Raw genomic sequence first — 56,121 nt, 5'->3', positions numbered from 1 at the left:
GGCTTCGCAAGCCTCAATAAACTTTTCATCGACCGGCCACGGCATCTCATACGCTTCCACTTTAGCTTTTTTAAGAGACCATAGGGTCACAACCCTAAGATGTAAAGCGAACGTCCCCCAGTAAAATCAGATATCCTGCTGCCTCTTCCAACCACCTGATCAAAAGAAAAACCCCGCCGTCTCCGGCGGGGTTTCTTTTTGTCTCAGAAGATCGGGCTGATCTTATTCGTCGCCCGTCTTCAGTGCGGCGCCAAGGATATCACCCAGCGATGCACCGGAGTCCGAAGAACCATACTGTTCGACGGCTTCTTTCTCTTCAGCGATCTCGCGCGCTTTGATCGACAGACCCAGACGACGTGTCTTGCTGTCAACGTTGGTCACGCGCACGTCAACCTTGTCACCGACATTGAAGCGCTCTGGGCGCTGCTCTGCACGGTCACGCGACAGGTCGGAGCGACGGATGAAGGACTTCATGCCTTCATAAACCACTTCGATGCCACCGTCTTCGATTGCGGTCACTTCACAGGTCACGATCGAACCGCGCTTCACGCCGCCAACTGCTTCTGCAAACTTGTCGCCACCCAGTGCTTTGATCGAGAGCGAGATACGCTCTTTCTCAACATCAACCTCGGATACGACGGCCGAAACCATGTCGTTCTTGTGGTAGCTCTGGATTGCTTCTTCGCCGCGCTCGTCCCAAGACAAGTCGGAGAGGTGAACCATACCGTCGATCTCGCCAGGCAGGCCGATGAACAGACCGAATTCGGTGATGTTCTTGACTTCGCCTTCGACTTCGGTGCCCTCGGGGTGTGTTTCTGCAAACACTTCCCATGGGTTGCGCTGTGTCTGCTTGAGACCAAGGGAAACGCGACGCTTGGCGCCGTCGATTTCCAGCACCATAACGTCCACTTCTTGCGAGGTGGAAACGATCTTGCCGGGGTGTACGTTCTTTTTGGTCCAAGACATCTCGGACACGTGAACCAGACCTTCAACACCAGGCTCGAGCTCAACAAATGCACCGTAATCGGTGATGTTGGTCACGCGACCTTTGTGCACCGACTCCAGTGGGTACTTGCCAGCCACCAGATCCCATGGATCTTCCTGCAGCTGCTTCATGCCAAGGCTGATGCGGTGTGTTTCTTTGTTGATCTTGATAACCTGAACCTTGACGGTTTCGCCGATTGTCAGGATCTCGGATGGGTGGTTCACACGACGCCATGCCATGTCAGTCACGTGCAACAGACCGTCTACGCCACCAAGGTCAACAAACGCACCGTATTCGGTGATGTTCTTGACGACACCGTCGACCGCTTGGCCTTCGGACAGGTTGCCGATAACTTCTGCACGCTGTTCTGCGCGGGACTCCTCGAGGATCGCACGACGCGATACAACGATGTTGCCACGACGACGGTCCATTTTCAGAACCTGGAACGGCTGCTTCAGACCCATCAATGGGCCAGCGTCACGCACGGGGCGCACGTCAACTTGCGAACCGGGCAAGAAGGCCACGGCGCCGCCGAGGTCAACTGTAAAGCCGCCTTTGACGCGACCAAAGATTGCGCCTTCAACGCGCTCTTCGTCGGCATATGCTTTTTCGAGGCGATCCCATGCTTCTTCACGGCGTGCCATCTCACGAGAGATAACCGCTTCGCCGCGGGCGTTTTCAGCCGAGCGCAGGAAGACTTCTACTTCGTCGCCAACAGCGATTTCAGCAGGTTCACCAGGATTTGCGAATTCTTTCAGATCAACGCGGCCTTCCATTTTGTAGCCGACGTCGATGATGGCTTGGCCCGCTTCAACTGCGATGACCGTGCCTTTGACAACAGAACCCTCTTCGGGTGTGTCCATTTCGAAGCTTTCTTGCAGGAGGGCTTCGAATTCCTCCATAGTTGTATCAGCCATGTGGCGTCATTTCCTTTTCAAACATTTTTTCTGGCCAAACGGTTGTCTCCGCCGGTCTAAGTTGGTGCCCGCCTTGCGACGTGCGAATTGGTCTTGGACGCGCCAACAACAAGAAAACACACACAAAACAAAGAGGGCCGGCGATTGCCTGACCCTGCTCGTCTCATTGTTTTATGGCATATGCGCCTTATAGACAGGGGCTCTATAGACACATTCCCCTATCGGAGCAAGTCGATTGTGCCACACACCCCTGCCCCGCTGATGGCTGTTTCCCCGCGTTGACTGCGCCCTCTCACAGCGTCGCAGACAGGAGCATCCTTTCAGAAGTTGAGAGGCATATCCCTCACATGGCGCAAGCAAGGCCGCTATGGATGCGACGCAGCCAATGTCGGCTTTGAGCCCAAACCTACCAATTTTCTGTACTGCGGCTAATGTCGGCTTGCTGTACGATTGTTCCCGCCATAGTGTTCGTCTCTATGATGAAAGTATGTTCAAGTCTGGTGCTTGAGTGGCGCGCAATGGGTGCGCCCTTTGGCAAAACTCAGGAATGGTGGCCGCCGCCCTGCCGTTGATCTTTGTGATCGACCCTGAAAACCATCAAAACGAACTGGATATACTATGACGATCCACGGCCTTACGGTCCGTGCAGACACGCTTGTCGTGACTTGGGCGGATACGACCACTACGGATTTTCCAACAATTTGGCTGCGCGACAACTGCCCTTCTGGACTGCACCCCCAGACACACGAACGCCTGCTAGACTTGCTAACGCTTGATGATGCGCCAGTCCTGTCATCCGCGCAGGTTGACGAAGACGGTGTCCAGCTTGGCTATGCGGACGGACACATCAGCTTTTTACCTTTGTCTTTGTTGACCGGTCATCGTCCCGGCCAACGTGCTGCCGATCCGGCGGCGATTGCAACGCGGCTGTGGCGGTCGGAACACGCTGTGGCTCGGTATGCAGCATCACCGATCATGAATGAAGACACTGCTTTGACGGCGTGGATGCAAGCCACGGCTGCCGACGGCCTCACCATCATTGAGCACCTGGAGGATCGGACAAGTGCTGGCGTTGATGTGGCTGAACGGATTGATTTCCTGCGCAAAACCAACTTTGGCACCACGTTTGAAGTGATCAATAAACCTGATCCTAACAATCTGGCCTATACGTCAGTCGCACTACCACTGCATACCGACCTGCCGAACCAAGAGGTGCCGCCCGGCTACCAGTTCCTGCATTGCCTCGCCAACGAGGCCATCGGCGGCGGGTCGCTGTTTGCTGACGGTTTTGCCATGGCTGAGGATTTGCGCACCGATGATCCCGAAGCATTCGACCTGCTCTGTAATGTCGAAATTCCATTCCGCTTTCACGACGGTGACGCCGACATCTCGGTCTATAAGCCAGTGATTACACTGGGTGCTGCGGGCAAAGTGATCGAGATACGCTATAACGCCCACCTTGCAGGCGTATTCGATATGGCCGCCGATATCATACCAGCCTATTATCGTGCTTACCGCGCTTACATGTCCAAGACCCGTGATGCTAAATATCGGATCACGCTGAAACTACAGGCGGGTGAAATGGTAGTCTTTGACAACAGGCGCGTTCTGCACGGGCGCGATTCCTTTGATCCGTCCACTGGCTTTCGTCACTTACACGGATGCTACGTAGATCGCGGGGAATTTGCCTCACGACTGCGTCAGTTGTCCCGTAAGATCGACGCTGCAAAAGCGGCATAATCCGCCAATGAGCTACGCTGATGCACTTTCGCGGCAACGTCTGCGAAGGTGCGTTCTTCGCTTTGTCTAAAATGACAAAGGGGTAAGCAACTTGCCCGGAAACAAGGTCGATAGCTGACATTTCGTGTGCTGAACCGAACGGCAGCAAAGTCCGCATACCCGACAATCAATGTGGACAGAACAATCCAGTGCTCCCCTATTGCCACAGGTTTGCCTGCGGCAAAACGCAGGCGCTTCGCTTCCACCCCTCGGTTCGGTCGCTATGCCATTTTCCGGTCGTGTTCTTTGGGTCACACGAACAACAGACTGCAACCAGCGTTAGTCACCGGCAAGCAACGCTTCAAAAGGGTGGTGATACACAGACTAAACCCTTAGCTTCGTCGCGGAGTATTGTCGGGATGACTATTGAGATGAAAAAAACTTTGGCCGAAGAAGTGCTCTTGGAATTGCAGGTCACCTCAGCAACCAGAGTTCACGACTATTGGCAAATCTGTTTTGGCGACACCGTTTTGAGTATTTACAATCCCGTCCAAGGAGACGTCGCAAATGTCGACGACCTTCTCGACCAATATGTGGTTTCAATCACACAGATTGCTTCGAGATTTGGGATTCTGTTCTCGAACAAAATCCAACTCGAAATTGACCTGAGCGACGACGCGCACTCCGGGCCAGAGGCCATGCACCTCTATTCTCCAGACTCTTTCTCGATTGTCTGGCAATAAGTAGTTTGCCTCCGTTCGGTCGTTGCAAAAACTTGAGGGACGCCAAACGGCCTTCCGACTCATTGCACTTAAATCACCCTGCGTCTTTATTAGGTTTTGGCAACCAACGAGAAGTCATCCATGGAGCACAACTTCATTCAATCCCGGATAGACCACTGAAAATACGTTGCCGCGACACCGCAAATATAACGCCTAACTGACAGAGCTGGCAGCTCGCTGTCCGCGCTTCAGGGAAATACGCTATAGAACGGTCTGCGCCATCCACCGGTCTATGGCACAACAGGTTGGTGTGTCTGGGGCGGAGACGATCTTTCTCCCGCGCCTGATTTCCTCAAGCCGCTCCATTTGACCCACATCGCAGCCCAGCCTCACACCTCTTGCACACGATCCTTCAGCAACGTCGCCGCCTCCACCGCCGCCAATCGCGCCAACGCCGCTTCCGGATCACGCCGCCCGCCGGCTTTAACCCAAACCCCTTTGGCCGAGGCCGGGCTCCAAGGCAGCGCGGCAGCCCGAAGCCAAGTTCGCAGTTCCGGCGGCAGCGAGTCGAATTCTGTCATGGGGTTGCACTGCCGCCGGCGCCGACGAAGGCTGCTCTGGAGATTTCTACTCATACGCCCTCTTGGATTCGCCGTTTGCCGTTATGTAATGTTATTACATCCCAATCAAGCAGGACTGCAAGCCAAAAGAAAAGGCGCCCCCAAGGGGAGCGCCTGAAACACCAACTAACCGGCAAAGCTTAGCCGATGGTCTTAACCATCTCATCCTTGGATTTGCGCACTTTCGCCATCGGCAGCAGCCAGTCGGCGCCTTCCTGACGGTATCCCAGAGGCAACAGAGTCACAGACTTCAGGCCAAATTCTTTCAGGCCCATGATCTCGTCCACAGCGTCGGAGTCAAAGCCTTCCATCGGGCACGTATCTACGCCCAATTCGGCTGCGGCCAACATAGAAAAGCCCAACGCAATATAAGCCTGACGCGCCGCGTGGTCGTGGTTCACAGACTCGTCGCGTGGCAGATAAACAGATTTCAGGTTTTCGTAGTATTGGCTCAGCATTGGGTTCTCACCGCGCAGCTCTTCCATCTGCGCACGCACTGCGTCGATACGGTCAGCCGAGTAATTGTCCCAGGCCGCGAAAACCAACAGATGGCTGCCTTCCGTGATCTGGCTCTGGTCCCAACCCACTTTGCGGATTTTCTCACGCATATCGTCGTTGGTCACCACGAACACTTCAAACGGCTGCGTGCCGCTCGACGTCGGCGCCATGCGAACCGCCTCAAGAATGGCCTCCACATTTTCCTCGGACACGGCTTTCGCCGGGTCCATTTTCTTGGTGGCATAGCGCCAGTTCATCAGCTCTTTCAACGTGGTCATCTTCGTCTTTCCTTATCCGCCGCCGCACTCCCCATGAGTCGCGTTTCGGGGTGGTATATTTATGTAACCGGCGATATATGAGGAACCAGAAAGCGCCGCAAGAAGGCACATCACTTAAACCTAGTCACACGAAGGGAACTGCCCATGCCCAAGGACACCGCCAAAGCCGGCAACTGCCCTCAGTGTTCGCGCATCAATGAGGTTTTGGGACGGGTCGGCGACCGTTGGTCGGTTCTGATCGTTATATCGCTGGCGGAATATGGCACGCTTAGGTTTAACGAACTGAAACGGCATCTGGGAATTTCACAGCGCATGTTGTCGCTGACCTTGCGTGAACTGGAACGTGATGGCTTGGTGCACCGTGAATACCATCCAACGATCCCGCCCAAGGTCGAGTATTCCCTGACAGATCTAGGCAAATCTTTCCGCGAACCGGTGCAAGCGCTTGGCCTCTGGGCCCTCGAAAACCTGCCCAATATCGACACATCCCGCGAAGTTTACGATCAGCAAAACCCCGACAAAAAGTCAGCTTAGAGTTTCAACTGCGCATGACCTCGATCGCCGTTATCGCTGCCGCAATCGCGGCCTCGATCGACAGCGCCGTGGTATCAATCACCGTCGCGTCTTTGGCTGCAACCATCGGTGCCTCGGCGCGGTTTCGGTCGCGCGCGTCACGCTCTTTCACGTCCGCCAACACAGTTTCAAACGAGATCTGCGTGCCTTTGCCTACCAACTCCTGATGCCGCCGCTCGGCGCGCACTTCTGCGCTCGCCGTCACAAACAGCTTGGCCTCGGCATTGGGGCAAATCACAGTGCCAATATCGCGACCATCCAGAACCGCGCCACCGGAGCGCCGCGCAAACGCGCATTGAAAATCCACAAGCGCAGCGCGCACCTCGCCGATCACCGCCACGCGGCTCGCGGCCTGCGCCACGTCTGGCGTGCGCAAATCCTGCGCCCCGAGATCCTCAGCGACCAAGGCCTGCGCCGCCGCGATCGGATCGGTTCCATCCAGCGTCTTGGCCCCAACCGCGCGATACAGCAGCCCGGTGTCCAAATGCGCAAAGCCGAAATGCGCAGCCACAGCCTTGGAAATCGTGCCTTTGCCAGCCGCTGCAGGCCCATCAATGGCAACGGTAAAAGCCATCCGCCTAGCCCCGCACCACGTCAGTACCCAGACCCGCCATCAGCGGCTCAAAGATCGGGAAGGATGTGGCAATCGGGCCGCCATCATCCAAGCTGACCGGGTTTTGCGCGGCCATGCCCAACACCATAAAGCTCATGGCGATGCGGTGATCCAAATGGCTCTCGCAGGTCGCCCCACCGGGAACGTTGCCATGACCCAAGCCTTTGACAATCCACCAATCGTCGCCTTCGTCGACCTCGACACCGTTCAGACGCAGGCCCGTCGCCATGGCGTCAATTCGGTCGCTTTCCTTGACCCGAAGTTCTTTGACGCCACGCATCACAGTCTCGCCTTGTGCAAACGACGCAACCACGGACAGCACCGGATATTCATCAATCATGCTCGCAGCGCGCGCTGGATCGACCTCGATCCCCTTAAGGTTTGGCGAAAACTTCGCGCGCAGATCCGCCACAGGTTCGCCGCCCTCTTCGCGCTCGTTTTCATACGTCAGGTCCGCGCCCATTTCGCGCAGCGTCGTGAACAGCCCTGCCCGCGTGGGATTCAGGCCAATATTGGGCACCAACACGTCTGATCCTGGCGTGATCACTGCCGCACAGACTGGAAAGGCGGCCGAACTTGGGTCACGTGGCACCACAATTGTCTGTGGCTTCAATTCAGGTTGACCGGTCAGCGTGATGACCCGTCCAGCATCGCTTTGCTCAACAGAAATCTCAGCCCCAAAGCCCGCCAACATGCGCTCTGTGTGATCGCGCGTCGCTTCTTTCTCGATTACAACTGTCTGACCCGGCGCATTCAAACCCGCCAGCAAAACAGCCGATTTCACCTGCGCCGAAGGCATCGGCACCTCATAGCGCACAGGCGTCGGGTCTTTCGCACCCACAATAGTCATGGGCAAACGTCCACCAACGCGACCAACGGCTTGTGCGCCAAACAGCGCAATTGGGTCGGTCACCCGCGCCATAGGCCGCCCGTTAAGGCTCGCATCGCCGGTGAAGGTCACAGTGATATCACAGGTCGCCATTGCGCCCATGATCAAGCGCACGCCGGTACCGGAATTGCCGCAATCAATCACGTTGTCAGGCTCGGCAAAGCCGCCAACACCAACTCCATGCACCGACCAATTGCCGCCGCCGTGATTAATCACCTCTGCCCCGAATGCCGCCATCGCCTTGCCGGTATCCAGCACGTCTTCGCCTTCCAAAAGGCCGGAAATCTTGGTCTCGCCGACCGCCATCGCCCCGAGGATCAAACTGCGGTGGCTGATGGATTTGTCACCAGGCACATTGGCCTCACCCTTCAGCGGGCCGCAGGGACGGGAAGTCATCGGAATGGGGGTGCCGTGGCCGGACATGTGGCGCGTATCCTTATTGCTGTTACATCGCTGTTAGCGCAACAATTGGCCTTCGTCTATGGGACGCAACGCAGCATTTCGCATTTCGTCAGCTTGCACAATCTTTGAGACAGCCCAAGAAGCCACAAGGTGATCTTCCGCTCGAAAAAACACTAATAAGTTGCAAGGCCACCTCCAAACACAGATACTAATTCCAATTTCGAAGATGCGTCATTTAGCAAGCCATTTTCAAAGGAGCTCATGTGATGGACACGTCCCCCCAACCCGGCCGGTTTCAAAAACTGCTCACGCCCACTCAAACGCTGTCTCCGACACAACAGGCTTTGCAAGAACGCCTCGCCTTTCTCGTCGGCTGCGCCGCCCTCGCTCTGCCCGCTATCCTCTGGCTCCTTGCCCACGCACCTAAGGTTTGCATGCGCGACAGCATCAGCCACTTTTATTACGATCCGTTCTTGGGCACGATGTTTGCCGGAATTCTTTTCTTTATCGGCGGCTTTATGATCGCGCTCACCGGAGAAAACCGGCTCGAGAAATATGGCTCCAGCCTTGCTGGCATCGGTGCTTTTGCTCTCGCGCTCTTCCCGACTTCTGGTGACGGCTGCGAACACCTAAACGATTTCTCGGCTCGTCCCTTTGCCCATATGACACGCCCTGCTGCCGAGAATGCCTCTGCGGGATACATCGTCGCGCCATACGACGGCGGAGCCTATTTTGCGGTCACATCGTCGGCGGAACATCTTCATATGTATGGCGCGGGGGTCGTGTTCGTCTTCCTTGGGCTCTACTGCTACTTCGTGCTGGCACGCGTGATTGACGCACGGCACAAAGTAGGCGGCGAATTGATTGCGACCAAACGCAACCGCAACCGCCTTTATAAAACCTGTGGTGTGGTTATCCTGCTCTGTGTGGCCACGCTTGGGGCGAAATCGCCACTCCTAAGCGACGCGGCGCTGCTTTGGTGGAACCGCTTGAACCTGACTTTCTATGTCGAGGCTCTCGCACTGCTCGCCTTTGCCGTGGCGTGGTTCGCAAAAGGGCGGCGTTTCACCCGCCTCAACGATACCGAAGTCGTGCCGCTGTCCCGCCTCTAATGGCTTAGGTCTTGCGAAACGTCAGGTAATGCGGCGTGCGGCCCTCGCGAAACGCCTTCTGCTCATAGCGTGTAGAGATCCAGTCCCCCCATGGCTCGCGCCAATCCTCAGGGCTTTCCGCGAGCCATTCAAACCCTTGCTTGGGCACCTGCTCCAGCGTCTGACGCACATAGTCGGGAATATCCGTCGCAACGCGAAAAATCGCACCGGGCTTCAGCTTGCGCGCCAGTGGTTCAAGGTGATCAGGCGTCACAAACCGGCGCCGGTGGTGGCGCTTCTTTGGCCATGGGTCGGGATACAGCAAAAACGCACGGCTCAGGCTTTGGTCGGGCAACACGTCAAACATGTCCCGCACATCGCCTGGATGCACGCGGATATTGTCGGCGCCAGCTTCGCGGATTTTGCCCAACAGCATTGCAACGCCGTTGATATAGGGCTCGCACCCAATGATGCCGACGTCCGGATTTTGCACGGCTTGATGCACCATGTGCTCACCACCGCCAAACCCGATCTCCAGCCAGATATCTTTGTCGCCAAACAGCGCCTCTAGATCTATGACGCTTCGGTCAGGGTTCTTGTCCCAGGTAATCTTTCCTGGGCTCAGCTTGGCAAGGTCCTCTTCAAGATACGCCTCTTGGCTTGACCGCAATCCTTTGCCCTTGAACCGGCCATAAAAATTGCGCCAAGGGGCGCCCGAAGGGTGTCTATCTGTCGGATTGTCAGACATGAGCTCTCTCGTTTGGATCGCCCGAGCCTTTGCCGCACCCTGCCCTTCGGGTCAAGATGCGCTCAGCTTTTTCCGAAAATCAACCGAAGAATGAACATGCCCGGAATGGTCACGATATACATCGTAATCCCGTAAAGCGCCGCCGGCACCGCGTATTCAGGAATGCCCGACGCCTGTGCAACCATGCCCGCCACGGTGATGCCCAATGTGGCGTTCTGCACGCCCATCTCGACGGAGATACACAAACCATCCGGCCCCGACAGGCCCAAAAGCCGCGCCACGCCTACGCCGAGCACCAATAGCAGAGCATTCAAAAGCATCAGCACCGGACCAAGCGTCCAGATATTGGCCATGAACAGATCCCAGTTGGTTGCCAAGGCGACGGCCACGATGACCAAGAACAGCACCAACGCCAACGCTGAGACGATCTTCTCGATCTTGTCAGCCACACCGCTGGCCACCCAGCGGGTCAGCAAGCCGATCAGAACCGGCACAGCCGTGATCGCAAACATCGACATGCCGATGCCCAACACGTTTACCTCCGGTGCAGCCTCACCAAGAAAGGTCGCGCCAGCCCATACAACCAAAATCGGGACGGTAATCACCGACAAAAGGCTCACGACCGCCGTCAGGGTGATCGAAAGCGCCACAGTGCCTCCGCCCAGCTTGGTCAGGATGTTAGAGGTCACACCGCCCGGACAAAACGCGAGGATCATAACGCCAAAGGCCATCGCAGGAGGCAAATCAAAAACGATAAGCAGGAGGTAAGCCACCAAAGGCACCGCCCCGATTTGCATCACCACACCGGTCAGCACCGCTTTCGGCATGGTCAAGACGCGGCCAAAGTCGGCAAACGTCAGGCCAAAGCCTAGTGAAAACATGATGAACGCAAGTGATAGCGGCAGAGCCACGTCGATGAGCATAGATATTCCTCCCTATTCGCGGGGAAGACCGTCGCACAATTTCCCGACAGTACCAAAGATTTCGTAAGGGAAGTGCCGTCGGGTTACAAAACTGTCCTGGCTAGTGCATAGGATCCGCCCATGACGCATTGCGCTATCTGACAACAAACTCGCAACGATGCTTTGTGAGTTTAGCAAATCCCATTTGGGTATTTTTGAGATGCTAGATAGCAGCAAAGAGATCTAAAAATGGTCCGCTTACTTCGCCGTAGCGTAATTTGGAGACCACCACTCAAGAAGGCCCCTTGATCCTTCATGAGGTCTAGCACACTCGGGGCGGCGATCGCTTACGTGTCAAACGTGAGGTCTGGGTCACGAGGTAACAGGAGGAAAACAATGCTTAATAATGCCAAAACGAATTCAACGTGGACGTCTGTCATGGATGAAACCAAAAATCCGTTGAAAAACCATTCTCTGTCCACCGCTCATTTGATGATGCAAATGCTGGCGTGGATGTGGAGTTCCATATTTTCTCTAATGGTCGGCAGCTATTTCGTATTCGGCTTGACCGCGTCTGCACACATGCTTCTGATCGCGGGCTTGTTCATTACACTAGTGGTGTTCAAGAAAGCAGAAACGTCAAATTCCGGCGACTAGACGATTGGAGCCGGAAAGACGCAGGAATTGGTGGCCCGCATTCCAGTGTTGGCCAAAGACCCATCAATTGCAAAAGGCGCTGCCGGTCATCGGACGGGCAGCGCCTTTTTTCGAAATCTCAAGACAAGACAACACCGTCAAACCTTTCGGCTTTCGAGTGACCTTTTGGCCTTCGTCTCACAGCGCGGATTTCAGCTCTTCAACCAAATCCGTGCGTTCCCAGCTGAAACCGCCGTCCGCTTCAGGAGCACGACCAAAGTGGCCATAGGCTGCCGTGCGCTGATAAATTGGTTTGTTAAGCTGCAACTGTTCGCGAATGCCGCGCGGAGTCAGGCTCATGACCTGACGGATCGCATTTTCGATCTTGGCCGGATCAATCTCGCCCGTGCCATAGTGGTCGCAATAGATCGACAGCGGCTCACTTACGCCAATCGCATAAGACAGCTGAATGGTGCAACGTTCCGCCAGACCGGCCGCCACCACGTTTTTTGCCAGATAACGCGCCGCGTAGGCTGCAGAGCGATCAACCTTGGTAGGATCTTTGCCAGAAAACGCACCGCCGCCATGAGGCGCTGCGCCACCGTAGGTGTCGACAATGATCTTGCGGCCCGTCAGACCCGCGTCCCCATCGGGGCCACCGATTACAAACTTGCCGGTTGGGTTCACGTGCCATTCGGTGGCGTCGCTGATCCAGCCCGCCGGCAGGGTCTCGCGAATGTAAGGTTCCACCACCGCGCGCACATCCGCGCTCGTCATGGCTTCGTCCAAATGCTGCGTCGACAACACAATTGAGCTCACGCCCACCGGTTTGCCATCCTCATAAATCACGGAAAGTTGCGATTTCGCATCCGGCCCCAGCGTCGGCTCCTGCCCCGATTTGCGCACCTCGGCCAGACGGCGCAGGATCGCGTGGGAGTATTGGATGGGCGCGGGCATCAATGCGTCGGTTTCGGTGGTGGCATGACCAAACATGATGCCCTGATCACCCGCGCCTTCTTCTTTTTCGCCGTTGGCGTCGACACCTTGTGCGATATGTGCGGATTGCTCGTGCAGCAGGTTGGTGATCTCCACGGTCTCGTGGTGAAACTTGTCCTGCTCATAGCCAATGTCTTTGATGCAGGCGCGTGCGATCTCGTCGATCCGCCCCATGTATTCGTGCAGCTTGTCCTGATCCGACAGCCCCACTTCCCCGCCTATGACCACACGGTTCGTGGTAGCAAAGGTCTCACAGGCCACACGCGCCTCGGGTTCTTCGGCCAGAAACGCATCCAAAACGGCGTCCGAGATGCGATCGCAGACTTTATCTGGGTGGCCTTCCGAGACGCTCTCGGAAGTAAAAGTATAGTTCTTACGTGCCATGGGGGTGGTGCTCCATTGGATTAAAACCGTCACGTCAGGAAGCCGTTGTGACGGAAATTCAGAGTCAGCAAATACGTGGAAGTAGAAGGCGGGTCAATCGGTTTCGCGCCGCCGCACCGCCGCACCCGCAACAATCAGCAAAGCAAGAAACACACCCATAGGCAGATCCCCCCAACGCGCATAAAGTGTGTCGGGGCCAAGGTCCGGCAAGACGACATCCAAAAAACCGGCCTCGCCCAGCGGCAACATCGCCAGCACGCGGCCCTGCGCATCAATGGCTGCTGAGATACCCGTGTTGGCCGCCCGCAGTACCGGAACGCCGGTCTCGATTGCCCGCATCCGCGCTTGTGCCAAATGTTGGTAGGGCCCTGAAAAATTCCCGAACCACGCGTCGTTGGTCATATGCAGCATCATACGAGGACGCTCGCCCCTGATGCGGGTGTCTTGCGGGAACACCGCCTCATAGCAAACCAGCGGCAAGGCCTTGCCCAATGCGCCAAGATCGATCAGGTCAGGTCCCACGCCAGCGGAGTAACCACCGCCATGTTGGCTGGCCAATCCCCGTATGCCAAACCGGCCAAGGAAATCGCCGAACGGGATGTATTCGCCAAAGGGCACAAGGTGATGTTTGTCATAGACATCGGTCACGGCTCCCTCCGGCGACACAACTGCCACGGTGTTAAAGATCCTCTCCCCTTCATACCGGTTCAGCCCCAGAACAACCGGCGCGCCGCGGGCCGCGCCCGCCACCGCAAGCAACGCATTCTCAGCGTTGTCCAAGGTCCACGGCACCGAGGTTTCCGGCCAGACCACAAGATCCGGCACCGCCGCATCGGCTTCGACGGCCACTTGAGCCGTCAAAGCGAGCGAGCGCTGAAAGAATGTTAAAATATGCTCAGGGTGCCATTTCAGATGCTGCAATGCATTTGGCTGCACCAGCCGCACCACCACAGCGGCATCCGTCTGCTCTCTGGCTTCGGGCACTTGATCCGGCACAGGCACCCACAGCGCCAACATCACCGCACCGGCCACGCCCCAGATCCATCGCCACCGGCGCACCGCGCCAAAGGCCAGACCGCCCGCCAACAGAAACAGCAAAAGGTTCACCCCATGCGGGCCACCAAAGGCCGCCAATTGCCCGAACATTTGGTTGACCAAGGCATAAGACGGCATCGCCCACGGAAATCCCGTGAAGACATAGGCCCGCAGAAATTCAGTAGCTGCCATCGCCACAGCCAATGCCACAACGCCGCCAAGACCCCGCCGCAGCCATCCCGCGACGCCAAACGCCACAGCCCAAAACGCCGCACCACCCGCCGCCATCATCACCAACGCAAACGGCGCCATCCATCCGTGCCGGGCCACATCGACCAGAAACGGCTCAACGATCCAATGCAGCGCCACCGCAAAATAGCCGAACCCGAACCAGAAACCGGTTTTGACCCAGTCGAAATTTCTCTCACAACGCAAGGCTAGTCCAAACACCGCAACAAACGCGGCGACAGTCAGGAACCAAAGATCAAACGGGGGATGTCCAAGCGCGCCCAGCGCGCCCAATACCACACATAGCACAGCCTGCTTCCAGCCCGACACCCGCCAGCGCTGCACCACAGCGCTGTCAGCCATTGGCAGCGTCCGTCGGCAGCAACACCCGCAAGCGTTTTATCCGGCGCGGATCGGCGTCTACGACCTCAAAAGCCACACCGTCGGGCAGCTCCACCACTTCGCCGCGCGCAGGCACATGGCCACACAGCATAAAGACCAACCCGCCCAGCGTGTCGATTTCCTCTCGGTCAACGTCTTCGTGGTACGTCAGTGACCGACCAATCGCGGCCTCAAACTCCTCCAGTGGGGTTTTGGACAAAGCCAGATAACTTCCGGGACGCTCTTGCACCCAGAAATCGGCCTCTTCAATGTCGTGCTCGTCTTCGATCTCACCGATCACCTGTTCGATCAGGTCTTCAATCGTGGCCAGACCATCCACGCCGCCATATTCGTCAATCACCAACGCCATATGGCGCCGTTCGGCCTGCATCTTGGCCAGCAAAACGCCAATCGCCATCGACGGTGGCACAAAAAGCAAAGGCCGCAACATCTGATCGATTTTCAAACTGCCAGCGTCGCCGTTGAAACCGTGGCGCAGGGCAAAGTCCTTGAGGTGAACAAACCCGATGGGTGTGTCCAACGTCCCATCATACACCGGCAATCGTGTCATGCCGCTGTCGCGAAAAACCTGCAAAAGCTCTGCCTCGCTGATGGTGTTGGGCACCGCCACGATATCGGCCTTAGGCACAGCCACATCTTCCACGCGCATGCGGCGCAGGTTGATCATGCCATGAGACTGAGGAGCAGAACTGGACGCCATTTGCGCGCCATCTAGGGCCGCCGGCTTCTCTGCGGATTTCGAAAACAGGCGCCGTATCAGGCCACCCTTTTGCTTGTGTTGACCTTCCGGCCGCGCGCTTAGCGCCGCGTTAGAGGATCCGTCGATGGTGTCGCCCATTGGCCCTTTCCGTTGGGGATGCGTCCCCGTTCATATCTCATATGGGTCCGAAAGACCCATTTTGCCAAGTATGGCTGTTTCCAGCCCTTCCATCAAAGTGGCATCTTTGTCACGGATATGATCATATCCCAACAAATGCAGCACACCATGCACAACCAGATGCGTGACGTGATCCGCCATCGGTTTCCCAGCAGTTTCAGCCTCTCTTGCGCAGGTTTCAAAGGCAATCGCAATATCGCCCAGTTCAGGATCCAGCCCCTCAGGTGCAGATGGCGTATCTCCGTCCACCTCCGCCCCACGCTCCTCACTCGGCCAGCTGAGAACATTGGTCGGCGTCGGCTTGTCGCGAAATTCGGTGTTCAGTTCGGCAATACGCGCATCATCACAGGCCAGCACAGCAATTTCGAAATCACGCGCTTCCATGCCAAGATGCAGAAAGGCGGCTTCAGCCGCCGCTTCGGCCAGCGCCTCAAAACCCATCTCACTCCAGCGGTCATCCTCGATGATCGTATCCGTCAGCACGGCGCGCTCTGCCTGCCTAGAGCGATAAGCCGTCGCAAGACCCCGCGCTTCACGACTTCTTCTCTTTCGCCGCCAGTGTCCTAATTGCGTCAGCGTCATAGGCTTTGATGATCGCCGCCACCAACGGATGGCGCACAACATCATCTGCAGTGAAATAGTTGAAGCTGATGTTTCTGATGCCCCCCAAAAGTCGCTCCGCGTCTTTCAGGCCCGACGGCACTCCGCGCGGCAAGTCGATCTGGCTGCGGTCGCCTGTAATGACCATGCGAGATCCCTCGCCCAATCGCGTCAGGAACATCTTCATTTGCATCGTTGTGGCGTTCTGCGCCTCATCCAGCACCACAAAGGCATTCGCCAATGTCCGCCCACGCATGAACGCCAATGGCGCAATCTCGATCTTCTTTTCCTCAATCAGCTTGGCAAGCTGTTTCGCCGGCAAAAAATCATTCAGCGCATCATAAAGCGGCTGCATGTAAGGATCGACCTTGTCCTTCATGTCCCCCGGCAGATAGCCCAGCTTTTCGCCGGCCTCTACCGCCGGACGGGACAGAATGATCCGATCCACATGGCCTTGAATGAACATGTTCACGCCCACCGCCACTGCCAAATAAGTTTTGCCGGTACCCGCAGGCCCGATGCCAAACGCCAGTTCATGTTTGAACAACGATTGCACATAAGTTTTTTGGGCATCCGTGCGCGGCTCAACCAGCTTCTTGCGGGTTTTGATCTCAACCGTGCCGCCTTTGAACATCTCCATCTGGTCGCCATCACGCACGCCGGTGCCCTCTTCCGAGCCTCCCATGCGAATCTCGCGATCAATGTCACCGCTCTCCACGGACTTGCCGCTTTCCAGCCGGTCGTACAGCGATTGCAACACATCTACTGCCTCGGCACGCGGCACGTCCTCGCCAAAAATGGCCAAATGATTGCCGCGGCGCAGGATCTGAACACCCTTTTTTTGCTCTATATCCGCGAGGTTGCGATCAAACTCTCCGCAAAGCTCGATCAAAAGACGGTTGTCCGGAAACTCGACCGAAGTCTCTTTGGCGGTTTCGGACTCTGGCGGCGGGGTCATCGCACCTGTGGGCAAACAGCTCTCCTGCAAACTAGATGTTGTACGTTGATGGTGCCAACTTGCTCAGGCAGGTGCAAGCGCTGGCCTGCGAATTTTCTGTGACAGGCGCAAAAAACTGCTGGTCGCGCACGAAAAAGCCGCGCACCCAAAGATACGCGGCTTTAAAACTGTCAGCCCGTTGGCTTAGATGCTGTCAGGGAAAGAGCTTCCCTTTTTGAACGGACCGGTTGCCACGCCGGGAGGCGCCGTGCCGGAACAAACCGGTTTGCCATAGGGATCAAGCCGTTGACTGAGGTAACCCTCGACGCCATCGTCGATGATCCAGTGGTCGCACCCATTCGGGTCCACCCAGATACCTGCCGTCAGGTTGCTCAGATGGCCACTGTCCCGCGCGTTATCCACGGTCTTGTCGATCTTGTTTCCACAAGCGGAAAGACCGCCGACGACCGCCAAAAGCAATGTGCCTTTGATAAGTTTCATGTCCGTCTCCCCTTAGCGCAAACAGATGATTTCGACGCGGCGGTTCTGTGCCATGCCGGCCGAGGTGCCGTTGGTGGCACGCGGCATACGCTCGCCATAGCCACGTACGTCAACGACGCGCGCGCCCGCTTGCTTGCCCACTTTGGCCACCGCGTTCGCACGATTATAGCTCAGGCGCATATTGTAATCGTCGCTTGCGCGGCTGTCGGTGTGACCCGCAACAATAAAGGCAGACGCCGTTGAGTCCTGAAAGAACTGCGCCAGTTTCTGGCGATTGGCCCCGTTGATGTAAAACTTGTCAGTGGCAAAAAACTGATCCGAGTTCATCACTCCGCAGACATTGCCACGCCGACAAACCGGAATACCCTGACGGTTCACGTGCGGCGTCATATAGCCTTCGACACCGTCATCCATTACCCAATGTTCGCAGCCATCCGGATCGACCCAAACAGTTGGGATATATTTCTCTCCTAGAACAGTCCGCTGATTCTGTGCCGCCGCCGGTTGTGTCACGGCAACGACCGCGACACACGCCACGGCCAGCCCCGCACATATAGCGCGGACGGTTTTTTTGATTTTCTCCGCCAAAACGACTTCCTCTCACAATCCCCCAACGACGCGATTGCGAAAGCAGCCCCCACATCACGCCCAAACAGTAAGACCGAGATTACCGGAAATCCCAAATTTTCCAAGGACTAATGCCCTGTCCGTCGGGTCAGGAAACAGAAAAATGGCAAATTTATGTCGAGAAACTCAACGAAACTTCCGCGCCCAAGGCCAATCTGTCCTGCGCGCTAAAATTGTTTCCAACCTGCGATCAATCGGATGCGAGAACGCCGCCCAATGAGTTTGTCTCGCTTTTTACGATTCTCACCTTGGCAATCTCGCCCACTTTCGCGCCCGCATCTGCGACATGCACCGCGTGCAGATATTCAGACTTTCCAACCATTTGGCCCTCAAGCCGTCCGGCCCGTTCAAACATCACCTGCACATCGCGGCCGACCATGCTTTCCTGAATGGCGCGCTGTTGCTGAGTGATCAGTGCCTGCAAACGATACAAACGATCGGTTGCCTCCGCATCATCCACCAAAGGACGTTCTGCCGCCGGTGTGCCGGGGCGGGTTGAGTACTTAAAGCTGAACGCCTGACCGTATTTGACCTCTTCGATCAAATCCATGGTGTCCTGAAAATCCTGCTCAGTCTCTTCTGGGAAACCGACAATGAAATCACCTGACAACAAAATATCCGGCCGCGCCGCGCGGATCCGCTCCACCAGCCGCAAGTAACTGTCGCGGTCATGATTGCGGTTCATCCGCTTCAGAATTTTGTCGGATCCGGACTGCACGGGTAAATGCAAGTACGGCATCAACTTTTCGCAAGTGCCATGCGCTTCGATCAGGTCATCCATCATGTCGTTGGGATGGCTTGTGGTAAACCGGATGCGCTCCAGACCATCGACTTTGTCGAGCTCCCAGATCAATCCGGCCAGCGTCATATCCCCGCCAGCTCCGGCCCCGTGATAGGCATTCACATTCTGTCCCAACAAAGTGATCTCACGCACGCCACGCTCCACCAGATCCCGCGCCTCACTCAGCACACGATCCACCGGACGGCTGACCTCGGCACCGCGTGTGTAAGGCACCACACAGAAGGCGCAGAACTTGTCACAGCCTTCCTGAACGGTCAAAAACGCCGCTGGCGCACGCTTGGCCTTCGGCCGACTTTTCAGACGCTCAAACTTGTCTTCCTCGGGAAAATCCGTGTCCAGCGCCTTAGCGCCCTCTTGGGTCTTGGCTTCCATTTCAGGCAAGCGATGATAGGCCTGCGGCCCGACCACCAGATCCACCATTGGTTGGCGGCGCATGATTTCCTGCCCCTCAGCCTGCGCAACACAGCCTGCAACACCGATCTTCACGTCCGGATTCTCGACCTTGAATGCCTTGAGACGTCCCAGTTCGGAATAGACTTTTTCTGCCGCTTTTTCGCGAATGTGACAGGTATTGAGCAGGATCATATCCGCATTATCCGGCGTCTCGGTGGTCTCATACCCCGCCCCGCCCATGGCCTCGGCCATACGCTCGCTGTCATAGACATTCATCTGACAGCCATAGGTCTTGATAAAGAGCTTCTTCTTTTCAGAGACGGTATCGGACATGGAACGCTTCCCGCTGCGGTTTCAAGGCGCCTCCCTACATCAAAAGCAGGGCGGCTTGCAATGCACGCCAATTTAACCGATTTTGACGCCAACAGGCGCAAGAACCGCATCCAAAGGCCGAGCATGACATACGACTCACTCAACCAATTGATCCGCGCGGGCAAATCCGAATTCGCCAAAGGACCCATCGCGTTGATTTTTGTCGAAGACGACGTGGAAATCGACAGCACCATCCGCCATCATCTTGATCTTGGGTTTCTCAAGGTTTTCGTCTTTATGCCGGATGCTTTTGAGCTGGCCGGGGATCTGGCCGAAATCTGTCCGCGCGTGCGCATGGACAACACCCGCAGCGATCAGGTCATGCAGGCCGTTTCGGCTGTGAATGATCTTATGATCGGTCAGTGGGTTTATTACTGTTTCAACGCCGAGTACCTGTTTTTCCCGTTTTGCGAAACGCGCACCGTGGGCGAAATGCTCACCTTCCACACCGAAGAGCGTCGCGACGCCATGCTGACCTATGTGGTTGACCTTTATGCGCCCAATCTGGATGAAACCCCAAACGCGGTCTCGTTGGAAAAAGCCCAACTCGACCGCTCCGGCTACTACGCACTTGCGCGAAATGACCCCGACAACCACAACCATCCCAAAGAGCGACAGCTCAATTTCTTTGGCGGCCTACGCTGGCGGTTCGAAGAACACATTCCGGCTGACAAACGTAAAATCGACAGAATTTCTCTTTTCCGCGCGCAGCCGGATCTGAAACTGCGCGAGGATTTCACCTTTTCAGACGAAGAATACAACACCTACGCCTGCCCGTGGCACAACAACCTGACGGCAGCGGTCTGTTCCTTCCGCACCGCCAAGGCGCTGAAGGCAAACCCCGGTAGCATGTTTGAGGTCAAAGACTACCGCTGGCACAATTCCGTGCCCTTTGAATGGCACTCCCGCCAGTTGCTCGACCTTGGGCTTATGGAGCCGGGGCAATGGTTCTAGGGTTTGTGATCCTTCAGGATCAAAAACCCGTTGCCCGGCAGGGGCTTGCATAGCAAGCTCCCGAAAAGGTTAAGTGTAAAAATTGAAAGACAAGAATTGTTTTCAGAACTCGTTTTTATTGCGTTCATCGTGTTTCTGTCGCTCGCCTTATGGTGGGCCCTTGTCCTTTTTCCGCTGATTTGGCGTGCCCGCGTCTCAGATCGACGTCACGCCCAGGCGATGTCAGCTTTGATCGTTTCGTTCACCGCTGTCGCACTGGCATATTTGGCAGGCCCCGCGAATGCGTTGTTGGTGGCACTATTCCCCCCCGTTGCTGCCCTGTTCGTCTTGGATGTGGTCAATGCATTCGAGCTGGTGCCCAAGTCAGCCGCCTTCTTCTTTCTTGGCTTCACCGGCCCACTCGCGCTGGCAATCATTGTCGCTCGTATGTTCCGAGAACGCCTCTCCTCAACGTCAACCACGCTCCTGCTCTGTGGCGCGGTTTACGTCGGCACGCACATCGGACTAGTCACCGCCAATCGACCGTATCAGGCGTTCCTATTTGACCGCGCAACAGAAGCGCAGGCCACCTGCATCAATCTGAACGCCTTACACGGCGTGCTGCCCGCAGTTTTTGGCTTTGAGACCGATCGGCTCCACGCTTTCATCGTTGCTGATGGGCAAACCAAATATTGGAGCTTTCGGGAAGACCAATTCATCCCATATCCACCAAACAGTCACCGAGAAATCGGCGAGAACACAAGCTGCCTCGATTTCTCTGAAACCAAAGCGCCCTTTCGAACATTCCCTAAGCTTTTTTAGAATGCTCTGAGCCGGACTTCAAAGCCCTCAACAGCGCACCAAAACCGCCCCCGTGCGCCCACCAGTCTCAACCATCTCATGCGCATTGGCCGCCTTTTCAATGGCAAAGATGTGAGGCGGCTCAAACCGCAACGCCCCTGCGGTCAACGCCTCATGCAGCTTCGCCACAGCCGCCAACCGCGCCTCCAGTGGAAGAATATAGATCAACGTGATGTCCAGCTTCAGCGCCTTAAACAGCATTGGGCCAAACGGCATTTGAGGCGCCATATCCTTGGCCGAGCCATAGGCCGCAATCGTGCCCAAAGGTTTCATCACCTCACATAATATCGGCAGGTTTGGTCCAAACTCGACCTCCACCGCGCGATCCACGCCTGCGCCATCGGACCCCGCCATGATGTCCGCCACCAACGTCTCGCTGCGGTAGTCCAACACCACGTCGGCCCCTGCGGCCCTGACGCGCTCCATATCCCGCGCGCCACAGGTCGCGATCACCCGCGCGCCAGCCCAGGCCGCCAACTGCACCGCCAGATATCCAACGGATCCGCCGCCACCGGACACCAACACTGTCTGCCCCGACACATCGCCGCCGCCGAACACCGTCTGCGCCGCCGTCAGACCCGGAATGCCCAGAACCGCGCCATCCTCAAGCGAAACGCCGGCTGGCAAGGCCACCGCCATCTCTGCAGGCACCGCAATGTATTCGGCACAAGTGCCAAACGCCCGCTGCCACTGCCCGTTCCAGAGCCAGACCCGCTGTCCCACGCGGTTCGCATCAACGCCCGCGCCCACGGCTTCAATCACGCCCGCACCGTCACTGTGCGGTACAATCACCTCAAAGGCCGGTTTGGTCACACCAGGGCGCGATCCACTGCGTGCTTTGCAATCGGAGGGGTTCACCCCTGAAAACGCCACCCGCACCAGAACCTCGCCTGGTCCGGCCTCAGGTGTTGCGATGTCTTCCACAGAAACAACATCGCGTGCAGGGCCAAATGCCCGCCAAGTCACAGCTTTCATGACGAAAATCTCCTCTTTGCGCGCACAGTTCCACACCCCGCGCACAGGTACAATTCTGATAGATTGGAAAAACCCGACGTCGCGGGGAAATGCCTCAGGTGCGCCGCAGGCGGATCACTACGTCCACTTTGGCGATCTCGGCGCCTTCTGGCACATCAGGCAACCGCGCAATCTGCAACTGCTCCGCCGGAGCATCGGTAAGTTTGCGGTCATCTTCCCAGAAAAAATGCGGATGGTCGTGGGTATTGGTGTCAAAATAGCTCTTGGAGCCATCCACCGTAATCTCCTGCATCAAACCGACATCGCAAAACGCACGTAACGTGTTGTAAACAGTGGCCAACGACACGCTGTCGCCGCTCTCGCGCACCGAGTCAAACAGGCTTTCGGCTGTGACGTGGCGGTCGTTGCCATCCCCCACCAACAGCGATGCCAGTGCCACACGCTGTCGCGTGGGGCGTAATCCAGCCGAAGCCAGCCACTCAGAGCCAATGCGGGTCGCTTGGTCAATCATCTTGATATCCCATTGGGGTGCTGCGCTTTCACGCCTGCCTAACAGGGCTTATACCGCGCCCTGCCCCCTTGTTTCAATTGAAAATGATTTGCAACTGACCGGACGCGTTGTCACAGCCATCTTGCGGGACCAAGGATGCAGGTGTTAGACGGGGCGTAACACAGCAGCTTACCTAGACTAAAACAAGGACCCTCGCATGGCCAATCACCCTACCAGCTTTGACAAAGAGGACCTTTTGAAATGTGCCCGAGGCGAACTTTTTGGCCCCGGCAACGCACAGTTACCGATGCCGCCCATGCTGATGATGGACCGCATCACCGACATTTCCGCAGACGGCGGTGAATTTGGCAAAGGTCACGTTGTGGCTGAATTCGACATCACGCCAGACCTGTGGTTCTTTGACTGCCACTTCCCCGGCAACCCGATTATGCCCGGCTGTCTGGGTCTGGATGGTCTGTGGCAGCTGACCGGCTTCAACCTCGGCTGGCGCGGCATGCCTGGCAAAGGCATGGCGATGGGTGTGGGCGAAGTGAAGCTCAAAGGCATGGTCAAACCCGACCGCAAGATGCTGACTTATAACGTCGAGTTTACGCGCATCATCGACCGCAAACTCAAACTTGGCGTCGCCAATGGTACAGTGCATGCCGACGGCGAAGAGATCTACGCAGTCAAAGACATGCGCGTGGGTCTGGCAGCGGAATAAGCTGCACCACAGATTGTTGAGAAAAAGAGGCCGGCAGGCCTCTTTTTGATTCATACCCCGGCATAGATCAGTATGCCAAAGCCAAAGCCCCGCTTTGGTTAGCCCCCGAACGGCGCCAAAGGGGCAGACGCTTTCCCCCCTCGGTTCGATCACTGGCAGCGCCGAAAACACCGATCCAATCTCTTTGGTCGCGACGTCGCATCGAAACCAAGTTGCCCTCCCCGCGATTACCTGTTCAGTCTTTAAAAAACCAACCAGTTTCGGAGGCCCCTTCCATGGCGATCACGATCGACACTTCCCGCTACTCCAATCTCGCAGTTCAGGAACACGACAACGGCGTCTGGACGGTCACCCTCAACCGGCCCACCAAGCGCAACGCGCTGGACATCAACACCATTGATGAGCTGGTTGATTTCTTCTCGCTCGCCCCGCGCGCTGGCGTGAGTGTGGTGGTGCTTGCCGGCTCTGGTGATCACTTCTGCGCCGGTTTGGACCTTATTGAACACCATGATGAGGACCGCAGCCCTGCCGACTTCATGCATGTCTGCCTGCGCTGGCACGAAGCTTTTAACAAAATGGAATACGGCGGCGTGCCGGTTGTTGCGGCCCTGCAAGGTGCCGTCGTGGGTGGTGGCTTGGAGCTGGCAAGCTCGGCCCACATCCGCGTGATGGATCAAACCGCCTATTTCGCTTTGCCAGAAGGCCAGCGCGGACTCTTTACCGGAGGTGGCGCCACCATCCGCGTCACTGACTTGGTCGGCAAATCGCGTATGATCGACATGATGCTGACCGGCCGTGTTTACAAAGGCCAAGAGGCCGTGGATCTTGGCTTGGCCCAGTACATCGTTGATGGGTCCAGCTTTGATCGTGCGATGGAATTGGCAGACAGAATTGCGCAGAACCTGCCTCTTTCGAACTTCGCTATCTGCTCTGCTGTCAGCCATATCCAAAACATGTCGGCTATGGATGGCGCTTACGCAGAGGCCGTTGTCGCTGGCGTCGTGAACACCCAACCTGATGCCCGCACCCGCTTGGCAGCCTTTGCCGACAAGAGCGCGGCCCGCGTCCGCCCCACTGATTAAGTGGCCTTTGAGCAGGGACAGCCACAAGGTCCCTGCTCAATCCCGCCCTCCAGCAACACCATAGCTTGCGTCTGTACGCCTATATCCCCTACATAGTGCTCAACACATCTAAGGGAGAGCGCACATGCGTCGCGTCGTCGTTACCGGACTGGGTATCGTTTCCTCAATCGGCACCAATGCCGAAGAAGTCACCGCCTCGCTCAAAGTGGGCAAGTCCGGCATTTCCGCCAGCGCGGAAATGGCCGAACACGGGTTCCGCAGTCAGATCGCGGGCCACATCGACATCGACGTGAAAGAACACGTCGACAAGCGCGCGCTGCGCTTCATGGGCGCTGGTGCTGCTTACGCCCATATCGCCATGCAACAGGCGATTGCCGACGCGGGTCTCGACGAAGACCTGGTCGTGAACGAACGCACGGGCCTTGTGGCTGGCTCCGGTGGGCCATCGACTTCGGCCATGCTGACCGCCCACCAAACCGTGCTCAAAACCGGCGCCACCAAACGCATCGGCCCGTTTGCAGTGCCAAAATGCATGAGCTCGACAATTTCCGCCAACCTCGCCACGGCGTTCAAGATCAAGGGCATCAACTACTCGATCACCTCGGCTTGCTCGACTTCGCTGCATTGCATCGGCAACGCGGCAGAGCAAATCATGATGGGTAAGCAAGACGTGATGTTCGCCGGCGGCGGCGAAGAGCTCGACTGGACGCTCAGCTGCCTGTTTGACGCTATGGGCGCCATGAGCAGCAAGTATAACGACACCCCCGAAAAAGCCTCTCGTGCGTTTGACGAAAACCGCGACGGCTTTGTGATTTCCGGCGGCGGCGGCATTGTCGTGCTGGAAGACCTAGAACATGCGCAGGCGCGCGGCGCAAAAATCTACGCCGAAGTCACCGGCTTTGCCGCAACGTCGGACGGCCATGACATGGTCGCGCCCAGCGGCGAAGGCGGCGAGCGCGCCATGCGTCTGGCAACCGCCACCCTGCCCGAAGGCCGCAAGGTCAGCTACATCAACGCACACGGCACCTCGACGCCAGTCGGCGACGTTGGCGAAGTTCAAGCCGTCCGCCGCGTGTTCGGCGAAGGCAGCACACCGCCCATTTCCTCGACAAAATCTATGACCGGCCACGCGCAAGGCGCTGCTGGCGCTCTGGAGGCCATCTTCTGCCTGTTGATGCTGGATGGGGATTTCATCACGCCATCAATCAACGTCGACACACTTGATCCGGCGATTAACCCGGACGAAATTGCAACAAAAACAATTGAAAACGCCGGTCTTGATACGGTGATGACAAACAGCTTTGGCTTTGGTGGCACCAATGGCTCGATGCTGCTGTCGAAGTTCAAGGGATAACCAAGACATGTCAAAAACACTGCAGGGCAAACGCGGCCTGATTATGGGCGTCGCCAATGAGCGCTCGATTGCATGGGGCATCGCCAAGGCGATGCACGAAGCAGGCGCCGAACTGGCCTTCACCTATCAAGGTGAGGCCTTTGGCAAACGCGTGGCCCCACTGGCCGCAAGTCTCGGCAGCGAGTTTCTCGTGGACGCCGACGTCAGCGATGACGCCTCATTGGACCGCGCGTTTGACGAGTTGTCCGACAAGTGGCCCACAATCGACTTTCTTGTTCACGCGATTGCCTATTCCGACAAGAACGAGCTTTCCGGCCGCTTTGTCGACACGACGCGTGCCAACTTCAAAAATTCGCTGGATATCTCTTGCTATTCTCTGATCGAAGTGGCGCGTCGCGCGCACCCGATGATGGCGGAAAATGGCGGAACCATCCTGACGCTGACCTACCAAGGCGCCAACCGCGTAACACCGTTTTACAATGTCATGGGCGTTGCCAAAGCCGCCCTTGAAAGTGCCACGCGTTATCTGGCCAACGACCTTGGCCCTGACGGCATCCGTGTAAACGCAATCTCACCCGGCCCCATGAAAACACTGGCCGGAGCCGTGATCGGTGGTGCGCGCAAAACGTTCCGCCAAACCGAGCAAAACGCGCCGCTGCGCGTCAATGCCACGCTGGAAGCCGTCGGCGGCACTGCGGTTTATCTGGCCTCTGACGCAGGCGCTTGCACCACGGGCGAAATCCTTCGGGTGGATGGTGGCTACCACGTACTCGGCATGCCTCAGCCGGAAAACCTCTGATCCAACTTGGGGCGCCTCTATTGGGGCGCTCCGCTTGGACAAGCTGCCCGCAGCTCTGCTCCGATCTCTTGCAAAATTTGGGTTGCCGATCCGCCGCGCACCTGCGCTGCGCCGATGCCTGCCCACTGCGCTCCATATCCGGTTTCATCAACCGCCTTGGCCGCCGCGTTTAACGCTTTGCCCGCGTCATACGCTACCGGATACGCTGGCGCATTCTCTGGCCCCAGAGCCGCGCCCAACGCAACAAAATGATTACTCAAACACCGCGCGGCACGACCTGAGATAGCACGAGTCATGACGGTCGGGTGCGCCTTGGGGGCGCGCAACGCTTTTCGGTATGCGTCATCCGCCGCCGTTTCATCCGCGTCGATGAACGCTGTCCCCAGCTGCGCAGCCACCGCCCCCGCCGATAAAACCCGCGCCACGTCCTTGCCGTCCATCAGCCCGCCAGCCGCGATCACTGGCACCTCCAGCGCGGCGTGCAAGTCTGCCACCAAGGCCAACGTCGACATCTGTGCATCCGGCGCTGCAGGATCAAACACCCCGCGATGCCCGCCTGCCTCAATCCCCTGCGCCACAACCGCGTCCACGCCAGCTGCAACACACGCCTCGCCCTCTGCCACAGATGTCGCGCTGGCAAACACCAGATTGCCCTCGGCCTGAAGCTCCGCAATCCAACCCGCATCCGGCAGTCCAAAATGCAAACTCACCACACCCGGACGCTCTTGCAACAGCATGTCCATCATCCGCCGATCCTGCACGAACGATTGATAAATTTCGTCCAGCGCATCAGGCGGCTCAACACCAAGTCTTGCAAACGTCGGGCGCAGTGCGTCAATCCACGCGGCTTCCTTGGCCGCGTCCCGCACCGCTGGCGCGTGGCAAAACACATTGGCATTCACAGGCTTGTCCGTCAGCGTCCGAGTTGCCCGCAACATGTCACGCGCGACTGCGACGCCAGCAGCACCAAGGCCCAGCGCCCCCAATCCGCCAGCATTGCTTACTGCTGCCGCCATCTGGGGCGTTGATACTCCCGCCATCGGCGCTTGGAGAATTGGCCACTTCAAGCCCAGCCGTGTCATAATATCCATCTCGCACCTCCCGTTGCACCAAAGCTAGCGGCCCCACGCGCAAAGAAAAAGCCCGCCAAACGACGGGCGGGCTTTCAATCTAGAGTATGCGGTCAGATCAGTTGATCGACACCAGCTCAATCGCAAACGTCAGATCTTTACCAGCCAGCATATGATTGGCGTCCAACTTGACGGTTTCGTCCGTGATCTCAACCACAGTAACGGGCACGACCTGACCAGTCGGCGCTTGCATTTGCAGCTGCAAACCAACCTCAAGCGGAATTTCCGCCGGGATCTGTTCACGTGGCACGTCCTGCATGGCGTCGTCCGAACGCGGGCCATAGGCCTGCTCCGCCGGGATCTCAGACACTTTTTTGTCCCCCACGCTCATGCCGTCCACTGCATTATCAAACCCCGGGATCACCTGACCGGAACCCAGTGTAAACTCAAGCGGATCACGCTCTTCCGAGCTGTCAAAAACCGACCCGTCGCTCAAGGTACCTGTGTAGTGAATGCGAACCGTATCGCCCGATTTTGCGGCTGTCATGGCCTGTCCCATCTCCGAATAAACCCGCCCCTTCCGGGGCTCATAAAGCGCGCACCCTAAAGTCGCCGCCGCCAAATGGCAAACGCCCCTTTTCGACCCACATGAAACCTGCCACTCTGCGCCCAAACGGGAGGATCACATGGCCATCACCACCTGCATCTTTGATGCTTACGGCACGCTCTTTGACGTGGCCGCCGCCGCACGCGAAGCTGCCTCTGAACCGGGACGCGACGCCTTTGCCAAACACTGGACCAAAGTTGCCAATGACTGGCGTCTGAAACAGCTGCAATACACATGGCTGCGCGCGGTTTCCAGCGCCCACGCCGATTTCTGGGAAGTCACGCAGAACGGTCTGGACTGGGCGCTCGAAGCCTCCGGTCTGGACGGTGACGCCGAGCTGCGCGAACGCCTTCTCGCGCTTTACTGGGAACTGACAGCCTATCCTGAGGTGCCGCAAATGCTGGCCGATCTCAAAGCCCGCGGCATGAACACTGCGATTCTGTCCAACGGTTCGCCCGACATGCTCGATGGCGCGGTCCAAAGCGCAGGCGTGCAGGAATTTCTGGATGATGTGTTAAGCGTCGAGAGCGTTGGTATCTTCAAACCTGCGGACGTGGTCTACGAACTTGTCACCAAACGCTTCGGGTGTGCGCGCGACGAGGTGCTTTTTGTATCATCAAACGGCTGGGACGCGGCCTGCGCAACCGGATACGGCTTTAAAACTGCTTGGGTCAATCGCGCCAACGAACCAGTAGATCGCATGCCTTGGACACCCGCAGTTGTCTTGTCCGACCTCACGTCCATCCCCAACCACGCAAAGTAATCCCATGCCCACATTCACAACCTCTGACGGCCTTTCGATTTACTATGACGACACCGGTGGCGACGGCCCCGCGGTGCTCTGCCTTGCTGGTCTGACCCGCAACAGCACCGATTTCGATTACGCGCTTCCTGCCCTTCGCGATGCGCGCGTAATCCGGATGGATTATCGTGGGCGCGGCAAATCGGAATGGGCCGAGGATTTCGCGACCTATTCCATCGACCGCGAAGCGCAGGACGCGCTCGAACTGCTCGACCATCTCGGACTTGAAAAGGCTGCCATCCTTGGCACCTCACGCGGCGGTCTGCTTGCCCTACATTTGGCCAACACCGCGCGCGATCGGCTTACCGGAGTCTGTTTCAACGACGTGGGGCCAAAAATCGAAACCAGCGGGCTGGAAATAATTCTGGTGTTTATCGGCCGAAATCCGATCTGGAAAACCCATGACGCGGCCGCCGCCGCATTTGCCCAGCGGGTGCCAGGTTTTGACGGCGTGCCTGCCAGCCGTTGGCGCGAAGAAGTTGAGAAACACTTTATCCAAACACCTGACGGACTTACCATCAATTACGACCCCAAATTGCGCAACGCCGTGCTGTCCCAATTTGACCCCCGCGGTCCCCAGCCGGATCTCTGGCCTTTGCTGGATGCCCTCAAAGGTCTGCCGCTTGCAGTGATCCGGGGCGCCAACTCCGATATCCTATCGCCAGAAACCTTTGCAGAAATGCAAAACCGCCAACCCATGCTGGCCGTCGAAATCGCCAATCGCGGCCATGTCCCTTTTCTGGATGAACCAGAGGCCGTCAAAGTTCTAAACGATTGGACCCAACAGCTTACTTGATTGGAAACGCTCATGAATATCGACATGATCCGCGCCGCCGCTGACCGTCTCAAGGGCCACGCCCGCCGCACACCGATGCTCACGTCTCCGTTTCTGGACGACATCGCGGGCCGCCGTGTTTTGATCAAACCGGAATGTCTGCAACACACCGGGTCCTTTAAATTCCGCGGAGGTTGGTCGGCAGTGTCCGCTCTTGACGAAGCAACCCGCAAACGCGGCGTCATCGCCTATTCATCGGGCAACCATGCCCAAGGCGTGGCCTTGGCTGCAGCACAGCACGGCGCTCCGGCTGTGATTGTGATGCCGCAGAACGCACCCAACTTGAAAATCGACAACACCCGCGCTTTGGGCGCCGAGGTGGTGCTCTATGATCGCGCGGGCGGTGAAAGCCGCGAAGCGGTCGGCGGCAAAATCGCCGAAGAACGCAACCTGACCCTGATCCGCCCTTATGACGAACCGCAGGTGATTGCAGGTCAAGGCACCACCGGTCTTGAGATCGCGGAACAGGCGGCGGAATTGGGTGTGACCTCTGGCGACGTTTTGGCCTGTTGCGGCGGTGGGGGCCTCACATCCGGCATCGCGCTGGCGCTAGAAGCAGTTGCCCCTGAAATGCGGGCCCGTCCGGTTGAACCCGAAGGTTTTGACGACGTCGCACGCTCGCTCGCATCCGGCACAATACAGTCCAACCCGACGCAATCCGACTCACTCTGCGATGCCATTATCACGCCGCAACCGGGCGACTTAACCTTCCCGATCCTGTCGCGCCTTTGCGGCCCCGGCATGGTGGTCAGCGAAGACGATGCATTGCGGGCGATGGCCCTGGCCTTCAAACGGTTGAAAATCGTGGTCGAGCCCGGCGGGGCCGTCGCTTTGGCTGCAGCCCTCTTTCACAGTGACAAAATCGAAGGCGACGCAGTTGTGGCCGTCTGTACCGGTGGCAACGTCGACGCCGACGTTTTTGCCACTGCCATCACCCGCTTTGACTGACCCTACGACAGCCCCAACAGGACAGTGACATGACCCGTTTCACAATCGCTTCTTTCAACGTCAAAAACCTCATCGGCGCGGATCAGGAATACTACACCTTCCAATCCTACACGCCCGAGGAATACGCGTGGAAGGAAGACTGGACCGCCAGCCAACTCTTCTCGATGGACGCTGACATCGTCGGCTTTCAGGAAATCTTCGAAGAAGACGCTCTGCGAGATGTGATTGCCGAGGCCGACCGCATTGGCGAGGCGTCAAATGATGCCGTGATCCCTGACAAATCAAAACGCTACCATCGCAAAGCGATCTTTCGCAAACTCGGTTACACGCCATATGGCACTGGCGGCCTTTTTGTGGCCCCCAACTCCAATGACACCGGCACCCCGGGCAACCGTCGCCCCGGCGTCGCGATCCTGTCGCGCTTTGGCTTTGTCGGCACGCCCGAGATCATCCAGAACCTGCCAGAGCCACTGGACATCCCGTTCCGCGAACTCACTGGTGAGGACGGCGGCCACTATCGCGTGTCTCGCCTCTCTCGCCCAATCCTTAAGGCGCGCATTCCGGTCAGCGACACGACCACGATCACCGTTTTCAACTGCCATCTGAAATCCAAACTTGGCGAATTCCCGCGCCCGGATGGTGCAGATCACGCGCCCGAGGCCGATCTCGCCAACTACGACGCTGTTGGGCGCGCAATGGGCGCAATGCGCGCCGCGTTGCGCCGCATGGCCGAGGCATGGGTGCTGCGCCGCGCCATCGTAGAAGAGTTGGAGGCGGGCCACCCTGTCATGGTCATGGGCGACTTCAACGACGGCGAACACGCGGTCAGCTCCGAAATCATTTCCGGCGAGGTGCCCTTCCGCAATTATTCGTGGATGCTGCGCCACGATGCCAAACACGGCGCCGACAGGTATAGCCGCGAAGAAAACGACATCATCCAAGACGCGGTCAACAAGGTCCGCCTGACTTCGGCGGAATCGCTGTTTGTGCGCAAATCCATGCGCGACATGGTCTACACAACGGCCTTCGGAGGCGTTTACGAAAGCATCGACCAGATCTATCTGTCACGCCACTTCCAGCCCGACAGCCCGCAAACTATTGGCGAGATGGAATATTTCTCGGTTCTCAACGACCACCTCACCGACGGAAGCCACGCCGAAGCCCCTTACAACAAACTTGCCTCCGATCACGGTCAGATCATGGCCCATATCCGCTTGAAAGACGCCTAAATGCCCCTCGCCAATCTCAACGGGATTTCCGTGCACTACCGCGAAGACGGCGACCCTTCCGGTGCGCCAGTCCTTTTTGTCAATTCGCTCGGCACAACAATGGGCCTTTGGGACCCGATCCTGCCGCACCTGACAGACGGCCTGCGCATCATCCGCTATGATATGCGCGGTCACGGCGAAACCGACGTGCCGCCCGCGCCTTATTCCATGGGCACACTTGTCAAAGACGCCGAGGCCTTGCTGGATCATCTCAAAATAAAAGACGCCTTGGTTGTCGGCCTGTCGATTGGTGGCATGGTGGCACAAGGCTTGGCCGTCAAACGCCTCGATTTGGTGCGCGCCATGGTGCTTTCCAACACGGCAGCCAAAATCGGATCCCCAAAACTCTGGGACGACCGCATCGAACAGGTGCGCAAAGACGGCCTCACCGCTTTGTCAGACGCCACAATGCAGCGCTGGTTCAGCCGTGATTTCCTGATCCGCCCTGAATTGGCCCATTGGAAAGCCATGTTCGAAAGCACCCCGCCCGAGGGCTACATGGGCTGTTGCGCCGCCATCAAAGGCACCGATTTTTACACACCCACCTCTGGCCTTCGCCTTTCCACACTGGGCATCGCAGGGGCCGAGGACGGTGCCACGCCCCCCGATCTGGTGCGCGAAACCATCGGGCTGATCCCGGGAGCGCGCATGGAATTGATGCGCCGCACAGGCCACCTGCCCTGCGCCGAAAAGCCAGAGGCCTACGCCGCGCTTATCAACACATTCCTCAAGGACACCGCCCATGTCTGACATCCTTTTGGTGCACGGCTCCTGTCACGGGGCTTGGTGTTGGCGCGACCTGATCCCTGCGCTCGAAAATCTTGGCCACACAGCGCGCGCCATCGACTTGCCCAGCCACGGCGAAGATCCGACGCCAATCGCCGATGTCACGCTCGACACCTGCGGCCAAGCCGTCGCGGACGCGCTCGACAAAGACACCGTCGTTGTGGGCCACAGCTGGGCTGGCTTTCCGATCTCTCGCGCGGCCGATCTCGCGCCCGGCCAGATCTCCCGCCTGATCTTTCTCTGTGCCTATGCACCGTGGGATGGGTATTCGCTGGCCGACATGCGCCGCGCCGCACCGCGCCAACCGATCTTGGATGCCGTCATCAAATCAGACGATGGCCTCAGCTACACCATCGATCCCGCCAAAACCCGCCGCGTGTTTTATCACGACACACCGGCTGGCACCGAAGACCTCGCAAATGCTCACCTGTGCCCGCAGCCAATCCTGCCGCAGGAAACCCCGATTTCACTTGGCCAAGGTTTCGCGAAAACGCCCAAATCCTACATCCGTTGCACCGATGATCAGACTATCCCACCGGAATTTCAAAGCACCATGACCGAGACCTGGCCGCACGAAGATGTCTATGACATGCCCACCAGCCACTCTCCGTTTTTGGCCGACCCAAAGGGGCTGGCCACGCAGCTGGACCATATCCTCACTCGCTAATCCGCGTTCTGAAATCTTTCAAAAATAGGGATCTCCGCACTTTCCATTTATTTCATTTCCACCCATGTATTCCTGTACCGCGCGCAACCCGTGCGCGAAACGCAACACGGATCTCTCGATGACAAACCGCCTGCCAATTCTGGTCATTCTTGCCACGGTCACCATCGATGCGATGGGAATCGGCTTGATCATTCCGGTCATGCCCGACCTCATTGGCGAGGTCATGGGCGGCGATCTGGCAGACGCCGCGATCTGGGGAGGCATCCTCGCCACCGTTTTTGCGGTGATGCAGTTCCTCTGCGGCCCGCTACTGGGCAATCTCTCTGACCGTTATGGACGACGCAGAGTGCTGCTGGTTTCACTGGCCGTCATGTCAGCAGATTACGTCATCATGGCACTGGCCAACTCTATGTGGCTCTTGGTTGTCGGGCGCATCATCGCCGGCATTACGGCTGCCACATATGCCACCGCATTGGCCTATATGGCCGACATTTCAAAACCCGAAGACAAGGCCAAGGCCTTTGGTCTCATCGGCGCGGGCATTGGCATCGGCTTTGTGCTTGGCCCCGCTCTGGGCGGCCTGCTGGCGCAATTTGGCACCCGCGCGCCCTTTTGGGCCGCAGCCATACTTGCGGGCGGCAACGCGCTCCTGGGTTGGTTTGTCCTGAAAGAAACGGTCACCGACGCCACCCGCCGCGCTTTTGAATGGCGCCGCGCCAACCCGCTCGGAGCACTAGAAGCGCTTGGCCGACTGCCATCCATGAGCAAACTTCTGGTGGTGTTCTTTCTTTATCAGGTTGCCGCCGCCGTCTATCCGGCAATCTGGCCCTATTTCATTATCGAGCGCTTCGGCTGGGGAGAAGGCATGATCGGCCTCTCGCTGACCGCCTACGGGCTCTGCTATGCAATTGTGCAAGCGACCCTCATTGGTCCCACCGTGAAATGGTTGGGGAACCGTCGCACCGTGGTTGTCGGCCTTACACTGGAAGCGGTCGCGCTGGTCTATCTGGGCATAATCGACACCGGCCTGCTGCTCTTTATTGGTATTCCGATTGCCGCGCTGTCCACTGTCGGCTTGCCTGCACTACAAGGCATCATGTCGCGCCGCGTGTCTGATGATGCCCAAGGCGAGCTACAAGGCATCTCGTCTTCGCTCACCTCGCTTGCGCATATCCTCGCCCCATTGGTGATGACGCAAACCTTTGCCTACTTCTCCTCTGACCACGCGATTCTCTACTTGCCCGGCGCACCGTTCCTTCTGGCCGCCCTGCTGATGGTTTTCTCAATCGTGGTGTTTCAAAACTCACGTGGCGGCAAATAGCCACAAAACGACGCTTGATGTCTGGATTGACGCGCACAGTTCGTTAACCTGATCCAAACTGAGTTCCGACAGGACAAAAGAGGTTCATTATGACCACCATCAAAGCCGCCGTGTGCCACGAATTTGGCCAGCCACTCGTCGTCGAAGACGTCACCCTTCGTGCACCCGAAATGGGCGAGATCGAGGTCACGCTTGATGCGGTGGCGATCTGCCATTCTGACATCTCATTTGCCGAAGGCGGTTGGGGCGGCAGCCTGCCCGCGGTCTACGGCCACGAAGCCGCTGGCCGCATCTCAGGTGTTGGTGGCGGCGTGAACGGTCTTGCCGAAGGCGACGCCGTTGTCGTGACCCTTATCCGCGCCTGTGGCGCCTGCCCGACCTGCTCCGAAGGCAAGCCGGTGATTTGCTCCACACCCTATGACGGCGACAAAGGTCCCCTGTCGACAGCGGATGGCGGCAAACTGCATCAAGCTATGGCCTGCGGTGCCTTTGCCGAAAAAGTTGTGGTTGACCAATCGCAAGTGGTGAAAATTTCCGACGACATTCCCAAAGAAGCTGCCAGCCTGATTGCCTGTGGCGTGATCACCGGCGTTGGCGCGGTGGTAAACGCTGCCCAGATCCGCGCGGGTCAGGACGTCGTGGTGATCGGTGCAGGCGGTGTTGGCCTCAACGCTATCCAGGGCGCACGCATCGCAGGTGCGCGCCGCATCGTCGCCGTCGACATGAGCGAGGAAAAACTCGCCATCGCCAAGGAATTTGGCGCCACGGACGGTGTTCTGGCTACCGAAAAGAAGCCCTTCGTCAAAGCCATGCGCGCCATGGGCCGTGGGGCTGATGCGGTGATCGTCACTGTAGGCGCAATTCCGGCATATGACGAAGCCCCCCGCTATCTCGCGCCGGGCGGCAAGGTCATCATGGTCGGCATGCCGCATTCCGGTGCGAAATCCACCTACGAACCGGTGGTTCTCGCGGCCATCGGCCAGGGCATGCAGGGCTCCAAAATGGGCGACGTCGTGATCAAGCGCGATATTCCGTGGATGGTCGACCTTTACAAACAAGGCCGCCTAAAGCTCGATGAACTGATCTCGGGCCGCTGGACGTTGGATCAGATCAACGAGGCGATTGCCGACACCAAAACAGGCAGCGCCAAGCGCAACGTGATCCTGTTTGATCGCAACTAACTCAAACAAAGAAAGCGGTGCCAATGCTGAAATTCGTGGCCGATCTTTTCAAGCCAACAGATCCCAAGGCACCGCCCATCACTTCTGAAACTGGCATGACCTTTGACTCGATCGAGGTCGCGCCGTTTCTGACCCGCCTCATGAACAACCCGCGCTTTGGCCTGCCAATCAGCACGGCGGGTATGGTCGCAGATCAGCTTTCAGACATTGCGCTTGATCAAACCCGTCGCTGGACCATCCAAGGCGCATTTGACGGAACCATGACCACCATCGACATCGAGGCCTTCATGGACGCGATCAATGCGCCCGAAATAACCTTTTATGGCACCGAGGCGGTTGTTGCCGAAATTGACCGCGAACTGATTGCCTTTGACGAAGCGCAGGAGACTTAATCCATGAAACTCACTGATCTGGACATCATCGTCACCGCCCCGCCCGCCCCTGGCTGGGGTGGTCGCTACTGGATTTTGGTCAAACTGACCACCGACACAGGCATCGTCGGTTGGGGGGAATGCTACGCGTCTTCTGTCGGCCCCGACGCCATGACCCATGTGATCCGCGACGTTTTTGAGCGCTACTTCCTGGATGAAAACCCGGAAAACGTCGAACGCCTTTTCCGCCGCACCTATTCATCCGGCTTCACCCAACGCCCTGACCTGACCGTCATGGGCGCATTCTCCGGTCTCGAAATCGCCTGCTGGGACATCCTTGGCAAAGACCGGGACCGCCCTGTTTACGCCCTGCTTGGTGGCTTGATGAACGAACGCCTACGCGCCTACACCTATCTCTACCCACTTGAAAAACATGAGGTTTCCGAATTCTGGACCTCCCCCGAAATGGCCGGGGAAACCGCGGCAGCCATGGTGGCAAAAGGCTACACCGCTGTGAAATTCGACCCCGCCGGTCCTTACACCATGCGCGGCGGCCATATGCCGGCGATGTCTGACATCACCATGTCCGTCGCTTTTTGCAAAGCCATCCGCGAAGCGGTCGGTAATAAGGCCGACCTCCTATTCGGCACCCACGGTCAGTTCAACACCGCAGGCGCCATCCGCTTGGGCCAAGCGCTTGAACCCTATTCTCCGCTCTGGTTCGAAGAACCCACGCCGCCCGACAACATCGACGACATGGCACGCGTTGCACGCAATGTGCGCATCCCCGTCGCAACCGGTGAGCGCATGACAACCAAAGCCGAATTCGCGGCTGTCCTTCGCGCCGGCGCTGCCGAAATCCTGCAACCGGCTCTGGGACGCGCTGGCGGCATCTGGGAAATGAAAAAAGTCGCGGCAATTGCCGAATGCTTTAACGCACAAATGGCGCCGCATCTTTACGCGGGACCGGTTGAATGGGCCGCGAACGTCCACCTTGCGGCTTCGATTCCGAACCTCTTGATGATTGAAACCATCGAGACACCGTTTCACAACGATCTCATCCAATCCGCGATCACGGTCGAGGATGGCTTTGTGACACCTCCCACCGCGCCCGGACTTGGCATTGAGGTCGACGAGGCCCTCGCGCGCGCGCATCCCTACACAGGCTCCGGTCTGCACCTTCAAATGCAAGACGCGCCTTGTGACTACGTTAACGGCAACAGTTTTGAAGGCGGCGCACCACCAAAAACCTGAGACATCTCGAAAACCGCGTTCGCCGGTGCTATATCTCTACCGAGCAAGAGAGCAGACGTGATGACCGTGACCCTTCAGAAACCAATTGCCCCCCCGTCCGAGATGGCGCAAAACGCCGAAGCGGCCGCCGCGTATCTCAAAACGCTGGCCCACGAAGGCCGGCTAATGATCCTGTGCCACCTTGGTTCAGGTGAGAAATCCGTTGGCGAACTCGAAGAGATTTTGGACCTGCGCCAAGCGGCGGTCAGCCAGATGCTCGCCCGCCTGCGCGACGAGCGTCTCGTCTCGACGCGGCGCGACGGAAAAACAGTCTACTACACCCTTGCCGACGACAACACCTCACAAGTTATCTCGTTGCTTTATAACCTCTTTTGCAGCCCACAGACCAAGTGACACCGCCCAAGCTGCCCGCCAAAATCGAGGGCTGGTTCTCCGCGCGTGGCTGGGACATTCACCCGCATCAACGCGACATGCTCGCTCGCGCCAACGATGCCTGCACGTTGCTGATTGCCCCCACCGGTGGCGGCAAAACCATGGCCGGCTTCCTGCCCACGCTGGCCGAGTTGGCTGACGGAAACCACGACGGCCTGCACACGCTTTACGTCTCCCCGCTCAAGGCGCTCGCCGCTGACATCAAACGCAACCTGCGCGCACCTGTGGACGACATTGGCCTGCCGATCCGTATTGAGGACCGCACCGGCGACACATCTAATACGGTCAAAAAACGGCAACGCGCTGATCCGCCGCATATCCTGCTGACCACGCCGGAAAGCCTCGCCCTGCTGACGTCTTACGAGGACGCGCCGCGTATTTTTGCTGGCCTAAAGCGGGTGGTCGTCGACGAAATCCACGCACTTGCCGACTCCAAACGTGGCGACCAGCTTTTCCTTGCTCTCGCCCGCCTGCAAACCCTCTGCCCCGATTTGCGCCGCGTGGGCCTTTCGGCCACCGTTGACCGTCCCGACGACATCGCGGGCCTGCTGGCTCGCCACCCCGATCCATGCGCCATCGTCACAGCCGATCCCGGCCCTGCGCCCGACATTGCGATGCTGCAGACCGAAGACGCCCCGCCTTGGTCCGGCGGCGGCGCGGCCTATGCGATCCCCGCCGTGCTGGAACAGGTCAAGCAGCACAAGACCACGCTTATTTTTCACAACACCCGAGCGCAGGCAGAAATTTTCTTTCACAACTTGTGGCTGGCCAATGAGGACAGCCTACCCATCGGCATCCACCACGGCAGTCTGGACCGTACCCAGCGCGAGCGGGTGGAAGCCGCGATGGTGCGCGGCGATCTGCGCGCCATCGTCTGCACCGGCAGCCTCGACCTCGGCATCGACTGGGGTAACGTGGATCTTGTGATCCAAGTCGGCGCGCCCAAAAACGTCAAACGTCTCGTGCAACGCATCGGGCGCGCCAACCACCGCTACAACGCGCCCTCCAAGGCGCTTCTGGTGCCCGCCAACCGCTGGGAAGTCGTGGAATGCGTCACCGCCCTACAGGCTGTGCGCGAGAATGATCTTGATGGCGATCCACGCGGACGCGGCCCACAAGACGTTTTGTGTCAACACATCTTGCTCGCCGCCGCATCAGCGCCTTTTAGTGCGGACGACCTTTATGCGGAAATGTCCTCCGCAGGCGCCTACGCAGATCTTTCCCGCACGGAATTTGACGCCTGCCTCGAATTTTGCGCCACGGGCGGGTACGCGTTTCGTGCCTATGATCGGTGGCAGCGGCTTCAGGAACGCGACGGCCTTTGGCATCTGCGTGACCCCCGCGCCGCCGCCCGCATCCGTATGAACGCCGGCACCATCCAAGACAGCGACACTCTCAAGGTTCGTCTCAAACGCAACCGCGGCGGCAAAGCTTTGGGCGAAGTCGAAGAAGCTTTTGCCGCATCTCTTTCGCCCGGAGACACTTTTTTGATCGGCGGACGGATCGTACGCTACGAAGGCCTGCGCGAGATGACGGTCGAAGTTTCACGTAACGCTGCAAGAAAGCCGCGTATCGCCGTGTTTTCCGGAACAAAATTCTCAACTTCCACCCAGCTTAGCCAACGCACACTACGTTTCTTGCAACAAGACAGTTGGCCAGAGTTGCCCACCCACACCGCGGACTGGCTGCGCTTGCAGCGTGACACGTCACGCCTCCCCGAACCCGGTCGTTTGCTGGTCGAGACTTTTCCCCAGGATGGGCGGGAAAACATGGTGGTTTACGGTTTTGCTGGCCGCAATGCGCAACAAACTTTGGGTCTGCTGCTCACAAAGCGCATGGAAGATCGCGACCTTGCGCCAATGGGTTTCGTGTCCACCGACTATGCCACATTGATTTGGGGGCTGGATCAAATTCCCGATGTTGAGTCCCTTTTTGATCTCAACGTCTTGCGCGACGGACTTGATGGGTGGCTGGCGGGCAACGCGCTGATGAAACGCACCTTTCGAGGCGCGGCAACCATCGCCGGATTGATCGAGCGTAACAGCCCGGGGACCCGCAAATCCGGACGGCAAGCCACCTTCAGTTCCGATATTCTTTACGACACCTTGCTAAAATACGATCCCGACCACCTTTTGATGCAAGTCACACGTGACGAGGCCCTGCGCGGCCTTGTGGATTTTGCCCGGATCGAAGACTTGCTGACCCGCATCGAAGGCCGAATTGACCACAGTCGGACGACACACGTAACCCCGCTTTCCGCTCCGCTCTTCCTCGAAGTCGGCAAAGTCCCTGTTCAAAGCGGAAGCGCCGAAGAACGCCTGCTCGCCGAGGAGACTGAAGCCCTGATGAAGGACAGCGGTCTGTACAATATCGATAAATGACGTGGTCCGATGCAGTGATCGATGCAATTTGCCTAAATTTTGTTAGAAATCTGCAAGAATTTGAGTCCGCAACTTGCTTGCGAATGACCTGCACGTTAAGAACGTAGCATGAACGGGTTAGATTTCTCTTTGGCGGGCGCGACCCTAACCGCATTGGGTTCCGGTGCGCTGTGGTGGGCCGACCAACGGCTGCTGGTTGTCTCTGACTTGCACTTGGGAAAAACCGAACGAATTCTGCGTCGTGGCGGCCCTTCTTTACCTCCGTATGAAACCCGGGATACGCTGATCCGGCTGGAAAATGACCTTGCGAACACAAGCGCTGCGACGGTGATTTGCCTTGGCGACAGCTTTGACGACGTCGAAGCGGCCCGCACATTGCCCGAGGCTGAACGCCTTTGGATCAACCGCCTACAAGCTGGGCGCCGGTGGGTTTGGATTGAGGGCAACCATGATCCCGGGCCGGTTGACCTTGGCGGCACCCATTTGGCGGAACTGCCCTTACCGCCACTGGTGTTTCGCCACATTGCAGAAACTGGCAAAAGTGGCGAAATATCGGGACATTACCACGCCAAAGTTCGCGTACAAACGCGGTTGCGCAGCATCACGCGACCGGCCTTTCTGATCGACAGTGACCGCGTGATAATGCCTGCCTACGGCACCTACACCGGCGGCTTACGCAGTTCTGATGATGTGCTCGACACTTTGATGCGGTCCGAGGCCACGGCAATCATCACCGGCCAGACCCCGCGCATGGTGCCAATGCCACGTTAGCAATCGCGCCCAACGTCCTCATTAAAAAGGACAAAGACGATCTGAGTAACACTTCCCATTGACGCCACAGCCCGTTTGCGCCTTTGATAACGCACGTTTCTGGAATCTGGTGACCCAATGACGCTACCTGAAAATCTCACGACAAAGCTGCGCCACAGCTTTGCCAAACAATCGATGATGGCGACATTCGGGGCTCAACTCGACGAGATGCCCGTAGGTCAGGTCACCCTACGGGCACCAATCCTTGATGGGTGCCAACAACAGCAAGGCTTTGCGCACGCCGCACTCACCTTTGGCCTAGGTGACAGCGCGGCCGGATATTCTGCCTTGTCTGTCATGCCGTTAGAGGCCGAAGTTCTCACAAGTGAAATGAAGATCCACCTGCTGGCGCCGGCGCAAGGCGACCGGCTTGAGGCCATTGGCAAAGTCATCAAACCCGGCCGTCGGCTGGTGATAGTTCAAGCCGAAGTATTTGCCATCTCAGGCGACACGCGCACGCAGGTTGCGTTGATGACCGGCACCATGGTGCCCGAACTGCCCAAATAGCCGCGCCCCAAAGCGAAAGGGCGATCCTCTTCAGGACCGCCCTTCAACCCATTCAAAAATCTCAACCTTACGCCGTCAGGCCTTCTGGTTCTGCCAGTCCATTGGCGCGACAGCAAGCCGTCACGGTGTTGGCCAGCAGGCAGGCTATAGTCATCGGCCCCACGCCACCCGGCACCGGTGTGATCGCCCCAGCGACAGCCGCAGCACTTTCGAAATGCACGTCGCCGACAAGGCGGGTTTTGCCCTCGCCGCGCTCCGGCGCGTCGATACGGTTGATGCCCACGTCGATCACCGTTGCACCCTCTTTGATCCAGTCCCCCGGCACCATCTCGGGCCGGCCCACGGCAGCCACAACGATGTCGGCGCGGCGCACCACATCCGGCAAGTCCTTGGTGCGCGAATGCGCGATCGTCACGGTACAGCTATCGCCAAGCAGCAATTGCGCCATTGGTTTGCCCACAATGTTGGACCGACCAACCACCACGGCATCCAGACCTGACAGAGAGCCGTGATGTTCACGCAACATCATCAAACACCCCAACGGCGTACACGGCACCATGGATTTCTGCCCCGTGCCCAACAGACCCACATTGGAAATGTGAAACCCGTCTACGTCTTTGGCGGGATCAATCGAGTTGATCACCAAGTCCTCGTTCAGATGTCCCGGCAACGGCAATTGCACCAGAATGCCATGCACCGCCGGATCATTGTTGAGCTGATCAATCAGCGCCAGCAAGTCCGCTTCGGCGGTGTCGATTTCCAGCTTGTGCTCATAGCTGTTCATGCCCACTTCGACGGTTTGCTTGCCCTTTGAGCGCACATAGACCTGGCTCGCAGGATCTTCGCCCACCAGAACCACCGCCAGACCGGGTGTGATGTCGTTTTCTTCTTTCAGACGCGCCACGTGCCCGGCAACTTTCTCCCGCACTGTGGCTGCAAAGGCTTTTCCGTCGATGATCGTCGCCGTCATGTCATGTCCTCGCTGGTCAATTCATCGCGGGTTTCCGCGATACGGCCGGTGAAATCAACCCCCGTGCCCGTCTTGTTGTCTCGAAAAACCGCCCCAAAGGCGAAACCCCGATGCCAGCGCGCTGCGGGCATCGGGACAAGGTTTTAGAACAGGCCTTCGACCAGTCCGTCGTCATTGATGCCAATGGTTTCCGCAGCCGGATGACGCGGTAGACCCGGCATTGTCATGATCTCTCCGCAGATCACCACGACAAAGCCTGCCCCTGCGCTCAGCCGCACTTCGCGCACCGGCACAGAATGCCCTGTTGGCGCGCCGCGCAGGTTTGGATCGGTCGAGAACGAGTACTGCGTCTTCGCCATACAGACCGGCAGATGGCCATATCCGGCATCTTCCCAAGCCTTTAGCTGATCGCGGATTTTCTTGTCCGCAAGCACTTCATCGGCGCGATAGATCGACGTAGCCACCCGTTCGATTTTCTCAAACAGGCTCATTTCGTCTTTATAAAGTGGCGCAAACTGGCTGACACCGGCATCCGCGATCTCTGCGATCCGCGTGGCCAGTTCTTTGGTGCCTTCCGAGCCTTTGGCCCAGTGCTGACACAGGATCGCTTCAGAACCTTCGCTCTCCACATAATCCCTCACCGCCTGCACTTCGGCGTCTGTATCGGTGACAAAATGGTTGATCGCGACCACAACCGGCACGCCAAACTGTTTCAGGTTGCCAATGTGGCGCCCAAGGTTGGCACAGCCCTCTTTGACCGCGTCGACATTTTCCGCGCCAAGATCGGCCTTGGCCACACCACCGTTCATTTTCATCGCGCGGATCGTCGCGACCAGCACAACCGCGTCGGGCGCAAGCCCCGCTTTGCGGCATTTGATGTTCATGAACTTCTCGGCACCCAGATCGGCACCAAATCCAGCCTCAGTCACCACATAGTCGGCAACTTTTAGCGCTGTTGTGGTGGCAATGACCGAGTTACAGCCGTGCGCGATGTTGGCAAACGGGCCGCCATGCACAAACGCGGGGTTGTTTTCCAAAGTCTGCACAAGGTTGGGCTGCATCGCGTCACGCAACAACACGGTCATCGCGCCATCCGCTTTGATGTCACGCGCATAAATCGCGCTGCGATCACGGCGATAGGCCACGATCATGTCGCCCAGACGTTTCTGCAGGTCCTGCAGATCGTTTGCCAGACACAGGATCGCCATGACTTCCGACGCCACCGTGATGTCAAATCCTGTCTGACGTGGGAACCCGTTGGTCACGCCACCCAATGACGTCACAGTGTCACGCAGCGCGCGGTCGTTCATGTCCAGAACGCGACGCCATGTGACCCGACGCTCGTCGATCTCAAGCTCGTTGCCCCAATAGATGTGGTTATCAATCATCGCGCTCAACAGGTTGTGCGCCGACGTGATTGCGTGAAAATCGCCTGTAAAGTGCAGGTTCATTTCTTCCATCGGCACAACTTGCGCATACCCGCCGCCAGCGGCGCCGCCCTTCATGCCAAAGTTCGGCCCAAGCGAGGCTTCGCGGATACAAATCGCCGCCTTCTTGCCAATCGCGTTCAGGCCATCACCCAGACCCACGGTTGTGGTGGTCTTGCCTTCGCCCGCAGGCGTCGGGTTGATGGCGGTGACAAGGATCAGCTTGCCGTTTTCTTTGCCCTGAACCGAGTTGATGAACTCTTGGCTCACCTTGGCCTTGTCGTGGCCATAGGGCAGCAGGTCGTCACTTCCGATGCCAAGTTTGGCGCCGATCTCCTGGATCGGGCGTTTTTTGGCTTCACGTGCGATTTCGATGTCTGTTTTAAAACTCATGACGGATCCCTGTCACAAAATGTTGGCGCTCTCTCAATCTTTTGTAGCGCCCCAATTTCCGACGGCGACATGCATTTCCGACATTTCCGGCGCTTGTTGCGTCGGCATAGGCAGCGCCAGTTTCTTTTTGGAAACGCAACGTCACCTTAGGCGCATTTCTTTCGCGACTCGCGGCCGTTACTGGCCGCGTGCCACATCCAGCTGGCTCCAAACCGGCTGATCGGGAATAAACAGCCGCATTTTGTCGCCCAACGCCAATGTACCGGGCCTTTCGACCCAAGCGGTCACGCCCCGCAATCCATTTGCTGCCGGCTTGAACTTTTTGCCAAAGCCCTCGTGGACGCCTTCGATCACGCGACCGGGAAAGACGCAGGGGCGGTTCTCCATGTCGATGGTGATGGTCGCCCCATCCGGCCCCTGCAATCGCGCGTTTGGCGGCACATGGGTGAAATCGGGTATACCCTTGATCACCAACGACGCCCCAACCCATGCAGGATCGACGCTCTCAAGCCCCATATTGGTTGCAATCCGGTCCAACTCTTCCTGACTGAGCACCGACAGCTGCCGCACATTGGCAATCTCCGTTCCGGTCTCATAAAGCGCTGACACACGGCTGCAAGACGCCCGCGTCACACCCGCGTGACATTCATTGTCCGCGCCGCCAAAAGCCAGCGGTAAGGTCTGTGCGCCTTCTGCCTGCAAATCCGTCCCTCTGTCCGCCACGCGGCCCAGCCAAACCACTTCCGCCTCAAAATTTGTTGATTTTAGCGCAGGCATCTTGCCTCTCCCTGTTCCACTCGTAGGCCAAAACCTAGCGAAGGCGTTTGCGGCAAACAACGCAGCTTATGTGACGAAGGGCATCAGGGGCCGTGATGGCCCTGCCAGTTGCCAAATCCTGCGCAGACCCGACACGGCTTACCCTTTTGGCACAAACATGTGGTTCACGGGGGTCACACCCCGGTGATACGTGCAAATCGTGTCCGTCGCCTCAGGCGTGGTTACGTGGATTTTGACGTTGGCGATCACCTCCACAGCGCCAGCATCCAAACAAATCTGCTCGCAAAAGAAAAAACCCCCGGGGCGCCCTCACGCCTCGGGGGTTCATCGTCTTGAGCCCTGTCTTAAGGGTCTGTCCCTCACATTCAGCCGGTGGGTTCCGGCTCCATCCCGCCATCGTCATCCGAAGATTTCTTGCGGGGTTTGGTCTTGGGAACGGCCGTTACGCTTGGCGCATTGCCTTCGTCCGGCTTGTCGTCGTCGTCTTCTTTTGTGCTTGGCGCATCGCCGTTCATGACACGCATGATTTCGTCACCCGTCAGGGTTTCGTATTCCAACAAGCCCTGCGCCAGACGCTCAAATTCGACTTCTTTCTCGGTGATGATCTTGAGCGCAAGCTCATAGCCATCTTCGATGAAGGATTTCACTTCCTCCTCGATCAGCTCCTTGGTGTGCGCTGACACCGAAAAACCGCCGGTCTGACCCTGATATCCCTGATGTGCTTCGGCATAGTCGATGTTGCCGACTTTGTCAGACATGCCGTAACGCATCACCATCGAGCGTGCCAACTGGCTCGCCTGCTGGATGTCGCCCACCGGACCCGACGACACACTTTCCGAACCGTACTTAAAGATCTCAGCCGCTTTGCCTGCCATGGTCATGGCAATGCGCTGGTGCGCCTCGTCTTTGAACAACTGCAACTTGTCCATCTCCGGCAGGCTCATCACCATACCCAAGGCCCCGCCACGCGGAATGATTGTCGCCTTATAAACCGGATCACATTTCGGCAAATTGATCCCCACAAGCGCGTGGCCTGCTTCGTGATATGCCGTCTTCTCTTTCTGATCCTGCGTCAAAACCATTGACCGACGCTCCGCGCCCATCATGACTTTGTCTTTGGCGTGCTCGTAATCTTCCATTGTCACGAACCGACGTCCCACACGCGCTGCTGTCAGGGCCGCTTCGTTCACAAGGTTCGCCAGATCCGCACCAGAAAAGCCCGGCGTACCACGCGCAATGATGCGCAGATCCACGTCAGGCCCCAGCGGAGTTTTGCGCGCATGCACGCCCAGAATTTTCTCACGACCTTTGATGTCAGGGTTGCCCACGGTCACGTTGCGGTCAAAACGACCGGGACGTAGCAACGCCGGATCCAGAACATCCTTGCGGTTTGTCGCCGCCAGAATGATCACACCCTCGTTGGCTTCGAAGCCGTCCATCTCAACCAGCAACTGGTTGAGCGTCTGTTCACGCTCATCGTTGCCGCCGCCATAACCTGCGCCACGCGACCGGCCTACGGCGTCAATTTCATCGATGAACACGATACATGGGGCGTTTTTCTTGGCCTGCTCGAACATGTCGCGTACACGGCTTGCGCCAACGCCCACGAACATTTCGACAAAGTCGGAACCGGAAATTGTAAAGAACGGCACGCCCGCCTCGCCCGCAATTGCGCGCGCCAGCAGCGTTTTACCTGTGCCGGGAGGGCCAACAAGCAACGCCCCTTTGGGAATCTTGCCGCCAAGACGCGAAAACTTCTGCGGATTGCGCAGGAATTCCACGATCTCTTCCAACTCTTCTTTGGCCTCATCGATGCCGGCCACATCGTCAAACGTCACACGACCCTGTTTCTCGGTTAGCATCTTGGCCTTGGATTTGCCAAAGCCCATCGCGCCACCTTTGCCGCCGCCCTGCATTCGGTTCATGAAATAAATCCACACACCAACAAGCAGCAACACCGGCAGCATACTAAACAGCAACGCTTGGAAACCCGAGGACTCCTGGCTTTTTGCCGTCAAAGGAATGTTGTTGTCGATCAACAGCTTGGTCACTTCGGCATCGCTAGGCATGATAACAGCATAGCTGGTACCATCCGTGGTGGAATAAGTCGCTTTCTCACCATCCAGCGTGACTGCAGTCACCTGATCACTTTCCACTGCGGCCACAAACTCAGAGTAGCTCTGATCGCGGCTCTGCATAGCAGATCCATTGCTGTCAAAAAGATTGAACAAAGCCAGAATCAGCAAAAAGATGACGACCCAAAAAGCTATATTTCGCGCGTTGCCCAAGGCAAATCTCCCGTAAAAACCGCCGCGGTTACTAACATGACGGCGATTAGAGTTAAATAGACATCACAGAGCACAGTTCAATGCGTTTTTTCCTATGTTTGCGCTCTTTCAGCCAAACACAGCCCGCCCATCGACCAACTCAGCGTACCAGCCGTCCCCGAATTCCGCCAGCGGAGCGGCGATCAACTCTTCGTCTCGCCACACCGCAGGTGACGCCAAAAGCGTCTGGCGAGACACACCAGCGGCACGCCAATCTGGACACTGTGCGAACCCGCCCTCGCCAAAAACGCCCACTTCAAGACCCGCTGCTTCAGGCCCAAATACCCGCCAGCGCCCGTCCCAGACGGTCCCGACAGGCACCCGTTTCTCTTGAACCGCCTTAAGTTCCCTTGTGATGATTACGCGCTCGCGACCCGACAGGATCAAACACCCGTGCAGCGTCACGCTCTTGCGGCTCTCCAACGCGGCCTTCAAGGCTTTGAACCTCGGTCGATAGGTCTCACCTGACACAAAACACAGCGCGTCGGCAACGACACGCAACGCCATGCTCTCCGGCATCGCCTCCAACGCATCCACATCAAGCACCACATCGCCTCCGACCACCTGTGCTGCGCGCGCCTTGGCCTGCCCCGCGGCCCAGCGCAACGTGTCGCTCTCCCGCGCCATATGCTGCGAAGTCTGAACCAATCGCTCGACCGTCAGCCCAAGCGGCGCCAGCGTCTGCATCATCTGCCGCGCCTTCACCCGATCAAACCGCGTATCTTCGTTGCTGGGATCATCTGCCCAGACGATCCCTGCCGCACGCAAATGCACCCGCAGCGCCTCGCGCCGTGCGCCCAACGCTGGACGAAGCCATGTCACCGCGCCATCCAAACGCGCCTCCGCCATGCCCGCCAAACCGTCCACACCGGACCCACGCGCCAGCCGCATCAAAAAAGTCTCCGCTTGGTCATCTGCCGTATGACCCATCGCCACATATGCAATCCCGCGGTCGACCGCCCAGCCGCGCAATGCCGCCCGCCGCCCGTCTCGGGCTGCGGCCTGCAAATTGCCGGTGCCGTCCCAGTGCCACTTCAAAATGTCATGCGACAACCCGTACTGCGCCGCATAGGCTGCCACCAACGTCAGCTCATCCGCCGCTTCCTCCCGCAAACCATGGTTCACGCTTGCGATGCAAATCTCTGCCACACCTGAAAGGCGCAACAGGTCCAGCAACGCCATGCTGTCGCCGCCACCACTCACAGCCACGCCAATTGTTTCGGGAACCACACCGCCAAAGGCGCGTTCCAGCGCCTCTGCGATCACATCTTCAAGCGCGATTTGCCCGCTCACGAACACTGCAATGAGGTCATTTCGTCCTGCGCTTGCGTCACAAATTCGGACGCAGGATACCGCACCGCCACCTCGTTCAGCGTCACACATGCCTCATCGGATTGCCCCAAGGCGCCCAACGACTTGCCCAACCGGAACAACGACTCAGGCGCAGTACCGGCATTTGGGCCGCCGGAATAGGCTTCCAGAAACGCCCGTGCCGCACGCGTGTGTTCTTGCATACCTTCCAGCGCCTGCCCACGGCGCAAATGCGCTTCGGCCTCCAGCGGACTGCCGGGATAGGTTTGCACAAAGGTCTCAAACTGGTCTGATGCCGCAAGGAAATCGCCGCCATCCAAGGCAGTCATCGCGCGGGCGAAATCCGCCTCTTCGCCCACCGCCAACTCGGTGGCATCGCCGTCACCCGAACCAATATCGCCATTATCGACAATTTCTACCGATCCGACATCACCGCCCAATGTTGTGGTCTCACCCAGCGCGCTCAAGTCGCCGCCTTCCAGCTCCACCAACCGGAATTCAAGATCGCCAATCCGGTTCGTGCCGTCCTCTACAACCCGCTCGACGCGATATTGCAGCTGTTCGGTTTTGCCCGTCAGTTCCTTCAAACGCTGCTCAATGGCGTCGACACGCTCAAGCGTAGATGCCCCAGACGTTGTGCCTCCCGGCGCGCCTGTGGTCGACAACTCCCGCTTCAGACGCTGTATGTCGACATAAAGCACGGTCAACTGCTGGCGGATGTCCGCCAGCGTTTCACTATTATCCTGCGCTACGCCACTCATCGGTGCCATCACCAGCGCCAAGGCGGTCAACGCGCCAAATACCGAACTCTTCATGTCGCTTTTCTCCGCCGATTATCCAGACAGGCCAGCCGCCAGCACTGTGACTGCCCGCCGGTTTCGCTCATAGCAACTTTCTTGCGAACAGACCTCAAGCGGACGCTCTTTGCCAAAGCTGACTGTGCGCAACCGGTTTGCGGCAATACCTTGGGCAACCAACAGCTCTTCGACCGCCGCCGCGCGCCGTGCGCCAAGTGCAAGGTTGTATTCGCGCGTGCCCTGCTCATCGGCATGGCCTTCGATCACAGCGGTATATTCAGTGTTTGCCAACAGCCAGTTCGCCTGCGCCAACACCACCAAACGGCCCTGTTCGCCCAACGTGGACTGATCCACCGCGAACAACACCCGGTCGCCAATCGCTTCGTTAAAATGTGCCACCGACGTCGGGTCAGACACGCTGCCCGCCTCGCCCGTGCCCGCGCCCGGCCCTTGATAGCCGTCATCCAAATACGGCTGACTACAGGCGGCCAGAGCCAGACCTGCTACGACCAATGCCGCTTTGCTCAGGTGTTTCATCTCGAAGTGCCTCTTTTTATCGTTGCCTGTTCTTGCGCCAGTCCTATCACAGATGGCGCCGCGTTTAAATCTTACCTTATTGCAGCGGTGACCAACTCGGATCAGAGCCGCCGCCGCCAATTTCAACCCGCTTCAGGTTGCGCCCCGACACATCCACGGAATACAGCGCCGACACCCCGTCCGCGCCACGGGTTTCGCGTGTGAACATAATCACCCGCCCGTTGGGCGCCCATGTTGGGCCTTCATCCAGAAACGACGCGGTCAACAGCCGCTCTTCGCTGCCGTCGGTGCGCATCACGCCGATGTGGAACCGGCCTTTGTTTTGCTTGGTAAAGGCAATCAGATCGCCGCGCGGGCTCCAGACTGGTGTGCCATAGCGCCCCTGACCAAAGCTGATCCGCTTGGCCTCGCCGCCGTTTGCGCTCATCACATAAAGCTGTTGGGTGCCCGAGCGGTCGCTTTCAAAAACGATCTGGCTGCCATCCGGATTGTAGCTCGGCGCAGTCTCAATGGACGGCGATTGTGACAGACGCGTGCGTTTGCCGCTGCCAATGTCCATTTTATAGAGGTCGGTGTTACCACCATCTGTGACCGACATCACGACGCTCTTGCCATCGGGCGAGAAACGCGGCGCAAAACTCATCGTACCACTCTGGTTGCTCAACACCCGTCTCTGGGCCGAACCAACATTAAGCACATAGACCTGCGGAAATCCGGTTTCATAGCTGGTATAAAGCACTTGATCACCCGTGGGCGAGAAACGCGGCGCCAACACGATGTCTTTGCTATCAGTCAGATACTGCAGGTTCTCCCCGTCGTAATCCATCACTGCCAGCCGCTTCTTACGGTCATTTTTGGGGCCGGCTTCGCTCACAAACACCACGCGGCTGTCAAAGTAACCACCCTCGCCGGTGATCCGGCTGTAAACCGCATCGGCCACCTTGTGGGCCATGCGTCGCCAGCCATCGGTGGTGCCTTTGAAGCGCAACCCGTTGCCAAGCTCTTGGCCCGCAAACACGTCAAACACCCGAAACTTAACCTCAAGCTGGTTGCCCGACACCGACACGCCACCGGTGATCAACGCCTGCGCGTTGATCGCTTTCCAATCGGCAAACTGCACAGGACTGCCAAAATGCGTGATCGTCGAGATGTGCGCCTTGGCCGGAATTTCGCGGAACAAACCCGTGCCGTTCAAATCTGCCGCAATCACCCGCGCCATGTCTTTGGAAATCTGGTTGGACCCCGGGGTCTCGGCAACCAGATCCGGCACCGCATAAGGCAGCGGCTCGATCACGCCATCCGTGATCTCGATCCTGAGCGGACCACTTTGGGCCATCGCCGTTTGCACACAAGCGCCAATGGCACAAAGTCCGATAAGAAGGGTCGCAGCAAGGTTCTTCATTTGCGCCTCATTTTCTCAGGGTTAAATGTGATTTCCACGTCTTTCCAGTGGTCGTATTTCTCTTCCGGCAGATCATAGCCGGTTTTTTGGCACCGCAGAACTGCCCGCCGCGCCGCCTGAAAGGCCGTGCGCACGGCTGCGTCGTCCCCGCCAGTCGCATCGATCAGGCGCACATCGCCCTGCACTTTGCCGCTGCGATCCAATTCCAGACCCACAACAACGGTGACATCCGCTGCGCGGCTGCCCACATCGACAACCCAACATTGCTGTACTGCCACGCGCAACCCATCCTTTTCGCCGCCGGTTAACGGCGGGCCGGATGGCGCGCTGGACTGGGGTGTGGCCTCGCTTGCAGTGGCCTCAGCCAAGGCCGCCGCCACGGCGTCATCTGTTGGGGTCGGCTGTGCCGGTTCTGCCACGGCGGGTCGCGACGGGCGCACACGCGGACGCACCGACGTTGTCGGCGCAGCGCTGGCGATCCCTTCCTGTTTGGGCTCGGTGACAATCTCGCTGGACGCAGCTTCGGGCGCGGTGTCTTCCGTGACCTCTTCTGCAGCCTGCCCCGCCTCGTCGGGCTTGGTGGCTTCCTGCAACTCATCCGCGATGGTGGTTTCCGGCTTTGGTTGCGCCACAGGTTCGGGCGCGACGCGTTCGGTTGGCACCGGATCCGGTCTCACGGGCGTGTCGGGAATAACCACGGCAGTGTCGACCTCTGGTGTCGGCAACACCGGCGCTTCATCCGTCACATCCTGCGGCTCTGGTGGCTCGGGGTCCGGCACATCCGGCGTCACATCCGGCTCGGCCACCTCAGTCTCTTGCGGCGCGGCTTGTTGCACAGCTTCATCAATTGCCGCCGCCACTTCCGGTGACGACGTATCCTCAGGCGGTGTTGGCGCAACCACATCGGTGCTCAGATCCGGCGCTTGGGTTGTCGGCGTCAGCGCGGCAAATTCCTCGGCCGAGATGATTGCCACCTCCGATACCTCAACCGGCGGCGCGTCAGGACGGAACACACCGCCTAACAGCACCCAGCCGATCAGCCCGACATGGGCCGCGCCAGAGATATATTGTCCGATATGCACCCGCGCGATCCGGCTTACTGTCCGTCGAGCGTCGGCCCGCCAACGTCAGTCACCAGACCCACGTTGGAAAACCCGCCCGCATTTAGCGCGCCCATGACCTGCACGACCGCCTCGTAAGGGATCGCGCCGTCCGCGCGCAAATAGACACGGTCGCTGTCACGTTCTTCCGCTACCGCGCGCAACATTGGCACCAGCTCGTCCGCCGCCACGGCCGTGGTCATCACGCTGATCGACAGATCGGCCGCGATGGTCACCGTCAACGGTTCTTCCTGCTCTCCGGGCAATGGATTGGCCGCCGTTTTGGGCAGCTCCACTTCAACGCCCACGGTCAACAGCGGTGCCGCCACCATAAAGATGATCAGCAGCACCAGCATGACGTCCACAAACGGTGTCACGTTGATTTCGCTCATTGGCTGGCTGCCACGCCGGCTGCGCCGCCGCCGCTTGCCGCCACCTCCACCGGATTTCATCACACCCGCGCCCATGGCTCAGGCGTCCAGCTGACGGCTGAGGATGGTGGCGAACTCATCTGCAAAGGCTTCATAGCCCGCGATGATGCGGTCGCTGTCCGCGCTCAACTTGTTGTAAAACACCACCGCCGGGATCGCCGCCAACAGGCCCAAACCTGTGGCCAAAAGCGCCTCGGCAATGCCCGGCGCCACAACGGCAAGGTTGGTGCTCTGCTGGGCTGCGATTTCTATAAAGGCATTCATGATGCCCCAAACAGTACCAAACAGCCCGACAAACGGCGCCGTCGACCCGACGGTCGCCAAAATCGGCAACCCGTGCTGCATCTCGTCCGCCTCTTTGGCAATCGCCACATCCATCGACCGGTCGATCCGGCTGGTAGCATTGGCAATCAGCTCGCCATCCTGCCGGTGACTGCGTTGCCACTCGACCATTCCGGCGGCAAACACCCGCGCGGAGCGGCCTTCGGGCTCTGGGCCCATCTCTTCGAAAAGCTTGTCCAGCGGTTCGCCCGACCAGAATGCCCGATCAAACTGCGCCGCCTCACGGCGCGCCTTGCGATACATGATATGCTTTTGAATGATCACCGACCACGACCAGAACGACGCCACGATGAGCGTCACCATCACCAGTTTCACGGTCAGAGTTGCGCGCGCAAATAACGCCCACATCGAAAAATCGACTGCTGCTTCCATACTGCCTGCTCTGCTTTTGGCCCTCTTGTGGGGCTTTTGTGTGCCTGAAAGTTAACGCAGGTCCAGCGGGAAAGCTATCAATTTGGCGTCATATACGGGTTGCGGCGCGAATTAGTGCACCATTTGGCGGATATCCGCCGGTAAACGCACCGGTTGGCCCGTCTCATTCATGCACACAACCGTAACGGTCGCCTGAAACAAGAGCTCCTCGCCGCGTTTTACCCACTGATCCATCACCAGTCGCGCCGCACTGACAGCCGATACTTTGGTCTCCACCGTCAACTGATCGTCCAGAACCGCGCTTCCAAGATAGTCGCACTCCACCCGCCGCACCGCAAACACGATGCCCTCAGCCTTCATCTTGAGCTGATCCATCCCGATCTCGCGCACCCATTCGCTGCGCCCACGTTCGATGAATTTGAGGTAATTGGCGTAATAGACAATGCCTGCCATGTCAGTGTCTTCATAATAAACGCGGATCGGCAGGGTATAAATCATGGGGTATGCTCCGAAAACTGCTTTGGAAAATGGGTAGGAGATTGCAGGCCGCAAGGCAACAGAGGACCGCGCCCGACCCAAAAGGAAACGAGGGCAGCTTCCAGCGGCAGGCAGGGCGCAGCCTAAGCTGGCCGCCCGCCCTCTTCCGCTGGGGCTCTCACCTCAAACCAACCCCCGCAAACTTGACCCCGCTCAGTTCCGCCATCTCCCGCTTCCACGTGGTGATATCGTCGCTGTTCAAATCCGACAGGGCCGCATGCCCACAGGCCCGCGCCAGCACCTGCATCAACGCGACACTCGCCCCGAAGTACCGCGCCAACTTCTCCGCTCCGATCTGCACATCCAGTCTTTTTCGCAACTCGGGTTTCTGCGTGGCCACGCCGACGGGACAGTTGTTTGAATTGCACATCCGCGCCGCAATACATCCCACCGCCTGCATGGCTGAATTGGACACGGCCACCGCATCCGCGCCCAGCGCCATTGCTTTCACAAAATCTTCGGCGACCCGCAGCCCGCCGGTGATCACCAAAGTCACCTCACTGCCCGCCTTGCTGTCCAAATGCCGCCGCGCCCGCGCCAGTGCCGGTATAGTTGGCACTGAAATGTTGTCGCGGAAAATCAACGGTGCCGCGCCGGTGCCACCGCCTCGCCCATCCAAAATGATGTAATCCGCCCCCGCTTCCAACGCGAAATCGATGTCCGCTTCGATGTGATTGGCCGAAAGTTTGAAACCAATCGGAATGCCCCCGGACCGCTCGCGTACCTGATCAGCGATCTTGGCAAAATCGCTCGGTGTCTTAAGGTCGGCAAACGTGCTCGGTGAAATTGCTGCACGCCCCGGCTCCAGCCCGCGCACTTCGGCAATCTTGCCCTGCACCTTTTCGCCCGGCAAATGACCGCCCGTGCCGGTCTTGGCACCCTGTCCGCCTTTGAAATGAAACGCCTGCACCCGCTCGGTTAGGGCAACACCCCAGCCAAACTGCGCTGACGCCAGCTCATAGAAATAGCGTGCGTTCTCCGCCTGCTCCTCCGGCAGCATCCCGCCCTCGCCCGAGCATATGCCAGTCCCCGCCAACTCCGCACCACGCGCCAAGGCCGTTTTGGCCTCTTCGCTCAGTGCGCCATAGCTCATGTCCGAAACAAACAGCGGAATGTCCAACGTCAATGGCCGCTTGGCCCGCGGCCCGATCACCACCGACGTCGCAACAGGCGCATCATCCAGCAAAGGCTTG

At 58.2% G+C, this 56,121-nt stretch carries 58 protein-coding genes, 1 pseudogene and 1 riboswitch (2 of these 60 running past the window's edge); of the genes and pseudogenes, 26 read left to right on the top strand and 33 right to left on the bottom strand.

Annotation, left to right across the window (positions count from 1 at the left end):
- Together SHIM_RS18140 and rpsA are read right to left on the bottom strand one after the other, a co-directional pair.
- A protein-coding gene (locus SHIM_RS18140) for an SMI1/KNR4 family protein (protein WP_082358469.1) crosses the window boundary here: on the bottom strand, positions 1-45 show its start. The gene continues 351 nt to the left of window position 1, outside the view; the window shows 45 of its 396 coding nt (coding positions 1-45); its start codon is at positions 43-45; its stop codon lies off the left edge, out of view.
- Between the two features lie 177 nt (positions 46-222).
- Positions 223-1,887 carry a 30S ribosomal protein S1 gene (gene rpsA / locus SHIM_RS18135; protein ID WP_443020481.1) on the bottom strand — a complete coding sequence of 555 codons (1,665 nt, stop codon included), beginning with the start codon at positions 1,885-1,887 and terminating at the stop codon, positions 223-225.
- A 633-nt stretch (positions 1,888-2,520) separates the two neighbouring features.
- Between rpsA and SHIM_RS18130 the strand changes: the two genes are divergently transcribed.
- The 3 genes and pseudogenes from SHIM_RS18130 to SHIM_RS20745 form a co-directional block, all read left to right on the top strand.
- On the top strand, positions 2,521-3,642 hold the full coding sequence (locus SHIM_RS18130; protein WP_054004094.1) for a TauD/TfdA family dioxygenase: 1,122 nt from the start codon (positions 2,521-2,523) through the stop codon (positions 3,640-3,642).
- A 410-nt stretch (positions 3,643-4,052) separates the two neighbouring features.
- Positions 4,053-4,364: a hypothetical protein gene (locus tag SHIM_RS18125; protein ID WP_054004093.1), complete on the top strand. Its 312-nt coding sequence runs from the start codon at positions 4,053-4,055 to the stop codon at positions 4,362-4,364.
- Positions 4,365-4,616: 252 nt separating this feature from the next.
- Positions 4,617-4,715 (top strand): annotated as a pseudogene (locus SHIM_RS20745) (immunity protein Imm33 domain-containing protein); the annotation flags it as partial.
- A gap of 17 nt (positions 4,716-4,732) precedes the next feature.
- On the opposite strand, the gene SHIM_RS18120 reads toward SHIM_RS20745, so the two are convergent.
- The gene (locus SHIM_RS18120; protein ID WP_054004092.1) at positions 4,733-4,978 is read right to left on the bottom strand and encodes a DUF6525 family protein; all 246 of its coding nucleotides are present in this window, start codon (positions 4,976-4,978) and stop codon (positions 4,733-4,735) included.
- A gap of 125 nt (positions 4,979-5,103) precedes the next feature.
- Positions 5,104-5,739 (bottom strand): nitroreductase family protein, encoded by a 636-nt coding sequence (locus SHIM_RS18115; RefSeq protein ID WP_054004091.1) that lies wholly within the window; start codon positions 5,737-5,739, stop codon positions 5,104-5,106.
- A gap of 144 nt (positions 5,740-5,883) precedes the next feature.
- Here SHIM_RS18115 and SHIM_RS18110 point away from each other — a divergent pair, with 144 nt between their 5' ends.
- Positions 5,884-6,273, top strand: a complete 390-nt coding sequence (locus SHIM_RS18110) for a winged helix-turn-helix transcriptional regulator (RefSeq protein WP_054004090.1) — start codon at positions 5,884-5,886, stop codon at positions 6,271-6,273.
- Positions 6,274-6,277: 4 nt separating this feature from the next.
- On the opposite strand, the gene SHIM_RS18105 is transcribed toward SHIM_RS18110, so the two are convergent.
- The gene (locus SHIM_RS18105; protein WP_054004089.1) at positions 6,278-6,886 is read right to left on the bottom strand and encodes a (d)CMP kinase; all 609 of its coding nucleotides are present in this window, start codon (positions 6,884-6,886) and stop codon (positions 6,278-6,280) included.
- A gap of 4 nt (positions 6,887-6,890) precedes the next feature.
- Entirely contained in the window at positions 6,891-8,237 is a 1,347-nt protein-coding gene (aroA, locus tag SHIM_RS18100) for a 3-phosphoshikimate 1-carboxyvinyltransferase (protein ID WP_054004088.1), read from the bottom strand.
- Positions 8,238-8,482: 245 nt separating this feature from the next.
- On the opposite strand from aroA, the gene SHIM_RS18095 reads away from it, so the two are divergent.
- Positions 8,483-9,328, top strand: coding sequence for a hypothetical protein (locus SHIM_RS18095; protein ID WP_054004087.1), 846 nt, complete (start codon positions 8,483-8,485; stop codon positions 9,326-9,328).
- 4 nt (positions 9,329-9,332) lie between these two features.
- Here SHIM_RS18095 and trmB read toward each other — a convergent pair whose 3' ends face one another.
- Both trmB and SHIM_RS18085 read right to left on the bottom strand, forming a co-directional pair.
- The gene (gene trmB, locus SHIM_RS18090; RefSeq protein WP_054004086.1) at positions 9,333-10,055 is read right to left on the bottom strand and encodes a tRNA (guanosine(46)-N7)-methyltransferase TrmB; all 723 of its coding nucleotides are present in this window, start codon (positions 10,053-10,055) and stop codon (positions 9,333-9,335) included.
- A 62-nt stretch (positions 10,056-10,117) separates the two neighbouring features.
- Positions 10,118-10,978 carry a bile acid:sodium symporter family protein gene (locus tag SHIM_RS18085; protein WP_054004085.1) on the bottom strand — a complete coding sequence of 287 codons (861 nt, stop codon included), beginning with the start codon at positions 10,976-10,978 and terminating at the stop codon, positions 10,118-10,120.
- A gap of 375 nt (positions 10,979-11,353) precedes the next feature.
- On the opposite strand from SHIM_RS18085, the gene SHIM_RS18080 reads away from it, so the two are divergent.
- The gene (locus SHIM_RS18080; protein ID WP_054004084.1) at positions 11,354-11,614 is read left to right on the top strand and encodes a hypothetical protein; all 261 of its coding nucleotides are present in this window, start codon (positions 11,354-11,356) and stop codon (positions 11,612-11,614) included.
- 177 nt (positions 11,615-11,791) lie between these two features.
- Here the strand turns inward: SHIM_RS18080 and metK are convergent, their stop codons facing one another.
- The 8 genes from metK to miaB all read right to left on the bottom strand — a co-directional run bounded on the left by metK (position 11,792) and on the right by miaB (position 19,708).
- Positions 11,792-12,973 carry a methionine adenosyltransferase gene (gene metK, locus SHIM_RS18075; protein ID WP_054004083.1) on the bottom strand — a complete coding sequence of 394 codons (1,182 nt, stop codon included), beginning with the start codon at positions 12,971-12,973 and terminating at the stop codon, positions 11,792-11,794.
- A gap of 8 nt (positions 12,974-12,981) precedes the next feature.
- Positions 12,982-13,030, bottom strand: a riboswitch (SAM-SAH riboswitch).
- 36 nt (positions 13,031-13,066) lie between these two features.
- Complete coding sequence (lnt, locus tag SHIM_RS18070; protein ID WP_082358464.1) at positions 13,067-14,599, bottom strand: apolipoprotein N-acyltransferase; 1,533 nt, start codon at positions 14,597-14,599, stop codon at positions 13,067-13,069.
- Positions 14,592-15,476: a transporter associated domain-containing protein gene (locus tag SHIM_RS18065; protein WP_054004082.1), complete on the bottom strand. Its 885-nt coding sequence runs from the start codon at positions 15,474-15,476 to the stop codon at positions 14,592-14,594. The genes lnt and SHIM_RS18065 overlap by 8 nt, the downstream gene beginning before the upstream one ends.
- Positions 15,477-15,506: 30 nt before the next feature.
- Entirely contained in the window at positions 15,507-15,998 is a 492-nt protein-coding gene (gene ybeY, locus SHIM_RS18060) for an rRNA maturation RNase YbeY (protein WP_054004081.1), read from the bottom strand.
- 49 nt (positions 15,999-16,047) lie between these two features.
- On the bottom strand, positions 16,048-17,073 hold the full coding sequence (locus tag SHIM_RS18055) for a PhoH family protein (protein WP_054004080.1): 1,026 nt from the start codon (positions 17,071-17,073) through the stop codon (positions 16,048-16,050).
- 183 nt (positions 17,074-17,256) lie between these two features.
- Complete coding sequence (locus tag SHIM_RS18050; protein WP_054004079.1) at positions 17,257-17,553, bottom strand: hypothetical protein; 297 nt, start codon at positions 17,551-17,553, stop codon at positions 17,257-17,259.
- Positions 17,554-17,565: 12 nt separating this feature from the next.
- Positions 17,566-18,141: an OmpA family protein gene (locus tag SHIM_RS18045; RefSeq protein ID WP_054004078.1), complete on the bottom strand. Its 576-nt coding sequence runs from the start codon at positions 18,139-18,141 to the stop codon at positions 17,566-17,568.
- Positions 18,142-18,370: 229 nt separating this feature from the next.
- The gene (miaB, locus tag SHIM_RS18040; RefSeq protein WP_054004077.1) at positions 18,371-19,708 is read right to left on the bottom strand and encodes a tRNA (N6-isopentenyl adenosine(37)-C2)-methylthiotransferase MiaB; all 1,338 of its coding nucleotides are present in this window, start codon (positions 19,706-19,708) and stop codon (positions 18,371-18,373) included.
- Between the two features lie 123 nt (positions 19,709-19,831).
- On the opposite strand from miaB, the gene SHIM_RS18035 reads away from it, so the two are divergent.
- Entirely contained in the window at positions 19,832-20,701 is an 870-nt protein-coding gene (locus tag SHIM_RS18035) for a hypothetical protein (RefSeq protein ID WP_054004156.1), read from the top strand.
- Between the two features lie 45 nt (positions 20,702-20,746).
- Entirely contained in the window at positions 20,747-21,502 is a 756-nt protein-coding gene (locus SHIM_RS18030) for a hypothetical protein (protein ID WP_206541377.1), read from the top strand.
- Positions 21,503-21,529: 27 nt separating this feature from the next.
- Here the strand turns inward: SHIM_RS18030 and SHIM_RS18025 are convergent, their stop codons facing one another.
- Positions 21,530-22,516 carry an NADPH:quinone reductase gene (locus SHIM_RS18025; RefSeq protein WP_054004155.1) on the bottom strand — a complete coding sequence of 329 codons (987 nt, stop codon included), beginning with the start codon at positions 22,514-22,516 and terminating at the stop codon, positions 21,530-21,532.
- A 94-nt stretch (positions 22,517-22,610) separates the two neighbouring features.
- A complete protein-coding gene (irr, locus tag SHIM_RS18020) occupies positions 22,611-23,027 on the bottom strand; it encodes a Fur family transcriptional regulator Irr (RefSeq protein WP_054004075.1) in 417 nt (138 codons plus the stop codon).
- A gap of 196 nt (positions 23,028-23,223) precedes the next feature.
- On the opposite strand from irr, the gene fabA reads away from it, so the two are divergent.
- From fabA to SHIM_RS18000, 4 genes are all read left to right on the top strand, one after another.
- Positions 23,224-23,730 (top strand): bifunctional 3-hydroxydecanoyl-ACP dehydratase/trans-2-decenoyl-ACP isomerase, encoded by a 507-nt coding sequence (gene fabA / locus SHIM_RS18015; protein WP_054004074.1) that lies wholly within the window; start codon positions 23,224-23,226, stop codon positions 23,728-23,730.
- A gap of 281 nt (positions 23,731-24,011) precedes the next feature.
- Positions 24,012-24,812 (top strand): crotonase/enoyl-CoA hydratase family protein, encoded by an 801-nt coding sequence (locus SHIM_RS18010; protein ID WP_193749961.1) that lies wholly within the window; start codon positions 24,012-24,014, stop codon positions 24,810-24,812.
- A gap of 124 nt (positions 24,813-24,936) precedes the next feature.
- Entirely contained in the window at positions 24,937-26,166 is a 1,230-nt protein-coding gene (fabB, locus tag SHIM_RS18005; protein WP_054004072.1) for a beta-ketoacyl-ACP synthase I, read from the top strand.
- Between the two features lie 7 nt (positions 26,167-26,173).
- Positions 26,174-26,965: an enoyl-ACP reductase FabI gene (locus SHIM_RS18000; protein ID WP_054004071.1), complete on the top strand. Its 792-nt coding sequence runs from the start codon at positions 26,174-26,176 to the stop codon at positions 26,963-26,965.
- A gap of 17 nt (positions 26,966-26,982) precedes the next feature.
- Here SHIM_RS18000 and SHIM_RS17995 read toward each other — a convergent pair whose 3' ends face one another.
- Together SHIM_RS17995 and SHIM_RS17990 are read right to left on the bottom strand one after the other, a co-directional pair.
- Entirely contained in the window at positions 26,983-28,056 is a 1,074-nt protein-coding gene (locus SHIM_RS17995; protein ID WP_054004070.1) for an NAD(P)H-dependent flavin oxidoreductase, read from the bottom strand.
- A gap of 97 nt (positions 28,057-28,153) precedes the next feature.
- The gene (locus tag SHIM_RS17990) at positions 28,154-28,582 is read right to left on the bottom strand and encodes an FKBP-type peptidyl-prolyl cis-trans isomerase (RefSeq protein WP_054004154.1); all 429 of its coding nucleotides are present in this window, start codon (positions 28,580-28,582) and stop codon (positions 28,154-28,156) included.
- A 139-nt stretch (positions 28,583-28,721) separates the two neighbouring features.
- On the opposite strand from SHIM_RS17990, the gene SHIM_RS17985 reads away from it, so the two are divergent.
- From SHIM_RS17985 to SHIM_RS17920, 14 genes are all read left to right on the top strand, one after another.
- Positions 28,722-29,405: a haloacid dehalogenase type II gene (locus tag SHIM_RS17985; protein WP_054004069.1), complete on the top strand. Its 684-nt coding sequence runs from the start codon at positions 28,722-28,724 to the stop codon at positions 29,403-29,405.
- A gap of 4 nt (positions 29,406-29,409) precedes the next feature.
- Positions 29,410-30,240 (top strand): alpha/beta fold hydrolase, encoded by an 831-nt coding sequence (locus SHIM_RS17980; RefSeq protein ID WP_054004068.1) that lies wholly within the window; start codon positions 29,410-29,412, stop codon positions 30,238-30,240.
- A 12-nt stretch (positions 30,241-30,252) separates the two neighbouring features.
- Positions 30,253-31,227, top strand: coding sequence for a threonine ammonia-lyase (locus SHIM_RS17975; RefSeq protein ID WP_054004067.1), 975 nt, complete (start codon positions 30,253-30,255; stop codon positions 31,225-31,227).
- A 29-nt stretch (positions 31,228-31,256) separates the two neighbouring features.
- A complete protein-coding gene (locus tag SHIM_RS17970; protein ID WP_054004066.1) occupies positions 31,257-32,456 on the top strand; it encodes an endonuclease/exonuclease/phosphatase family protein in 1,200 nt (399 codons plus the stop codon).
- Positions 32,457-33,245, top strand: coding sequence for a 3-oxoadipate enol-lactonase (pcaD, locus tag SHIM_RS17965; protein WP_054004065.1), 789 nt, complete (start codon positions 32,457-32,459; stop codon positions 33,243-33,245).
- Positions 33,238-33,948 (top strand): alpha/beta fold hydrolase, encoded by a 711-nt coding sequence (locus SHIM_RS17960; RefSeq protein ID WP_054004064.1) that lies wholly within the window; start codon positions 33,238-33,240, stop codon positions 33,946-33,948. Before pcaD ends, SHIM_RS17960 begins: the two co-directional genes overlap by 8 nt.
- Before the next feature lie 118 nt (positions 33,949-34,066).
- A complete protein-coding gene (locus SHIM_RS17955) occupies positions 34,067-35,269 on the top strand; it encodes a TCR/Tet family MFS transporter (protein ID WP_054004153.1) in 1,203 nt (400 codons plus the stop codon).
- An 89-nt stretch (positions 35,270-35,358) separates the two neighbouring features.
- Complete coding sequence (locus SHIM_RS17950) at positions 35,359-36,450, top strand: Zn-dependent alcohol dehydrogenase (RefSeq protein WP_054004063.1); 1,092 nt, start codon at positions 35,359-35,361, stop codon at positions 36,448-36,450.
- A gap of 23 nt (positions 36,451-36,473) precedes the next feature.
- On the top strand, positions 36,474-36,842 hold the full coding sequence (locus SHIM_RS17945) for a hypothetical protein (protein WP_054004062.1): 369 nt from the start codon (positions 36,474-36,476) through the stop codon (positions 36,840-36,842).
- 3 nt (positions 36,843-36,845) lie between these two features.
- Positions 36,846-38,075 (top strand): mandelate racemase/muconate lactonizing enzyme family protein, encoded by a 1,230-nt coding sequence (locus tag SHIM_RS17940; protein WP_054004061.1) that lies wholly within the window; start codon positions 36,846-36,848, stop codon positions 38,073-38,075.
- A gap of 60 nt (positions 38,076-38,135) precedes the next feature.
- Complete coding sequence (locus SHIM_RS17935) at positions 38,136-38,468, top strand: ArsR/SmtB family transcription factor (RefSeq protein WP_241488922.1); 333 nt, start codon at positions 38,136-38,138, stop codon at positions 38,466-38,468.
- On the top strand, positions 38,465-40,888 hold the full coding sequence (locus tag SHIM_RS17930) for a ligase-associated DNA damage response DEXH box helicase (RefSeq protein WP_193749956.1): 2,424 nt from the start codon (positions 38,465-38,467) through the stop codon (positions 40,886-40,888). Before SHIM_RS17935 ends, SHIM_RS17930 begins: the two co-directional genes overlap by 4 nt.
- Before the next feature lie 108 nt (positions 40,889-40,996).
- Complete coding sequence (gene pdeM, locus SHIM_RS17925; RefSeq protein WP_054004059.1) at positions 40,997-41,659, top strand: ligase-associated DNA damage response endonuclease PdeM; 663 nt, start codon at positions 40,997-40,999, stop codon at positions 41,657-41,659.
- A gap of 117 nt (positions 41,660-41,776) precedes the next feature.
- Positions 41,777-42,205, top strand: a complete 429-nt coding sequence (locus SHIM_RS17920) for a PaaI family thioesterase (protein ID WP_054004058.1) — start codon at positions 41,777-41,779, stop codon at positions 42,203-42,205.
- A gap of 67 nt (positions 42,206-42,272) precedes the next feature.
- Here SHIM_RS17920 and folD read toward each other — a convergent pair whose 3' ends face one another.
- The 13 genes from folD to SHIM_RS17855 form a co-directional block, all read right to left on the bottom strand.
- A complete protein-coding gene (gene folD / locus SHIM_RS17915) occupies positions 42,273-43,175 on the bottom strand; it encodes a bifunctional methylenetetrahydrofolate dehydrogenase/methenyltetrahydrofolate cyclohydrolase FolD (protein ID WP_054004057.1) in 903 nt (300 codons plus the stop codon).
- Between the two features lie 143 nt (positions 43,176-43,318).
- Positions 43,319-44,995, bottom strand: coding sequence for a formate--tetrahydrofolate ligase (locus SHIM_RS17910; protein WP_054004056.1), 1,677 nt, complete (start codon positions 44,993-44,995; stop codon positions 43,319-43,321).
- A 177-nt stretch (positions 44,996-45,172) separates the two neighbouring features.
- Positions 45,173-45,772 carry an MOSC domain-containing protein gene (locus SHIM_RS17905; protein ID WP_054004055.1) on the bottom strand — a complete coding sequence of 200 codons (600 nt, stop codon included), beginning with the start codon at positions 45,770-45,772 and terminating at the stop codon, positions 45,173-45,175.
- A 365-nt stretch (positions 45,773-46,137) separates the two neighbouring features.
- Positions 46,138-48,060 carry an ATP-dependent zinc metalloprotease FtsH gene (ftsH, locus tag SHIM_RS17900; RefSeq protein ID WP_054004054.1) on the bottom strand — a complete coding sequence of 641 codons (1,923 nt, stop codon included), beginning with the start codon at positions 48,058-48,060 and terminating at the stop codon, positions 46,138-46,140.
- A gap of 108 nt (positions 48,061-48,168) precedes the next feature.
- Positions 48,169-49,392, bottom strand: coding sequence for a tRNA lysidine(34) synthetase TilS (gene tilS, locus SHIM_RS17895; protein ID WP_193749955.1), 1,224 nt, complete (start codon positions 49,390-49,392; stop codon positions 48,169-48,171).
- On the bottom strand, positions 49,389-50,225 hold the full coding sequence (ybgF, locus tag SHIM_RS17890; RefSeq protein WP_054004053.1) for a tol-pal system protein YbgF: 837 nt from the start codon (positions 50,223-50,225) through the stop codon (positions 49,389-49,391). Before ybgF ends, tilS begins: the two co-directional genes overlap by 4 nt.
- Positions 50,226-50,243: 18 nt before the next feature.
- Entirely contained in the window at positions 50,244-50,744 is a 501-nt protein-coding gene (gene pal / locus SHIM_RS17885) for a peptidoglycan-associated lipoprotein Pal (RefSeq protein ID WP_054004052.1), read from the bottom strand.
- Between the two features lie 76 nt (positions 50,745-50,820).
- A complete protein-coding gene (gene tolB, locus SHIM_RS17880) occupies positions 50,821-52,146 on the bottom strand; it encodes a Tol-Pal system beta propeller repeat protein TolB (RefSeq protein WP_054004051.1) in 1,326 nt (441 codons plus the stop codon).
- On the bottom strand, positions 52,143-53,228 hold the full coding sequence (locus SHIM_RS17875) for a hypothetical protein (protein ID WP_054004050.1): 1,086 nt from the start codon (positions 53,226-53,228) through the stop codon (positions 52,143-52,145). Before SHIM_RS17875 ends, tolB begins: the two co-directional genes overlap by 4 nt.
- Positions 53,229-53,242: 14 nt before the next feature.
- Positions 53,243-53,713, bottom strand: a complete 471-nt coding sequence (gene tolR, locus SHIM_RS17870) for a protein TolR (protein WP_054004049.1) — start codon at positions 53,711-53,713, stop codon at positions 53,243-53,245.
- Between the two features lie 3 nt (positions 53,714-53,716).
- On the bottom strand, positions 53,717-54,391 hold the full coding sequence (tolQ, locus tag SHIM_RS17865) for a protein TolQ (protein ID WP_054004048.1): 675 nt from the start codon (positions 54,389-54,391) through the stop codon (positions 53,717-53,719).
- A 111-nt stretch (positions 54,392-54,502) separates the two neighbouring features.
- Entirely contained in the window at positions 54,503-54,889 is a 387-nt protein-coding gene (gene ybgC, locus SHIM_RS17860; RefSeq protein ID WP_054004047.1) for a tol-pal system-associated acyl-CoA thioesterase, read from the bottom strand.
- Between the two features lie 157 nt (positions 54,890-55,046).
- Positions 55,047-56,121, bottom strand: the 3' portion of a protein-coding gene (locus tag SHIM_RS17855) for a glutamate synthase-related protein (RefSeq protein ID WP_054004046.1). 461 nt of this gene lie beyond the right edge of the window; the window shows 1,075 of its 1,536 coding nt (coding positions 462-1,536); its start codon lies beyond the right edge, outside the window; the stop codon is at positions 55,047-55,049.

Source organism: Shimia sp. SK013, from assembly GCF_001292625.1.
Classification (GTDB): Bacteria; Pseudomonadota; Alphaproteobacteria; order Rhodobacterales; family Rhodobacteraceae; genus Shimia.
Note: the sequence above shows the minus strand (reverse complement) of the source record. Positions and strands in the feature narration are given on the sequence as shown.

What these genes read in the sequence shown, in the direction of transcription:
- SHIM_RS17940 (WP_054004061.1), top strand. Translation starts at nt 36,846, where the DNA reads ATGAAACTCACTGATCTGGACATCATCGTCACCGCCCCGCCCGCCCCT.
- SHIM_RS18095 (WP_054004087.1), top strand. Translation starts at nt 8,483, where the DNA reads ATGGACACGTCCCCCCAACCCGGCCGGTTTCAAAAACTGCTCACGCCC.
- pdeM (WP_054004059.1), top strand. Translation starts at nt 40,997, where the DNA reads ATGAACGGGTTAGATTTCTCTTTGGCGGGCGCGACCCTAACCGCATTG.
- SHIM_RS18000 (WP_054004071.1), top strand. Translation starts at nt 26,174, where the DNA reads ATGTCAAAAACACTGCAGGGCAAACGCGGCCTGATTATGGGCGTCGCC.
- ybgC (WP_054004047.1), bottom strand. Translation starts at nt 54,889, where the DNA reads ATGATTTATACCCTGCCGATCCGCGTTTATTATGAAGACACTGACATG.
- SHIM_RS17975 (WP_054004067.1), top strand. Translation starts at nt 30,253, where the DNA reads ATGAATATCGACATGATCCGCGCCGCCGCTGACCGTCTCAAGGGCCAC.
- SHIM_RS17960 (WP_054004064.1), top strand. Translation starts at nt 33,238, where the DNA reads ATGTCTGACATCCTTTTGGTGCACGGCTCCTGTCACGGGGCTTGGTGT.
- miaB (WP_054004077.1), bottom strand. Translation starts at nt 19,708, where the DNA reads ATGTCCGATACCGTCTCTGAAAAGAAGAAGCTCTTTATCAAGACCTAT.
- SHIM_RS17950 (WP_054004063.1), top strand. Translation starts at nt 35,359, where the DNA reads ATGACCACCATCAAAGCCGCCGTGTGCCACGAATTTGGCCAGCCACTC.
- SHIM_RS18115 (WP_054004091.1), bottom strand. Translation starts at nt 5,739, where the DNA reads ATGACCACGTTGAAAGAGCTGATGAACTGGCGCTATGCCACCAAGAAA.
- SHIM_RS18085 (WP_054004085.1), bottom strand. Translation starts at nt 10,978, where the DNA reads ATGCTCATCGACGTGGCTCTGCCGCTATCACTTGCGTTCATCATGTTT.
- SHIM_RS18120 (WP_054004092.1), bottom strand. Translation starts at nt 4,978, where the DNA reads ATGAGTAGAAATCTCCAGAGCAGCCTTCGTCGGCGCCGGCGGCAGTGC.
- tolR (WP_054004049.1), bottom strand. Translation starts at nt 53,713, where the DNA reads ATGGGCGCGGGTGTGATGAAATCCGGTGGAGGTGGCGGCAAGCGGCGG.
- folD (WP_054004057.1), bottom strand. Translation starts at nt 43,175, where the DNA reads ATGACGGCGACGATCATCGACGGAAAAGCCTTTGCAGCCACAGTGCGG.
- SHIM_RS17910 (WP_054004056.1), bottom strand. Translation starts at nt 44,995, where the DNA reads ATGAGTTTTAAAACAGACATCGAAATCGCACGTGAAGCCAAAAAACGC.
- SHIM_RS17985 (WP_054004069.1), top strand. Translation starts at nt 28,722, where the DNA reads ATGGCCATCACCACCTGCATCTTTGATGCTTACGGCACGCTCTTTGAC.
- rpsA (WP_443020481.1), bottom strand. Translation starts at nt 1,887, where the DNA reads ATGGAGGAATTCGAAGCCCTCCTGCAAGAAAGCTTCGAAATGGACACA.
- SHIM_RS17945 (WP_054004062.1), top strand. Translation starts at nt 36,474, where the DNA reads ATGCTGAAATTCGTGGCCGATCTTTTCAAGCCAACAGATCCCAAGGCA.
- pcaD (WP_054004065.1), top strand. Translation starts at nt 32,457, where the DNA reads ATGCCCCTCGCCAATCTCAACGGGATTTCCGTGCACTACCGCGAAGAC.
- aroA (WP_054004088.1), bottom strand. Translation starts at nt 8,237, where the DNA reads ATGTCCGGCCACGGCACCCCCATTCCGATGACTTCCCGTCCCTGCGGC.
- fabA (WP_054004074.1), top strand. Translation starts at nt 23,224, where the DNA reads ATGGCCAATCACCCTACCAGCTTTGACAAAGAGGACCTTTTGAAATGT.
- SHIM_RS18080 (WP_054004084.1), top strand. Translation starts at nt 11,354, where the DNA reads ATGCTTAATAATGCCAAAACGAATTCAACGTGGACGTCTGTCATGGAT.
- fabB (WP_054004072.1), top strand. Translation starts at nt 24,937, where the DNA reads ATGCGTCGCGTCGTCGTTACCGGACTGGGTATCGTTTCCTCAATCGGC.
- SHIM_RS17935 (WP_241488922.1), top strand. Translation starts at nt 38,136, where the DNA reads ATGACCGTGACCCTTCAGAAACCAATTGCCCCCCCGTCCGAGATGGCG.
- SHIM_RS17920 (WP_054004058.1), top strand. Translation starts at nt 41,777, where the DNA reads ATGACGCTACCTGAAAATCTCACGACAAAGCTGCGCCACAGCTTTGCC.
- SHIM_RS17905 (WP_054004055.1), bottom strand. Translation starts at nt 45,772, where the DNA reads ATGCCTGCGCTAAAATCAACAAATTTTGAGGCGGAAGTGGTTTGGCTG.
- ybgF (WP_054004053.1), bottom strand. Translation starts at nt 50,225, where the DNA reads ATGAAGAGTTCGGTATTTGGCGCGTTGACCGCCTTGGCGCTGGTGATG.
- metK (WP_054004083.1), bottom strand. Translation starts at nt 12,973, where the DNA reads ATGGCACGTAAGAACTATACTTTTACTTCCGAGAGCGTCTCGGAAGGC.
- SHIM_RS17970 (WP_054004066.1), top strand. Translation starts at nt 31,257, where the DNA reads ATGACCCGTTTCACAATCGCTTCTTTCAACGTCAAAAACCTCATCGGC.
- SHIM_RS17995 (WP_054004070.1), bottom strand. Translation starts at nt 28,056, where the DNA reads ATGGATATTATGACACGGCTGGGCTTGAAGTGGCCAATTCTCCAAGCG.
- SHIM_RS18050 (WP_054004079.1), bottom strand. Translation starts at nt 17,553, where the DNA reads ATGAAACTTATCAAAGGCACATTGCTTTTGGCGGTCGTCGGCGGTCTT.
- SHIM_RS18125 (WP_054004093.1), top strand. Translation starts at nt 4,053, where the DNA reads ATGAAAAAAACTTTGGCCGAAGAAGTGCTCTTGGAATTGCAGGTCACC.
- SHIM_RS17980 (WP_054004068.1), top strand. Translation starts at nt 29,410, where the DNA reads ATGCCCACATTCACAACCTCTGACGGCCTTTCGATTTACTATGACGAC.
- SHIM_RS18065 (WP_054004082.1), bottom strand. Translation starts at nt 15,476, where the DNA reads ATGGGCGACACCATCGACGGATCCTCTAACGCGGCGCTAAGCGCGCGG.
- trmB (WP_054004086.1), bottom strand. Translation starts at nt 10,055, where the DNA reads ATGTCTGACAATCCGACAGATAGACACCCTTCGGGCGCCCCTTGGCGC.
- lnt (WP_082358464.1), bottom strand. Translation starts at nt 14,599, where the DNA reads ATGGCTGACAGCGCTGTGGTGCAGCGCTGGCGGGTGTCGGGCTGGAAG.
- SHIM_RS17990 (WP_054004154.1), bottom strand. Translation starts at nt 28,582, where the DNA reads ATGACAGCCGCAAAATCGGGCGATACGGTTCGCATTCACTACACAGGT.
- SHIM_RS18130 (WP_054004094.1), top strand. Translation starts at nt 2,521, where the DNA reads ATGACGATCCACGGCCTTACGGTCCGTGCAGACACGCTTGTCGTGACT.
- irr (WP_054004075.1), bottom strand. Translation starts at nt 23,027, where the DNA reads ATGATTGACCAAGCGACCCGCATTGGCTCTGAGTGGCTGGCTTCGGCT.
- tolB (WP_054004051.1), bottom strand. Translation starts at nt 52,146, where the DNA reads ATGAAGAACCTTGCTGCGACCCTTCTTATCGGACTTTGTGCCATTGGC.
- pal (WP_054004052.1), bottom strand. Translation starts at nt 50,744, where the DNA reads ATGAAACACCTGAGCAAAGCGGCATTGGTCGTAGCAGGTCTGGCTCTG.
- SHIM_RS18110 (WP_054004090.1), top strand. Translation starts at nt 5,884, where the DNA reads ATGCCCAAGGACACCGCCAAAGCCGGCAACTGCCCTCAGTGTTCGCGC.
- tolQ (WP_054004048.1), bottom strand. Translation starts at nt 54,391, where the DNA reads ATGGAAGCAGCAGTCGATTTTTCGATGTGGGCGTTATTTGCGCGCGCA.
- SHIM_RS18025 (WP_054004155.1), bottom strand. Translation starts at nt 22,516, where the DNA reads ATGAAAGCTGTGACTTGGCGGGCATTTGGCCCTGCACGCGATGTTGTT.
- SHIM_RS18055 (WP_054004080.1), bottom strand. Translation starts at nt 17,073, where the DNA reads ATGACCCCGCCGCCAGAGTCCGAAACCGCCAAAGAGACTTCGGTCGAG.
- SHIM_RS18035 (WP_054004156.1), top strand. Translation starts at nt 19,832, where the DNA reads ATGACATACGACTCACTCAACCAATTGATCCGCGCGGGCAAATCCGAA.
- SHIM_RS18105 (WP_054004089.1), bottom strand. Translation starts at nt 6,886, where the DNA reads ATGGCTTTTACCGTTGCCATTGATGGGCCTGCAGCGGCTGGCAAAGGC.
- SHIM_RS17955 (WP_054004153.1), top strand. Translation starts at nt 34,067, where the DNA reads ATGACAAACCGCCTGCCAATTCTGGTCATTCTTGCCACGGTCACCATC.